50 protein-coding genes (1 of these 50 running past the window's edge) are annotated in these 57671 nt (G+C 48.3%); 26 read left to right on the top strand and 24 right to left on the bottom strand.

What is annotated here, in order from left to right:
* Positions 1-687: the 3' portion of a Uma2 family endonuclease gene (locus H6G50_RS21785; RefSeq protein WP_190721289.1), read on the top strand. Its footprint begins 9 nt before the window's first position; the window shows 687 of its 696 coding nt (coding positions 10-696); its start codon lies beyond the left edge, outside the window; its stop codon occupies positions 685-687.
* A gap of 107 nt (positions 688-794) precedes the next feature.
* Here the strand turns inward: H6G50_RS21785 and H6G50_RS21780 are convergent, their stop codons facing one another.
* Together H6G50_RS21780 and rpsF are read right to left on the bottom strand one after the other, a co-directional pair.
* Positions 795-1337: a hypothetical protein gene (locus tag H6G50_RS21780; protein ID WP_190721288.1), complete on the bottom strand. Its 543-nt coding sequence runs from the start codon at positions 1335-1337 to the stop codon at positions 795-797.
* A 334-nt stretch (positions 1338-1671) separates the two neighbouring features.
* Positions 1672-2034 carry a 30S ribosomal protein S6 gene (gene rpsF / locus H6G50_RS21775; protein ID WP_190721286.1) on the bottom strand — a complete coding sequence of 121 codons (363 nt, stop codon included), beginning with the start codon at positions 2032-2034 and terminating at the stop codon, positions 1672-1674.
* 207 nt (positions 2035-2241) lie between these two features.
* Here rpsF and H6G50_RS21770 point away from each other — a divergent pair, with 207 nt between their 5' ends.
* A complete protein-coding gene (locus H6G50_RS21770) occupies positions 2242-3018 on the top strand; it encodes a fumarylacetoacetate hydrolase family protein (protein ID WP_190721284.1) in 777 nt (258 codons plus the stop codon).
* Between the two features lie 8 nt (positions 3019-3026).
* On the opposite strand, the gene H6G50_RS21765 is transcribed toward H6G50_RS21770, so the two are convergent.
* Positions 3027-4010, bottom strand: a complete 984-nt coding sequence (locus H6G50_RS21765) for a GntR family transcriptional regulator (protein WP_190721282.1) — start codon at positions 4008-4010, stop codon at positions 3027-3029.
* 390 nt (positions 4011-4400) lie between these two features.
* On the opposite strand from H6G50_RS21765, the gene H6G50_RS21760 reads away from it, so the two are divergent.
* Positions 4401-5222, top strand: a complete 822-nt coding sequence (locus tag H6G50_RS21760; RefSeq protein WP_190721281.1) for a lipoate--protein ligase family protein — start codon at positions 4401-4403, stop codon at positions 5220-5222.
* Positions 5223-5471: 249 nt separating this feature from the next.
* Here the strand turns inward: H6G50_RS21760 and H6G50_RS21755 are convergent, their stop codons facing one another.
* The gene (locus H6G50_RS21755) at positions 5472-6083 is read right to left on the bottom strand and encodes a hypothetical protein (RefSeq protein ID WP_190721279.1); all 612 of its coding nucleotides are present in this window, start codon (positions 6081-6083) and stop codon (positions 5472-5474) included.
* A gap of 165 nt (positions 6084-6248) precedes the next feature.
* On the opposite strand from H6G50_RS21755, the gene lepB reads away from it, so the two are divergent.
* A complete protein-coding gene (gene lepB, locus H6G50_RS21750; protein ID WP_190721277.1) occupies positions 6249-7304 on the top strand; it encodes a signal peptidase I in 1056 nt (351 codons plus the stop codon).
* Between the two features lie 68 nt (positions 7305-7372).
* On the top strand, positions 7373-8404 hold the full coding sequence (locus H6G50_RS21745) for a site-specific DNA-methyltransferase (RefSeq protein ID WP_190721275.1): 1032 nt from the start codon (positions 7373-7375) through the stop codon (positions 8402-8404).
* On the opposite strand, the gene H6G50_RS21740 is transcribed toward H6G50_RS21745, so the two are convergent.
* Positions 8401-8991, bottom strand: a complete 591-nt coding sequence (locus H6G50_RS21740) for a ScaI family restriction endonuclease (RefSeq protein ID WP_190721273.1) — start codon at positions 8989-8991, stop codon at positions 8401-8403. The two genes, H6G50_RS21745 and H6G50_RS21740, sit on opposite strands and share 4 nt — an antisense overlap.
* 35 nt (positions 8992-9026) lie before the next feature.
* Positions 9027-10997 (bottom strand): FHA domain-containing protein, encoded by a 1971-nt coding sequence (locus H6G50_RS21735; protein WP_190721271.1) that lies wholly within the window; start codon positions 10995-10997, stop codon positions 9027-9029.
* Between the two features lie 98 nt (positions 10998-11095).
* Between H6G50_RS21735 and H6G50_RS21730 the strand changes: the two genes are divergently transcribed.
* Positions 11096-11992: a ferritin-like domain-containing protein gene (locus H6G50_RS21730; RefSeq protein WP_190721269.1), complete on the top strand. Its 897-nt coding sequence runs from the start codon at positions 11096-11098 to the stop codon at positions 11990-11992.
* A gap of 217 nt (positions 11993-12209) precedes the next feature.
* Here the strand turns inward: H6G50_RS21730 and H6G50_RS21725 are convergent, their stop codons facing one another.
* From H6G50_RS21725 to gltB, 6 genes are all read right to left on the bottom strand, one after another.
* Positions 12210-12635, bottom strand: coding sequence for a putative toxin-antitoxin system toxin component, PIN family (locus H6G50_RS21725; RefSeq protein WP_190721267.1), 426 nt, complete (start codon positions 12633-12635; stop codon positions 12210-12212).
* A complete protein-coding gene (locus H6G50_RS21720; RefSeq protein WP_242032936.1) occupies positions 12625-12855 on the bottom strand; it encodes a hypothetical protein in 231 nt (76 codons plus the stop codon). Before H6G50_RS21720 ends, H6G50_RS21725 begins: the two co-directional genes overlap by 11 nt.
* 146 nt (positions 12856-13001) lie before the next feature.
* On the bottom strand, positions 13002-13577 hold the full coding sequence (locus H6G50_RS21715) for a transposase (protein ID WP_190721265.1): 576 nt from the start codon (positions 13575-13577) through the stop codon (positions 13002-13004).
* Between the two features lie 243 nt (positions 13578-13820).
* Positions 13821-14675, bottom strand: a complete 855-nt coding sequence (locus H6G50_RS21710) for a DUF4435 domain-containing protein (protein WP_190721263.1) — start codon at positions 14673-14675, stop codon at positions 13821-13823.
* Positions 14675-15943: an AAA family ATPase gene (locus H6G50_RS21705; RefSeq protein WP_190721261.1), complete on the bottom strand. Its 1269-nt coding sequence runs from the start codon at positions 15941-15943 to the stop codon at positions 14675-14677. The genes H6G50_RS21710 and H6G50_RS21705 overlap by 1 nt, the downstream gene beginning before the upstream one ends.
* A gap of 158 nt (positions 15944-16101) precedes the next feature.
* Complete coding sequence (gltB, locus tag H6G50_RS21700) at positions 16102-20682, bottom strand: glutamate synthase large subunit (protein ID WP_190721259.1); 4581 nt, start codon at positions 20680-20682, stop codon at positions 16102-16104.
* Positions 20683-21114: 432 nt separating this feature from the next.
* On the opposite strand from gltB, the gene H6G50_RS21695 reads away from it, so the two are divergent.
* Positions 21115-22404, top strand: coding sequence for an AAA family ATPase (locus tag H6G50_RS21695; protein WP_190721257.1), 1290 nt, complete (start codon positions 21115-21117; stop codon positions 22402-22404).
* A 7-nt stretch (positions 22405-22411) separates the two neighbouring features.
* The gene (locus tag H6G50_RS21690; RefSeq protein ID WP_190721255.1) at positions 22412-22852 is read left to right on the top strand and encodes a hypothetical protein; all 441 of its coding nucleotides are present in this window, start codon (positions 22412-22414) and stop codon (positions 22850-22852) included.
* Between the two features lie 117 nt (positions 22853-22969).
* Here the strand turns inward: H6G50_RS21690 and H6G50_RS21685 are convergent, their stop codons facing one another.
* Positions 22970-23308: a XisI protein gene (locus tag H6G50_RS21685; protein ID WP_190721254.1), complete on the bottom strand. Its 339-nt coding sequence runs from the start codon at positions 23306-23308 to the stop codon at positions 22970-22972.
* 499 nt (positions 23309-23807) lie between these two features.
* Here H6G50_RS21685 and H6G50_RS21680 point away from each other — a divergent pair, with 499 nt between their 5' ends.
* Both H6G50_RS21680 and H6G50_RS21675 read left to right on the top strand, forming a co-directional pair.
* A complete protein-coding gene (locus tag H6G50_RS21680; protein ID WP_190721252.1) occupies positions 23808-25478 on the top strand; it encodes a transglutaminase domain-containing protein in 1671 nt (556 codons plus the stop codon).
* Between the two features lie 40 nt (positions 25479-25518).
* A complete protein-coding gene (locus tag H6G50_RS21675) occupies positions 25519-26157 on the top strand; it encodes a ThiF family adenylyltransferase (protein WP_190721250.1) in 639 nt (212 codons plus the stop codon).
* Positions 26158-26315: 158 nt separating this feature from the next.
* On the opposite strand, the gene H6G50_RS21670 is transcribed toward H6G50_RS21675, so the two are convergent.
* Entirely contained in the window at positions 26316-26960 is a 645-nt protein-coding gene (locus tag H6G50_RS21670) for a hypothetical protein (protein WP_242032935.1), read from the bottom strand.
* Between the two features lie 234 nt (positions 26961-27194).
* Here H6G50_RS21670 and H6G50_RS21665 point away from each other — a divergent pair, with 234 nt between their 5' ends.
* Positions 27195-27905: a hypothetical protein gene (locus H6G50_RS21665; protein ID WP_190721248.1), complete on the top strand. Its 711-nt coding sequence runs from the start codon at positions 27195-27197 to the stop codon at positions 27903-27905.
* Here the strand turns inward: H6G50_RS21665 and ribBA are convergent.
* The 3 genes from ribBA to H6G50_RS21650 form a co-directional block, all read right to left on the bottom strand.
* Complete coding sequence (gene ribBA, locus H6G50_RS21660) at positions 27895-29562, bottom strand: bifunctional 3,4-dihydroxy-2-butanone-4-phosphate synthase/GTP cyclohydrolase II (RefSeq protein WP_190721246.1); 1668 nt, start codon at positions 29560-29562, stop codon at positions 27895-27897. The two genes, H6G50_RS21665 and ribBA, sit on opposite strands and share 11 nt — an antisense overlap.
* A 100-nt stretch (positions 29563-29662) precedes the next feature.
* Positions 29663-29977, bottom strand: a complete 315-nt coding sequence (locus tag H6G50_RS21655; protein ID WP_190721244.1) for a type II toxin-antitoxin system RelE/ParE family toxin — start codon at positions 29975-29977, stop codon at positions 29663-29665.
* A gap of 3 nt (positions 29978-29980) precedes the next feature.
* Positions 29981-30244, bottom strand: coding sequence for a type II toxin-antitoxin system Phd/YefM family antitoxin (locus H6G50_RS21650; protein ID WP_190721242.1), 264 nt, complete (start codon positions 30242-30244; stop codon positions 29981-29983).
* A gap of 294 nt (positions 30245-30538) precedes the next feature.
* Between H6G50_RS21650 and argC the strand changes: the two genes are divergently transcribed.
* Entirely contained in the window at positions 30539-31597 is a 1059-nt protein-coding gene (argC, locus tag H6G50_RS21645; RefSeq protein WP_190721240.1) for an N-acetyl-gamma-glutamyl-phosphate reductase, read from the top strand.
* 225 nt (positions 31598-31822) lie between these two features.
* The gene (locus H6G50_RS21640) at positions 31823-32566 is read left to right on the top strand and encodes a dienelactone hydrolase family protein (RefSeq protein WP_190721238.1); all 744 of its coding nucleotides are present in this window, start codon (positions 31823-31825) and stop codon (positions 32564-32566) included.
* A 109-nt stretch (positions 32567-32675) separates the two neighbouring features.
* Here the strand turns inward: H6G50_RS21640 and H6G50_RS21635 are convergent, their stop codons facing one another.
* Together H6G50_RS21635 and H6G50_RS21630 are read right to left on the bottom strand one after the other, a co-directional pair.
* On the bottom strand, positions 32676-36983 hold the full coding sequence (locus H6G50_RS21635) for a CHAT domain-containing protein (protein ID WP_190721236.1): 4308 nt from the start codon (positions 36981-36983) through the stop codon (positions 32676-32678).
* Positions 36984-37218: 235 nt separating this feature from the next.
* Positions 37219-38550, bottom strand: coding sequence for a histidine phosphatase family protein (locus tag H6G50_RS21630; protein ID WP_190721234.1), 1332 nt, complete (start codon positions 38548-38550; stop codon positions 37219-37221).
* A gap of 140 nt (positions 38551-38690) precedes the next feature.
* On the opposite strand from H6G50_RS21630, the gene H6G50_RS21625 reads away from it, so the two are divergent.
* Both H6G50_RS21625 and H6G50_RS21620 read left to right on the top strand, forming a co-directional pair.
* Positions 38691-39263 carry an HPP family protein gene (locus H6G50_RS21625; protein ID WP_190721233.1) on the top strand — a complete coding sequence of 191 codons (573 nt, stop codon included), beginning with the start codon at positions 38691-38693 and terminating at the stop codon, positions 39261-39263.
* 20 nt (positions 39264-39283) lie between these two features.
* Complete coding sequence (locus tag H6G50_RS21620; protein WP_190721231.1) at positions 39284-39922, top strand: MarR family winged helix-turn-helix transcriptional regulator; 639 nt, start codon at positions 39284-39286, stop codon at positions 39920-39922.
* Here H6G50_RS21620 and H6G50_RS21615 read toward each other — a convergent pair.
* A complete protein-coding gene (locus tag H6G50_RS21615) occupies positions 39919-41739 on the bottom strand; it encodes an N-acetylmuramoyl-L-alanine amidase (protein ID WP_242032934.1) in 1821 nt (606 codons plus the stop codon). The two genes, H6G50_RS21620 and H6G50_RS21615, sit on opposite strands and share 4 nt — an antisense overlap.
* Positions 41740-42048: 309 nt before the next feature.
* Between H6G50_RS21615 and H6G50_RS21610 the strand changes: the two genes are divergently transcribed.
* Together H6G50_RS21610 and H6G50_RS21605 are read left to right on the top strand one after the other, a co-directional pair.
* Entirely contained in the window at positions 42049-42708 is a 660-nt protein-coding gene (locus H6G50_RS21610) for an SDR family oxidoreductase (RefSeq protein ID WP_190721229.1), read from the top strand.
* A 286-nt stretch (positions 42709-42994) separates the two neighbouring features.
* On the top strand, positions 42995-44152 hold the full coding sequence (locus H6G50_RS21605) for a glycosyltransferase (RefSeq protein ID WP_190721227.1): 1158 nt from the start codon (positions 42995-42997) through the stop codon (positions 44150-44152).
* Positions 44153-44219: 67 nt separating this feature from the next.
* On the opposite strand, the gene hetR is transcribed toward H6G50_RS21605, so the two are convergent.
* Together hetR and H6G50_RS21595 are read right to left on the bottom strand one after the other, a co-directional pair.
* Positions 44220-45122, bottom strand: a complete 903-nt coding sequence (hetR, locus tag H6G50_RS21600) for a heterocyst differentiation master regulator HetR (protein WP_190721225.1) — start codon at positions 45120-45122, stop codon at positions 44220-44222.
* A gap of 340 nt (positions 45123-45462) precedes the next feature.
* Positions 45463-45645, bottom strand: a complete 183-nt coding sequence (locus tag H6G50_RS21595; RefSeq protein ID WP_190721223.1) for a hypothetical protein — start codon at positions 45643-45645, stop codon at positions 45463-45465.
* A gap of 461 nt (positions 45646-46106) precedes the next feature.
* Here H6G50_RS21595 and H6G50_RS21590 point away from each other — a divergent pair, with 461 nt between their 5' ends.
* Positions 46107-47060 (top strand): cyclase family protein, encoded by a 954-nt coding sequence (locus H6G50_RS21590; protein WP_199303332.1) that lies wholly within the window; start codon positions 46107-46109, stop codon positions 47058-47060.
* 105 nt (positions 47061-47165) lie between these two features.
* On the opposite strand, the gene H6G50_RS21585 is transcribed toward H6G50_RS21590, so the two are convergent.
* A complete protein-coding gene (locus H6G50_RS21585) occupies positions 47166-47633 on the bottom strand; it encodes an orange carotenoid protein N-terminal domain-containing protein (protein ID WP_190721221.1) in 468 nt (155 codons plus the stop codon).
* Positions 47634-48065: 432 nt separating this feature from the next.
* Positions 48066-49070: a phenylalanine--tRNA ligase subunit alpha gene (gene pheS / locus H6G50_RS21580; RefSeq protein WP_190721219.1), complete on the bottom strand. Its 1005-nt coding sequence runs from the start codon at positions 49068-49070 to the stop codon at positions 48066-48068.
* A 326-nt stretch (positions 49071-49396) separates the two neighbouring features.
* Here pheS and surE point away from each other — a divergent pair, with 326 nt between their 5' ends.
* From surE to H6G50_RS21540, 8 genes are all read left to right on the top strand, one after another.
* Entirely contained in the window at positions 49397-50236 is an 840-nt protein-coding gene (gene surE / locus H6G50_RS21575; protein ID WP_190721217.1) for a 5'/3'-nucleotidase SurE, read from the top strand.
* A 74-nt stretch (positions 50237-50310) separates the two neighbouring features.
* Positions 50311-50874 carry a DUF3727 domain-containing protein gene (locus H6G50_RS21570; RefSeq protein ID WP_190721216.1) on the top strand — a complete coding sequence of 188 codons (564 nt, stop codon included), beginning with the start codon at positions 50311-50313 and terminating at the stop codon, positions 50872-50874.
* A 42-nt stretch (positions 50875-50916) separates the two neighbouring features.
* Complete coding sequence (gene mltG / locus H6G50_RS21565) at positions 50917-51987, top strand: endolytic transglycosylase MltG (protein WP_190721214.1); 1071 nt, start codon at positions 50917-50919, stop codon at positions 51985-51987.
* A 208-nt stretch (positions 51988-52195) separates the two neighbouring features.
* Positions 52196-52741, top strand: coding sequence for a YqeG family HAD IIIA-type phosphatase (locus H6G50_RS21560; RefSeq protein ID WP_190721213.1), 546 nt, complete (start codon positions 52196-52198; stop codon positions 52739-52741).
* Positions 52742-52901: 160 nt separating this feature from the next.
* Positions 52902-54014: a glutamate 5-kinase gene (gene proB / locus H6G50_RS21555; RefSeq protein ID WP_190721294.1), complete on the top strand. Its 1113-nt coding sequence runs from the start codon at positions 52902-52904 to the stop codon at positions 54012-54014.
* Positions 54015-54441: 427 nt separating this feature from the next.
* Positions 54442-55029, top strand: coding sequence for a hypothetical protein (locus H6G50_RS21550; RefSeq protein WP_190721211.1), 588 nt, complete (start codon positions 54442-54444; stop codon positions 55027-55029).
* An 86-nt stretch (positions 55030-55115) separates the two neighbouring features.
* The gene (locus H6G50_RS21545) at positions 55116-56741 is read left to right on the top strand and encodes a glycosyltransferase family 39 protein (RefSeq protein WP_190721209.1); all 1626 of its coding nucleotides are present in this window, start codon (positions 55116-55118) and stop codon (positions 56739-56741) included.
* A gap of 289 nt (positions 56742-57030) precedes the next feature.
* Positions 57031-57671: IS630 family transposase (locus tag H6G50_RS21540; RefSeq protein ID WP_199303328.1), on the top strand; the 641-nt coding region annotated here is incomplete at its 3' end.

The following is a 57671-nucleotide window of genomic DNA, read 5'->3' as shown; positions in this document are numbered from 1 at the left end:
ACCCAAATCTTAATCCCAGCTTTTGAGAATGGCGATGTTTTAACGCGCGCGGAGTTCGAGCGTCGTTACCAACTCATGCCCGAGCATCAAAAAGCAGAACTTATTGAAGGACAAGTTTATATGGCAGCAGCAGCAGTTCGAGCGATACACCACGGTCGTCCCCATAGTTTAATTATGGGCTGGCTGATGACCTATGAATTTTCCACTCCCGGCGTGATGGTTCTCGACAACACCACCGTTCGCTTGGACTTGGACAACGAACCCCAACCCGATGCTTTGCTGCGCATTGAAGAATCCTGCGGCGGACAGTCGCGGGTTAGCGAAGACGATTACATCGAAGGTGCGCCGGAACTGATTGTTGAAATTGCGGGGAGTTCTGCTTCTTACGACCTCCACCATAAGCTACAAGTCTACCGGCGCAATGGCGTGCGAGAATATCTGGTTTGGGTGGTTCAAGAGCGAGAATTTCGTTGGCATCTCCTCGAAGAAGGGCAGTATCGCTTGCAACAACCCAATTCTTCAGGTGTTTTAGAAAGCCCGTTTTTTCCGGGATTGCGGTTAGATGCTACTGCCTTGTTAGCGGGGGAAATGCAACAGGTTTTAGCGGTGCTTCAGCAAGGATTGAGTTCGCCGGAGCATCAAGATTTTGTAGCTCGGTTGGAAGAAATTAAAGCCGGGGAAGGGTGAAAGGGAAAAGCAAAAACAAGAAACCCATTTTCAAACCCGATCGTGTCGGTTTAAAAATGGATTCCTAGAAGAGAATTCCCTAATTTTTAGGCATCTAACTTAGAATTCTAGTCAACCGTTTTTTCGGCTGCTTCTTGGGCTTGCTCTCTGGCTTCGTAAATATTTTCTTTGACTTTTTGAGCCTGAGCAGCGGTACGGTCGGGAGCTTCATTCACGAGTTTTTTAGTTTCGCGAGATAATTTGCTAGCCGATTCTACTGCGGCTTCTTGCGCCTCTTTCGTTATATTACCCGTTCCTTTAGTCGCTTCTTTAACATTTTCAACGACATTGCCACTGCGAGTTAAGTTACGTTTCGAGCTATCAATTAAAGCTTTGGATTCCGCTGCTGCACCGGCTTCTCCTTGCCGGGGATCGACATCACTATAACGATTCATTCCTTTTTCAGGCGTTCCTTCTCTAACGTCGTAAGCCTTAGCGGGATTGTTAACGTCGGGAGTGCTGGTTAATGAGCCACCCTCTGCACCAGAGGAGGGCTGCGCCTGCGCGCCACCCGCACAAGCGGTACTGACTAACAGCAAACAACCTGCTACTACAACTCCTAAAATTTGTCCGAAACGAATGCGTTTTAAGCGCGAGATGAAAGCATTCATGAATTTTCCCTCCAATCTTTTACTATTGAGTATAAGTTAAGTTCTTAACAAAATATCGTAGCGATCGCGTCCTTTCATTTCCTCCCGCTAAGGTCTCATTTCGCCTCAATGCGTCAATTCTCTTTATCCTTCTGAGGAATGATGCCAGAAATTCCTGCTTTCTTACTCAATTGCTAAGACATTTTAGCAATTTTAGCGATCGCGCGCTCCAAAATCCGCGACTCCGAAAATTACTGAATGTCCGGGAATAACCATCGCGATAAAAACTCATGTAATCTGACCCGTCCTAACTCGGAACTTGCCAGATTACATTGACCTCAAAAGATTAAGCAAATTAAGCTTCGACTTCTACGGGTTCGCTTTCGGGTTCGGGCTGGGCTGCCACTGCTGCCGTAGCGTTCGCACTATCATCTTTTTGGCGAATTGTCAAATAGCGCAACACTTCATCGCTCAGTCGCATCGCCCGTTCCAAAGGTGCGACTTGTTTGCCATCGGCTTTGTAGTTCATTTGAACGTAGACCCCTTCTTGAAAGCGCTGAATTTCGTAAGCCAAGCGTCGCCGCGCCCGTACTTGAACGTTTACATCAGTTGCGCCGCGTTCGGTTAAAAAGTTGCGATACTTACCCACCGCTGCATTCAACTGCTCCTCCGACAAATCGGGGCGCAGCACGTACATCATTTCATAATTTCGGTTCATGGTTAGCAGTCTCCTTACGGACAAAATGGCTTCCGAGCCAGTTAGTCGGACGGGCAAAAACTTCAACAGCCCGAGCTAAACAGATCGGAAGCAAGGATTTACAATCTTACTACGACTTATCCATTGTCGCATTTTTTAAAGGCTAATCTCTCTTGCGAGCATCAATTCAACTCGATTGGCAACTCATACTCGATTTTTTTTTGATTTATGGCGCAACGCTACGTCCGGGTCAAAACCCTCAAAGGGCAAATCTATTACGGATTGCTACAACTCGATCGCGCGGTTCAAGTCCTCGACGCTCCGCCTTGGCTGGGAGGACAACCGACGAAGGAAATTTTAGGGGGCGAGGATTACCAGCTTTTAGCACCTTGCGCGCCCTCAAAAATTATTGCCGTGGGCAAAAACTATGCCAACCACGCCGCTGAGATGGGAACGCCCGTTCCTGAAGAACCCCTATTATTTCTCAAACCGCCGACGACGATTATCGCCGACGGGCAAGCGATTGAATATCCCTCTCAGTCGCAGCGCGTGGATTACGAAGGCGAATTAGCAATAACGATTGGCGATCGCGCCCGCCATTGTACCCCCGAAGAAGCCCAAAATAAAATCTGGGGCTATACCATCGCCAACGATGTCACCGCCCGCGATTTGCAGCGTAAGGACAGCCAATGGACGCGCGGCAAAGGTTTCGATACCTTTTGCCCGTTAGGCCCCTGGATTGTACGCGAATTGAGCGCGGCAGCGAGGTTACAGACGTTTGTCAACGACGAACCCAAACCGCGTCAGTCAGCCTCGATCGGCGAGATGGTTTTTTCGCCGGAGTTTCTCGTCTCCTACATCTCCCAAGTGATGACGCTGCTGCCCGGAGATTTGATTTTAACCGGAACGCCAGAAGGAATCGGTCCGCTCGAAAAAGGCGATCGCGTGCGCATCGAAATAGAAGGTATTGGGATGCTCGAAAATTCAGTGCGAGAGGGAACTTAAACGCCGATTTAACCCAACCCCAACTCGCGCTTGAGCAAATTAATCGATTTTTCCCCAATATAATTTTCGCTGCAAATCAGTTCTGGGTGGCGAATCAAATCATCGCGAGCCGCAAGGATTGCCGCTTTCACGCGCGCGTAACTGGCTTTATCGCTGACAATCGTTTGGGCGCTGCGAACTAACGCATTGAGTTTGTATGTGTCGTCTACCTGCGCCGCCATCACCAGGATATCGTCTCCGCGCAGACTGTGAACGATAATTTCCGCCACGCCCAGAATTCCCGCGCTCAAACTGACCAAACCAATGCAACTGCCTTTCGCCAAAGTCCCGATAATTTGAATTTCTTTGGCGTAATCGTAAATATCGACGGGAATCACTCGCACGGATTTCGGGGCAGCTAGGGCTTCCGCTTGACCGATAAAATAGCGACTGGTGACAACCGTTCCCGAAAGCGTTTGGTCGAGAACTCGCCCTAATTCTTCCATCGGCACGAGTTGAACGGGAATTTTCAGCGCTTGTTCGATTTCTTGAACCATTAATTCGCCCGCGCCCAAATCTCGCGAGGGAACGGTGACGAGAACGCGCGCGCTACAGCGCAAACGCCAGTCAATTTCCGAAAGAAAGAGTTCCCGGGCTTGAGAGAGAGAACAGCCTTGTCCGAGCAGCGCATCGAGGCTATTTTGGACGAGTTTGTAGGCTTCGGGATATTGGTCGAGGATGGGAGAACTGCGGCGAGTTCCGCCTTCGTGTCCTTGGGCTTTGACGTAAATACCGGAACCGGCTTGGGATTCAACGAGGCCGGTTTCTTCGAGTTGGCGGTAAACTTTACTAATCGTGTTGCGGTGAAGTCCGGTAATCATCGCCAGTTGGCGGGTACTGGGGAGACGATGACCGGGGGGATATTGCCGAGACGCGATCGCGAACTGAATTTGGTCGAACAGTTGCTTGGAAGCGGGAATATCGCTGTCAGACTGAATATGAAATTGCACCATCTTCGGGTTAGAGACAGATAGAAGGGTTGGCTCGGCGATGCGGATGGGCGAGGGCTAAACCTGACGCTTTAAGAGTCAATCTGTCTCTATTTTAGCTGGGTTTGTTCCGTAGATCCTGGGAGATAGAGGCTCGTGAGGTGGGTGAGATATCTTGGATTGGCAATTCATTGAATCGCTTCGATCGGATCGGGCAGTGAACTTTTTCGTAAGCGTCAATGAGCGTGCTAAGAATCTCAAGTCGATCGAATTCTGGGGTATTGGAAGCGGCATCAAATAGCATCTCAATTTCCTGCAATGCTTGCTGATAGTCAGCTTCACTTCTAATAGGTCGCAACTCCATCTCTTTACTTCCGGCTAGATTGTTTCTACATCAACTTTGTTATACTCCGCATGAGTACCAATGAATCGGATGAAGGGATTGAAAACATTGAAAAATTCCCTGTCCTGTTTTTGTCGCGATCGCACTCCGGAAAAATAGCCGTGCCGACATTCTCCTCGCACTCCCCCATCTGGCGCTTAATCCCGTTTATCGAAGCAAGCGGGGCAGTACAAATGGCGATCGATCGCTGGATTTTCGATCGATACTGTCGCGGCGAAATGCCCCCGACAATCAGATTTTATACCTGGGAACCGGCGGCGATTTCCCTAGGCTACCACCAACGGCGATTTCCCGAATCTTGGCGATCGCTGACTTGCCACGGAAAACCTATCGATCTGGTTCGCCGTCCGACGGGAGGCAGGGCGGTACTGCATCAGGGCGATTTGTGCTACGCGATTGTCACCTCCGAAATGGGCGAGTCGCGCGATCGCACTTACGAAACCCTCTGCGAATTTTTAATCCAAGGCTGGCGTTCCCTCGGTATCGAACTGCACTACGGACACGCCGAACGCGGTTATATCGGGCAACCCGGTTGTTTTAGTACCGCTACCGCAGCGGATTTAGTGACGGCGCAAGGGCAAAAAGCGATCGGCAGCGCTCAATTGCGGCGCGATCGAACGATATTGCAGCACGGTTCCATGATTTTGTCAAGCCCATCGAGCTTATATCAACAGGTTTTTGGAGACACTGCTAGCGCGCCAATCTGGGGAGACAGCAGCGCCATTCCTGTTCCCGTCATTCTCGAAGCCCTAACCGAAGCCGCTCGCCATTGTTTTGCTGTAGATTTCGCAATCGAGCCGCTATCGGAGACAGAATGGCAAGAAATCTTTTGAGAATTGATAATTGACAATGGATAATGGACAACGTTCGTATCAATTAACGGCTCTTATAAACCAAGCCTCCTTTTAGATATTTCGTAGGGTGGGCAGCGCCCACCAGCTTTAAGTCAGTGCTATTCAAGCATTTGATAATTGACAATAGACAACGTTTATAGCAATTAATGGCTTTGAGAAACAAAGCCTCCTTTTAGTACAGAAGAACTAAAAGGAGGCATAAGGGTATGGGCTATTAAGTTAGACTTCTTACCAGAGTCCGCGCACGGGAGCCGGTTGCGGAGCGGGGGTGAAAACAGGTGCGGGTTCGCGGGGTGTCGGAGCCGCCATCGGAGGAGCGGAGCGACGGCGAGCCAGGGCTTCATCTAGATCCGCCCATAAGGAGCGCGTCCGGGCTTTAAAATTATCCGCCGTATCAAAAGGAAACTCGCGGCCGTAGTTTAGGGGGTTTTCACAAAGCGGGTTGTTGCTGTTGAGGCACACCATACTGCCGGGGTCGCGCTCTTTATCGTTTACGCCATAGCTGGGAACAACAGTTTTGCGATCGGTGGCTGGTGTCGGCGCTTTAAAGCCGCAGTCAGGGGTTGAATTATTCGAGCAAAGATAGGGCTTAACATCTTTAAGCTCGACGAGCCGATAATCGGGAGTGTAAGTCTCGGTTTCGGGCGGTGTATAGTCTTTAAAGATGCGTTGCTGCTCGGGGGTCAGCGTTACGCCTGCCGGTCTAGATGCGGGGGCGGGGGCTTGAGCGTAGAGGCTGTCTTCAGCTAAGGCTGGAGCCGCCAGCGTCAATCCGACTCCAATTACACCAGCGAAGCGGGCTGCCTTTTTTAGGGAATAGTTTTGAAACTGAACGGACATAGCAATTTGAGTGAATCTTAGGGTGGAAAAATTTAGGTTTGAATGCTGCCTCATCTTGTCATACCAACATCAATTGGTCAAGATGAGAGGAAAGGCATTGTCCTAGGGTCTATCTCTGTTGTTTATTAGACAACATTTACAATCTTTAATTTTTCCGATCTTACCTTGAAAACTCCTCCCGTTCGAGACCCGTGGCTTGCGGTCAATCTCTCTTTATTTTTCCCGGGATTGGGACAATTTTACGCCGGTTATCCTTTATTTGCCTGCCTTTGGCTTCTGGGGCAGTTCAGTTTGCTCGCGATCGCGTTTTACTCCATTTTTGCTCCCGATGGCAGTACGGCAACGGCTTTAGTCTGTCTGATTGCCAGTGCAGTCTTATATATTGCAAATTTATATGACGCTTTTCACCGCATCTACCAACATCAACCTTCACCAACCGGGGAAAAGATTCCCAGAACTCAAAAAAATCCTTGGTTTGCCCTCTTTATCTCTCGGATTTTACCGGGATTAGGGCAGTTTTATCAGCAAAAAGCGATTGTAGGCGGTATTTTCCTGGGTTTAACAATCGCTTGTTCTCAAATCGGTCAATTGGTTCCTGGGGTAATGTTAGCGCTGCCCGCGATCGCAGCCCTTTCCAGCTACCATGCTTACATTACCTTTCCCCAGCGCCAGCGCTTTCCCTCAACCTCAATTGCTGCGGGCATTGCCAGCCTTTTCTTCTGTTTTGGAACGCTCTTTATCTTATCGCCTTACTGGTTTAACCGCACGATCGATCGCTTCGAGATTCCTAGCGGTTCGATGAACCCCACACTACAAATCGGCGACTTCGTTTTCGTGCGGCGAGATCCCGCCTACCGTCCCCAGCGCGGCGATATCGTCGTTTTCCGCGCGCCCGATGTCGCCCTCAAACCCGAAGAACGCCGCAATAAACGCAAACAGATTTATTTCATTAAGCGCGTCATCGGTTTGCCGGGAGAAGATCCGAGCGTTTCGGAGTGGCGAGTTTACATTAACGGACAACCCCTTAAAGAACCTTACCTCGCCGCACCTCCGGGCTACGAAATCGATCCGCCTCCGATTCCTGCCAACGCTTACTTTGTCCTCGGCGACAATCGTAACGAAAGTATTGACTCCCACGTTTGGGGGTACTTAAGCGATCGCGCGATCGTCGGTCGAGCCTATAAAATTTATTGGCCTCCCCAACGCAGTCGAGCGCTTTAATACCAATTTTTTAAAGTTATACTAATCTTTTGGTAATCTTGTATTAGTCTATTCATTAAACTCCAAAAATGGCTAAAATTTCGAGAACAGAAACAGAAAATGATTCAAGGAAGATTGCCAGTGAAGAGCATAATGTTTATGTCTTGGAAGGGATAGATCCACATCAATCCACGAAAGTCGCTCCTTCTGCATTACTTCAACCTTTTGATGAAGCTACAGAAGAGCGGATAAACTCTCAATACAAATCTATTTTAGAAAAAATAACAGTTCATTTAGGCAAGCCGTTTTATGCGGATTCAGGTTTTATCCTTTATCAAGGAGATCTGATTCCTTACCTAAAGCAATTATCTCGTTCCGGAATCAGTGTAGATTTGACAATTACATCGCCCCCCTACAATATTGGTAAAGAATATGAAAATCAAATGTCAGTCGATGAATATATTAACTGGTGTACTCAATGGATGAAACTCATTCACGAAGTCACACAACCAAAGGGTTCGTTTTGGTTGAATGTCGGTTATCAAGAAGTTCCTAAAAAAGGTCTTTGCGTACCCATAACTTATCTTTTATGGGATAAATCGCCGTTTTACTTACTGCAAGAAATTGTCTGGAAATATGGAGCAGGAGTTTCGACAAAATATCGTTTAAGTCCGCGCAATGAAAAATGGTTATTTTATGTTAAAGATTCGCAAAACTATACGTTTAATCTAGATGAGATTCGAGATACAAATGTTAAGTATCCAAATCAAAAAAAGAATGGTAAATACCGCTGCAATCCTTTAGGTAAAAATCCGTCTGATGTTTGGGATTTTCCCAAAGTTACCACCGGCGAAAAGCGAAGTTCAAAGGAGAGAACTAAGCATCCCGCTCAATTTCCTTTGGGGGTAGTTGAGAGAGTGGTGAAAGCATCTTCAAATCCAATTGAAATTGTCATGGATCCATTTTTGGGTTCCGGCTCCACTGCAATAGCTTCTGTCGGCTTGGGTCGATTGTCATTGGGTTTTGAAATCAGGAAAGATTATTGCGAACTCGCTGTTGAAAGATATAAACAGTTTCAAAAAGAAAGGCAAAGTTTTTATTGCCAAGGAAGTCTATTTTAGCTTTGCCTATAAAGTTCTAACAACTTATATTTTTCCACTTCTACCGCAAGTCGCGATTGTTGCCCAGTCGCTGCTTTCTGAGCAATCCAATCGCTTGAGTCAATCCACCCAAATCGAATCAGTCGAATCGAAGGCATCCTAGAAATTGAGAATTTTTCAAAATTGATGGCAAGATAGTAGCCAGATTTTCTCTTTTTATCTCTACCGGTTTCTTGGGCATAACTTCTATTCCCATAAATACGATTAGGAGCAGATGATGTTTTCACTTCAATTGAGAACGAGTCATCAGGTAAATAAACAATATCCTTGTCAAACGCAGTGCGCTCTCCTCTCCAAAAACCTGGATATTTGGCTTCAAGCTCTAACGGAATCAATTCGTGCAAGAAAAATCCCATAATTTGAGGTTTGGGAAAAATATCCTTACCGATTTGAAAGTTTCGAGACCCCAGTTTTGTCTCAAGAATCGACTGCCAACAAAAAAGAACCGTATCAACGATTTCTTGTGGCTCTAGGGGATGGTTAGATACGAGGGTTTGAGTGATGCTGAACCATTCATGGCTAGGACGACCTAAATAAGGGGAAGTCATCTTTTGCACGCGCTCCGAAATCTAAGGGTGAAGTATTACGGCGCTCGATCTGCTGCCCACTTCCACCATTGTCCGCAAGACGAAAACGGATTGAGCGCTTTTAAACTTGGCGCGCGCTGGGTTGCAAGGTGGTAGACGCTGCGAAGGGCGGCGTATTGCAGCCCTAGGAAGCTGTCTACAGCGGCGTAAGGTCCGCCAAGGGTAATCGCTCCGGCGGCGTACATTGCCCCCCGTTGCGCGCGCATTTCTACCAGTTCAAAGTCGTTGCTGACGTTCAACCGTTTGAGGGGATTGCGAGAGAGTTCGTAATGAGTGACGAGATCGTTGAGGAGGGGACTGGCGGTGACATCGGCATCTAAGCCGGTAGCGTCAATAATGAAGTCGGCTTCCAGGCGCAGAGTTCCGGTATAGTTTCGATTGTGGATGTAGGTGATGATGCAGGAATTTTCTCGTTCGACGCGCTCGACTTCGCCGAATTCCGCTCGATACCAGCCTTCTCGCAGTCCGGATTCTATCATTACGCGCCAATCTTTGCGATCGGCGGTGGTGGTTCCGCCCCAGTCGGCGAGGAGGGAGGTGCGTTCTTGGGGGTTGGCGGCTTCGAGGTCGGCACGCAATTCGCCGCCCCAACAGGCTTTGGGCCAGTTGAAGGGCTGGAATTCAAAGTGATTTTCAACTTTGCGTTTGGCTTTTCGGAACTTTTGTCCTTCTGGTTTCGGCGATCGCATTAAATGAATGGTGCGAATCTTAGGGTTAACCGCGCGCGCTTCGTAGATGCGTTGAATGATGCGCGAAGCGACGATTCCCCGCCCGCGAATTAATACCGTGCCGCCGTGTTGTTCGAGATGTTGGTAAACTTCGTCGTGGGGTTCGTAGGCGTTGACAACGGTTTTAAAATCTTGGGTTTTTTCGCGGTAGGCTTGTAAGTCGGGGAGAAATTTGATCGCGGGGTAGCCGGTGGCGAGGTGAAGGAAGCGGGCAATCAGGAAGGCGCGATCGCGTCCTCCGGTGGTCGTGCGCGAGTAGGCGATCGCGTACCTCCCATCCGTGGTTTTGCGGATAGCGCGTACTCTCCCGTATCGAAAAATACCTTTCCAGCCGATGCGTTCTTGTTCCCGCGCGATCGAATCGAAAACCCGTCCCGCACGCGGCGTATAAGTCTGCGCTAGCGTCGGTTCCCCGAAAACCTGCCACAGTAAGCCCAATGCTTCCTTAAAATTACCGCTCTTAAGTTCGCTCCAGGTCTCCCGCCAAGCATAACTGGGAAAACCCCAGATATTATCGGGACAAGAATCGGAATTCGATCGCAGCCGTTCGTGTAAGGGAATTTGCGAGTTTAAGCACAATTGCTTGTATCGATTGTAACAATCAGCATCAACCCCCAAAGCAACGATCCGCTCCGGTTCCACCCCAAAAATTCGCAAGCAATCCACCCAAACAAAACTCCCCACACCGCCCCCAATCGCAGCATAGTCCCGTTCGTCTACCTCTAATCCCGTTGCGTGCAAATCTTGCACCGCGACTTCCCGGTTTTGAAACGCTGGTGGCGGAAAGCGATCGGGTGAAGATCCGGGCGGTGGCGGATTGGGCGGCAAACGGGGATCGGGCGCATTCGTTTCCGGATTAAAAGTAATTTGGGAATTGCTGGGCGGGACGGTATAATTGCGCCCGCCTAAAGCCACCTGAATTTGGTAAGGACCAATAGTTAAAACATCGCCCCAAGCCAGTGCCATACGAGTTTGCCGTTGCCCATTGACAAAAGTGCCGTTTTGACTGTTCTGGTCGGTAATCCAAAAACTGCCATTATGCCAATCGATGAGGGCGTGATAGCGGGAGACTTCGAGGCTATTGAGAATCATGCGAGAAACCCGTCGCCCGCCGATTTCAGGCGGCATTTGGGCGAAATCGCGCCCGAGGGCAATAGGGAGGCTGAGGGACGGTTCGCGGCGATCGCCGGTTACGGGATCGTCCCAACTGAGTTGAATTTGCGGTGAATTAGCTGTCATGCGATCTTCGTAGCTTCTAAAAGAAACTATAGTGGCTCTGCTTTCAAAAATTGCGTTACGATCTGAGATATAAATTCACAAAACGATATATTTTAAAGATGACTGTTGCCTACCCCCGCAAAACGAATGGCATGAGCGCGCGAGATATCATGAGACAAGTCGTGCGCGATCGCGAAATCCATCTCATTACCCTCAACCGCTACCGTTACAACGAACAACGAAGCTGCAAAGACCTCACCGATCTGATCGAACGACTCAACGGCAAACCTAAAGAACTGATCCGCGATCTCTCCCACCATATCGCCGACGAAGCGCGCCACGCGATGTGGCTTACCGATCTCCTCGTCGATCTCGGGGCTGATATCGATACGCCGCCGGGAATGTCTTACATTGATGAATTCGAGCGACTTCTCGACCAAGATAGCTTTACCACCGAACAACAGCGAGAAGACGGTATTATTTCCGCCCTCGCTGCGATTAACGTTACCGAAAAGCGCGGTTGCGAATATTTCTCCGCCCACATCCAAGCGCTGAAAGAAGCGCCACAAACTGAGGAAAATATTAAAATTCGGGAGACAATTGAAAAGATTTTCCCTGAAGAAGCCGGTCACGTTCGTTGGGGCAATCGCTGGCTTGCACAAATCGCCCAAAAGAGTTTCACAAATAAGCACAAAGTCGAGAACGCTAAGCGTAAGTATGCTGCGATCGAACAAGCGGCTTACGAAGCGGGAATGGATATTATGGCAGGGGCAGAACTGCGACGGTTGAATAATTTGCTCGAAATTAGCAACACCTTGCCCTTATGGGAACGCCCGCAGTATTTAATGGAACGCTTGCCACAAACTTTGCTTTCGCCGGACTTACAAAAGACGCGCATTAACATTGCTCAACGTGCTTGGAAGCGAGATCCGCAAGCATTTGTTGAAAAGTTTGTTCCGATGTTTCTGAATGGTTTAAATCGTCAGGAAAAGACGCGCGATAAAGCAACAGTTTAGAGAAAAACTGTCTTGTAAATGAGGTAGGGGCGGGTTTTTAGGCGTGAATTCGATCTAGTCGCAAATAATTTTGAGTAAACCCGCCATGTAAGGGCATAGCACTGCTATGTCCTATATTAGGAAATAATACGAGCTTAATTGAGAGTGGGTATTAACCTCAAAGAGGGTGTTTGAAAAGTCGGCTGCTCTTGAAGTTTAGTTTGCATATTTTACCTTTTTATCCACTCGATTTAATTTGTTGTAAAAACTCTTCTACCGTAACGATCTCAATTTCCTGAAATGGATTGAGTACAAGTAAATCTTTATCCCCACTGATAATATATTCAGCTTCTCCGCTTACTGCTAGCTCTAAAATTTTGTCGTCTTTAGGGTCGCGGCAAGCTTGAATGTCTATAAGGGAATCGACCAAAACAGCACGCTCTACTAAAGCTTCAATAAATGCTTCCCGTTCCTCGTCCGTCACGTAACGCTTGAATTTTTTTCGTCCCAAGACTTCATTCAACTCTTCTAACAAATCTAGAGATAATAAAATTTCACCCTGTTGCAGGGCGTATTGGAAGGCTCTCGCTGGTTTTCCAGTCTCGAACAGTAAAGCACTGATAATGACATTGGTATCAAAGACAAAACGGACTTTACGACTCATTTAGTAGTGAATCCAAAATGTCAGGTGTCAATCCTCGTTCTTGTGCCTTTTGGCTTATATCGCTCATAATCTCTTCTAACCTCCCGGGCGAGCGAGTTGCTTCACTGAGCTTAAGACTGAGGATGATTTCGAGCTTGCGTCGCTGGGATTCAGATACTGCTTCAAAAATTCGGGCGGCGCGAGCATCGACGCGAATTGTAATTGTTTTCGTTTCCATCATCAAACCTCAAAAAATTGAGCGATTCTGCTAGCTAGTTTTATTATGCAGCAAATTCGGCAAGTCTTACAGCAGGTCAGTTGGTAGGTTATATTCTGGGAGGTCAACCGTTAGTGCGACTACATCGAATAGCTTCACTTCAATATAATTTATTCGCCTACTAAACCCGATATTTTAGAAAAATCAGGAAGGGTAGATAGTGGAGTTTCACATCGACAAGCCCAGGATTCTGAATACAATCCCTTCTCTACATATCGAGTAAAACTTGAATACTGCCAAGCATGAGGACAACTAGCAAGTTGATGTTTTACAGGATTATAATGAATGTAATCCAGATAGTGATTTATATCTTGTTGCTCGTCGAGACTGCGTTCCCAAAAACGACGTTGCCAGACATCTCGTTCTCGATGCTTCTGGCGGGATAACGATAAATTTTTTGAAGGATGTTCTTGACCTCGCAAAGCGCGAGTAAATAAAACTTTGAATATCCCTACGCGGGAGGAATAATCGCAATCATCGGGTGGAAGTTGCCAAAGAAAATGAAGATGGTCGGGTAGAATAACTGCGCCTACGATCTCAAATGGGCGTTCTCGTCGAGTTTGAGCAATAGCGTGTCGTAAAAGATGAATATTCTCTTCAGTTGAAAAAATGGGTTGTCGCTGGTAGGTAACGCAAGTGATAAAAATAACACTACCTGAAATACGGGCGCGCCGATATTGAGGCATTACCGTTAATCTGAATAGAAAATTGATTTAAATTATATCATTATTATCCTATTTCGTAGGGTGGGCAATGCCCACCAGCAAGAGCTTGTAGCTCTACTAATGTGGATTTTAAATAAGAAGGTAGAGAATTGCTGTGGGAATTACAAAACTTAAATAGGTGGATACTGCTTTGTGGATTCTGCATAATTACTATTGAATATCCGAAAACCTTGAGTTGGTGGGCAATGCCCACCCTACAACTACTTAAACTTTTGAAATAAGTTCAACTACATATTGAGCGGCTTGATTAGCTTTTTCACGAAGGATTTGTAAATCCGTATAATCTGATAGAGATTTTTGACATTCCAAGATCAACATTGTAAAGAAATCATCATTAGAAATTGATCTTTTTACTTTAGTACCTCGTATTTTCTGAATTTCGTGGTTCACAAAATATAAAGACGAACTAAACAAGAAGTGACCCTGGATATGTCGATGTGTAAGATGGTCTCTCAACTCCTTTTTGATTAAGTCGAGTTTCTTTGTGTCTAGATTCAAGCTTTCTATAAAATTATTAATATTACTGATATCAAAAATCGGTTCTTTTGTTTTCTGATTCTTTAAGAATCTACGACAATCCTTACTTAAGCATTTGATTCCCAAGCCTTCCTTCTGAATCATATAGTCTGCAACCATCAAGTCATACAGCACCTCATTAAAATGATTAAACCAATCTTCAATCTTATTTAGCTCGTACTCATGTTGACGGGACGCTATACGAATTATTCCGTGTAAAATCATCGGTTGTATAATTAAGTTTTCAATACTGTGAGCTAAAGTTTCTACTATCTGCACATGGTCGTGGATTTTTTCCATAAATAATCTGTAATCACTGTCAAGCGCTACAGCAAAATTGGCATTTCCTGTATAAACTGCATCCACATATTTTTTAATTTCACTACCACCTACCTGTTTGAACTTACACTCATAATTAGATATTTGCTTAGGGAAAAGCATTTCCCAAAACGGAATATCATCTTCACCTTCTACTATAACTAAATACTGCTTTCTGTAGAATAAGTCAGTATTTCTAATTCCAGATGTTGTGCGACTAGTCATTAATTCAAAATTTGTTGCATATCTAAAACTTTATCTCTAAAATCTGCAACAATATCGGGTGAATGCGTTGCAATAATTAATTGAGCATTTTCATTAAGCTTCCGTATAGCTTTTAATAAGTTTTCTTGCCAAGTTACATGAAGTGATATTTCTGGCTCATCAGCAATAAAAATGACACTTCTTTGCTCGTGCAATAAAACTTCAAGAAATTGAATAAGTAATTGTTTTTCTCCAGACGATAAAGCCGTCCAAGCAAATTTTTGAGAGCCTTCTCGCTCGATATTGAATAACAGTTCACCAGTTTTATTGTCATATAAAAAGTTTTTATTTTTCATGAAAGTGTGAAGTGTTTTAAAAAAATTCTGACGATCCTCTATTACAGTATTTTTCTCTTTTTCTGATTGATTGAGTGAATCAATAATGTGGTTGGTTCGATAGATAAGAGGTAAAGCAAGTACGTCATCAGCCTGAAGTGCAGTTTTAAGTCCCTCTCTTGCCTCTTCTATCTTTTTAAGGTGGTTTTCAAGCTCTTGGTTTTTATCTTGAATTCCTAATTCTTGAAATGCAAGATACAATTTATCTTTTAAATCCTCTAAATTGATTTCATTCAATTTATTAAATCTGCTATTGAATTTATCGAATTTTTCATTGTAAAGTAAAGATGAAACTGCATCTTGTTGAAATTTCTTAGATATTTCATTCAGTCTTGTTTCTATTTTTAATTGATATCTAGAAAATTTCTCGAACAGTTGCCTTAGTCTCTCGTCAACAGCAGAAATTCTTTGACGAGGATCGTATTCCAAACTTTCATCGTATGTTTGTCTATATACTGATAGCTGAGATACTTCGACTAAGTTAGATAGTTCTCGCTTAAGCTTGAACTGCTCTTCTCTTGCGTATGGGGGAAGACGTTGATATTGTTCTACTCGAGATCGTTTGAAAATACGGGGTTCTGCTAGACGATATAATCGATTGCCTAATTTATATTCATAGATGTTGAAACCTAGATTGTCGTCTGACCTTTGCTTAGTCAGCGTGATTGTCCTTCTTCGCTTAGTTTTACGATCAATTAACTTAATTATTATAGAATCAAACTGAAGACTATTAAGTTGAATTAAATCTAAAGACAGTGTAGCAGCAATTAAATTGACAAAAGTTGATTTACCAGTACCATTCAAACCTATAAATATACTTACGTCTTGATTGAATTTAGCAACTACTTTTTTATTACCCCAAAACCCTTCAATGTTAACACTCTCTATAATCACAAAGACTTCCTTTTAAATGTATTAATTAGTAAAATCAATCATGGCGTGACATGATTAAGGTGGAGATATGAAGTGATGCCTATTACTAATTTTCGTAGCATACTCCAAGAATCTATTCCACATCTTTAGGTGTGTCACGCCACTGTATTCAAACGCTTCTAACTTCCCCCAATGCGAGCTAAGTCGCGGGCGTTGGCTTCAAACGCCGCAGAAAGCGCATCATCCCCACTCAAACCGGAGGCTTCGGCTTCTTTCAAACATTCCAACACGCGCTTGTAATCGCGAGGCATTACCTTCACGAACTTCGACGCGGTTTCCTCCCAGTTTTCCAGCAAGCGCGCGGCTTTCGGACTGTTGGTATACTTGCTGTGCTTCTCCATCATCTCGCGCACCGTGGCTAAGTCCTCTTCGTCGAGGGCTTCGATGTCGGACATCTGTGTGTTGCAGCGCGTCGCAAAATCGCCCTGTTCGTCGAGGATATAAGCTACGCCGCCACTCATCCCGGCAGCAAAGTTGCGTCCGGTGGGGCCGATAATAACGACTTTACCACCCGTCATGTATTCACAACCATGATCGCCGACGGCTTCAACAACGGTTTTTACGCCGGAGTTGCGGACGCAGAAGCGTTCTCCGGCAATGCCGTTGATATAGGCTTCGCCGCTGGTTGCGCCGTAGAAGGCGACGTTACCGATGATGATATTGTCTTCGGGAACGAAGCTGGATTCTGCGGCGGGATAAATGATGAGTTTGCCGCCCGATAAGCCTTTACCGAAGTAGTCGTTGGCATCGCCTTCGAGTTTGAGGGTGACTCCTGGGGGGACGAATGCACCGAAGCTTTGTCCGGCACTTCCTTGGAAGGTAAGTCGAACGGTATCTTCGGGCAGTCCTTTCCAGTGGCGTTTGGTAATTTCGTTGCCGAGAATCGTACCGACGACGCGGTTGATATTTTTAATCGGCAGGGTGGCTTCGACTTCTTCGCCGTTTTCGATCGCGCCTTTGCACAGATCTAATAATACCGTCATATCGAGGGATTTCTCTAATCCGTGATCCTGCGCGATTTGGCAGTAACGCCCGACTTCGGGGGCAACTTCGGGTTGATGCAGAATCGGCGAAAGATCGATGCCTTTGGCTTTCCAGTGCGCGATCGCGTCCTTCGCTTCTAACAGATCCGTCCGTCCTATCATCTCATTCAACGTCCGGAATCCTAATTTTGCCATAATTTCCCGCAATTCTTGCGCGACGAATTGCATGAAATTCACGGTATGTTGGGGATCGCCGATGAAACTCTTCCGCAGTTCGGGGTTTTGGGTGGCAATTCCCGCCGGACAAGTGTTCAAATGACAGACGCGCATCATAATGCAGCCCAAGGTGACGAGGGGCGCGGTGGAGAAGCCAAATTCTTCGGCCCCTAACAAAGCGGCAATGGCAATATCGCGCCCGGTTTTTAATTGTCCGTCGGTTTCAACTACAATGCGCGATCGCAAGTTATTTAAAACCAAGGTTTGATGCGTTTCTGCTAACCCCAACTCCCACGGCAAACCGGCGTGTTTGATCGAAGTTTGCGGCGATGCACCCGTTCCACCATCGAAACCGGAAATCAGCACGACATCAGCATGGGCTTTTGCTACGCCAGCGGCAATGGTTCCCACTCCCACTTCGCTGACTAATTTCACGTTAACCCGCGCGCTGCGATTGGCATTTTTTAAGTCGTGAATTAACTCCGCCAAGTCCTCAATCGAATAAATATCGTGGTGCGGCGGCGGCGAAATCAAACCGACTCCGGGGGTGGAGTGGCGCACTTTTGCAATCCAAGGATACACCTTCTTACCCGGAAGTTGACCGCCTTCACCCGGTTTCGCCCCTTGTGCCATCTTAATCTGTAACTCTTTGGCTTGGGAAAGATAGAGGCTAGTTACGCCAAAACGTCCGGAGGCAACTTGCTTAATCGCACTATTTTTAGAATCGCCTTCTTCGTTCGTCCAAGTATAGCGTTCCGGGTCTTCACCGCCTTCGCCAGTATTCGATTTTCCGCCGATACGATTCATCGCGATCGCGAGACTTTCGTGCGCTTCTTTGGAAATCGAACCGTAACTCATCGCCCCGGTTTTAAAGCGTTTCATAATCGCTTCAACAGGTTCGACTTCTTCAATCGGTATGGCTTGACTCGGTTTAAATTTCAACAAGCCGCGCAGGGTGAAGAATTTTTCGTTTTGTTCGTTGACTAAAGCGGCATACTTTTTATAAGTATCGTAGTCGTCGGTACGCACCGCTTTTTGCAAGGAATGAATCGTTTCCGGTGCAAAAAGATGCGCTTCACCGTCTTTTCGCCATTGGTAATCGCCGCCGACATCGAGGGTATGACCGTTGCTGGGGCGATCCGGGAAAGCATGAGCGTGACGAAGAATCGCTTCTTGTGCTAATACGTCTAAATCGGCTCCTTGAATGCGAGATGCCGTCCAGGTGAAGTATTTTTCGATGACAGATTCGTTTAAACCAATAGCTTCAAAAATTTGCCCGCCGCGATAGCTTTGGATGGTAGAAATGCCGATCTTGGATGCAACTTTGACCACGCCTTTAGTAGCGGCTTTGATGTAATTTTTGCAAGCGGTTTTTACGTCGATGTCTTTGAGAATACCTTCAGCAATCAAATCTTCAATCGTCTCGAAGGCGAGGTAGGGATTAATCGCACCGCAGCCATAGCCGATGAGAGTAGCCATGTGATGGACTTCGCGGGGTTCGCCGGATTCGAGGATGAGTCCAACGCGGGTGCGAGTTCCCTGGCGGATGAGGTGGTGGTGCAGTCCGGAGACGGCGAGAAGGGCGGGGATGGGGGCGTTATCGGAGTTAATGCCGCGATCGCTTAAAATAATCAGGTTCGTCCCTTCTGCAATCGCGCGATCTGCTGCGGCAAAAATGTCCTCCATTGCCGCTTCTAAGCCTTTTACCCCTTCTTTGGGGTTAAACAGAATCGGCAGCTTGACGGACTTAAATTGCCCCTCCGAGACGTTTTCCAGTTTCGCTAATTCTGCATCGCTGAGAATCGGCGTGGCGAGGGAGATGAGGTGGCAGCTTTCCGGTTTCGGTTCGAGGAGGTTGCGTTCTGAACCGATAGTGGTTTGGGCGGAAGTGATAATTTCTTCGCGGATGGAGTCGATGGGCGGGTTGGTGACTTGGGCGAAGAGTTGCTGGAAGTAATCGTACAATAATTTGGGGCGATCGCTCAGCACTGCTAGGGGCGTATCGGTTCCCATCGAACCGACGGCTTCTACGCCATCGCGCGCCATCGGAGTCAGCAGAATCCGCAGTTCCTCAAAGGTGTAACCAAAGGCGGTTTGCCGTTGGATGAGGGGCAGTTTCTCTTCAGTGGAAACAGGGGCATCTTTGAGTTGAGCGAGTTCGACTTTATACTCATTCAACCACTGACGATAGGGATGGGCGGTGACGATGCTATTTTTCAGTTCTTCGTCGGCAACAATGCGTCCTTCTTGCATATCGACGAGGAACATCCGCCCCGGTTGCAGTCGTCCTTTGCGGGCGACGCGCTCGGGTTCGATGGGGAGAACGCCCGCTTCGGAAGCCATAATTACCAAGTCATCTTTGGTGACGTAGTAGCGGGAGGGGCGCAAACCGTTGCGATCGAGAACGGCCCCAATCGTCGTACCATCGGTAAAGGCGACGGAAGCTGGGCCATCCCAGGGTTCCATCAAGCAGGAATGGTATTCGTAGAAGGCTTTTTTCTCGTCACTCATGGACTCGTGCGCCGTCCACGGTTCGGGAATCATCATCATCATCGCATGGGGGAGCGATCGCCCTGCCATAACGAGCAACTCGAAGGTATTATCGAAGATGCTAGAGTCGCTCCCTTTGAGGTTAATCGTATTGCGAACTTTTTTGAGGTCGTCGCCGAACAGTTCCGACTCGAACAGCGATTGCCGAGCGTGCATCCAGTTAATATTGCCGCGCAGGGTGTTAAACTCGCCGTTATGAGCGATGTAGCGGTAGGGGTGCGATCGCTCCCAACTGGGGAAAGTATTGGTACTGAAGCGAGAGTGTACCAGCGCCAGCGCACTTTCCATATCGGAGTCATGCAGTTCGGGGTAATAGTTCCCCACCTGCACCGGCATCAGCATTCCCTTATAAACTAAAGTACGGCAAGAAATACTAGCCGCATACCAAAAAGTATCGTTATGCTCGCGGCGAATCGCAGCATGGGTACGCTTGCGAATGATGTAGAGTTTGCGCTCGAAGGCTAACTCGTCCAACCCCGCAGCGCGAGCGATAAACACTTGCTGCATAAAGGGTTCGCTCGCTTTCGCCGTCTCGCCGAGGGAAGAATTATCCGTAGGTACGTCGCGCCAACCGAGGACTTTTTGCCCTTCTTCGGCAACCATTTCCTCAAAGCGTTTGCGTCCTTTAGCTCGAACTTCAGCATCGGGGGAAGCGTAAATTGCGCCTACGCCGTATTCTCCCGGCGCGGGGAGCGTAATTCCTTCCGCTGCTGCCACTTTTCGCATAAACTTATCGGGTAACTGCATCAAGATACCCGCGCCATCGCCGGTATTCGGTTCGCAACCGCACGCCCCCCGATGGTCGAGATTGAGGAGAATGGTTAGGGCTTGTTCGACGATATCGTGCGACTTCTGGCCTTTCATGTGGACGATGAACCCGACACCGCAAGCGTCGCGCTCGAATTGGGGATCGTATAAACCTTGTTTGGGGGGGAAGGTGTGGCTGTTCATGTTCTCGGTCTGTTAAAGTAGCAAGGTATAAAGAACGTTGTGGGATATAACGTTCGCAGTCTTTTAACCCTCGGATTGCTTATTATCGCGCAATGCTGGACAGCGCGATCGTTACTGGCGAACCCTGTTGGGGGCATAGCAGTGCTATGTCCCGACAATACGGCGTTCTATCGGAGTCTCTCCTCTTTCGGTAGTCTTTGGATTGTCGTACAAGAATCCGAGCGGCGGCGGGTTCTTAAGGATATTGTCAGAGTCTTCGTTTCAGGATGTTGTAGACCTGCTCGAAAGCAGAAATTATACTCAATTTTTTGTTCTATACACCCGTACCACAATTTTTAACAGTTTTACGATTGCAGTGCTGAGCCAGTTAAAAGCAGGATTAAGTGTTAGGATTGCGTAAAAACTGATTTTATATACTAGGTTATCTCTCCCGTGACTGAAAAGCTCACCATCAATAACTTTGCTGGCATTAAAGAATTAAAAATTGAAGTTAAGCGAGTTAATATCCTGATTGGACCTCAAGCGAGTGGCAAAAGTATTTGTGCAAAGCTTTTGTTTTATTTTAAAAGCTTTGTTTGGGAAATCGTATCTGTCATCGAAAATGAAAAAACAAAACGAACTTTAGACTCTAACTATGCTAGAGTTTTTCAAGAGTTTTTTCCGCCAGAGTCTTGGGGGGAAGGTGTTTTCTCTATTAAATATGAAATTGAAGATGTATTTATTGCAATTGAAAGAGATGCACACAACAAAGAGAAAGTTTGTGTTATCTATTCTGACTTTTTCCAAAAAGAGCTTTCAAGTTTGAGAAGATTCTTTAAGCTAAATAGACAAATAAAAGAAGATAGTGAAGTTCAATATAGAGACTTTGATGTATTTTTTAGAACACAGCAACTTTTAAGAGATCGATTAGTAACCTCCTTATCAAACACTATCGGCGAGGAAGCAGCTTTTCTCCAACTTTTTATTCCTGCCGGTCGTTCTTTTTTTGCAAATCTTCAGAGTAATATTTTTTCGTTCCTTTCAAGTAATAATGCTGTCGATCCTTTTTTAAGGAATTTTGGCTCTATCTATGAAAACATCAAATATATCGAATCAAAAACTAGCAATAGCATAGAAAAGAAAGAAAGAAAAGATATTCAAGAAGAAATTAGCAGTCTAATAGAAAGTTCTTTATGCGGAAAGCATCTGCGTGTAAAGGGTCAAGATTTTCTAGAGAGTAAGGACGGAAGACGGATTAACGTTGCCAACTCGTCTTCCGGTCAACAGGAAATCTTACCTCTGACTATTATGTTACCTGCGTTAATCTTCTTAGTTGAATCGGCTCCTGGTAGAACCGTTTATATTGAAGAACCAGAAGCCCATTTATTTCCAAAAGCACAGCGCAATATCGTTGAGTTAATATCGACTGTCTTTAATGCTCGTAACGACAAACTTCAATTTTTCATTACAACTCACAGTCCTTATGTATTAACCGCTTTTAATAATTTGCTTCAGGCTGGTCTTTTGTACCAAGAAAAAGATGAAAGTATACACGAGCGTCTAGGAAAAATTGTACCGCGCTATAAATCACTAAATGTTGATCATTTATCAGCTTACGTTTTAATAGACGGAAGTGGAAGCAGTATTATATGTCCTGAAACAAAGTTGATTGATGCCCAGATCATTGACTCTGTTTCTGACGACCTGGCGATTGAGTTTGATAAATTGCTTGACTTTACATAAAGTTTTCATGAAAAGCTTTCCTCAATGCGAACAGTACACAAAAAATACTAAAATTGTATTACAAGACTCAAAAAGTAAGAATAAATGCAAAATATGTTTTTTGAATCCAAAGCGTGAAAAGATATTAACAGTAAAAGTTGATGGCTGTATCTTTACTGACGATGCAACTTTACGGTGTGATTATGCACTTGTTTCTCCCAAACAAGTAGAAATATATATAGAACTGAAAGGTAACGATGTTTATCACGCTGTTAAGCAAATTGAAGCTACCATTGCAGCTATTTCAAGCGATTCCACGACAATAAAAAAATTATGCTTTATTGTCTCAAGTCGCGTTCCAAAACAAACTACAAGTATACAACAGTTGCAAGCAAGATTCAAGAAAAAATTTAATGCTAGTTTGCGAATCAAAAATGTTCAAGATGAGTACGATTTAAGCACTTTATAGCTACTAAGCTTGCTAAATATGCTCAATTAAGGCAGCAACCTGCACTTTCCGAAAGAGCGGAAGCATTAGCACTCGAGCATTTTGTTGCGCGAGAATAATTGTTAAATAATTTGACTTCTAGCCTACTGCGTAGTCACTCATCTCTCTCATAAAAGAAGGATAAAACCCCAAAACTATATCATGCTTGGGTACGCCTAGCTCGACTAAATCTGCTGCAAGATCGTGTTCTGTTGAATTATAAAATATCCAGATTTTTTCATTGCGAATATCGAGGTGCATTGGGCAATGATGCACCCAACGTTTGTTCTGCCAACCGAGATGTACGACTTGATAGTGATTTCGCTCGGTATCAAAAATAGTCTCGACTTCAAATTCACCGTAAGCAGGCTTCACTTCTGCGTAGTTTCTCAATAATTGCTGCACAATTTGTTGATATTTTTTCAGCTTCTCTGTCATTTCTTACATGATAGAATTTCCTCCGATTGAATATTGTAAACAATTATTTTTATACCAATTTACGATAACTTTGCCTAGAATTAACTCTCCTGAATTTTCAGGATAACGGTGCGTTACGCTTCGCTAACACACCCTACTTTTCATTCTATAATGATAACGATCTTTAGCCATCGTGAATGATTTGAAGTGAAAGCGGGAAGTTATTAATTGCAGTTTAACCCTTGTAACGAATAAGGTTAAGGAATTTAGCCGCATCGAGGGTCTTGCGAGCGCGAACTGAGGAGAATAATTTCGATGAGAGAGAACTCAGGCTAATCGATGGCTCGATCGCATCGTGGCTTTTCCGATATCATTGGGAAAAAAAGTAGGGGAAAATGACCGTTCGCCCGTCGTTCGCCTAAACTCTCAGTTAAAGTTACTGGCGAACACAAATTGAAGTGGCAGAGAGTGCTACAGTTGGTGATTGTAATTATGCCACTACCCTATCTCAAACGCGATCGTGATTTCCGAGCATTCTCCTTCCGCTGTTGATAAACGAGTTAGTCTGAAAACCCTGCGCCCGATTGCTGCGGCAAGTCTGCACGGAGTTGCTTTCTATAACAATTCTCTATACGCGCTCGATTCGCTAAACGGCTATCTCTTGCAAATCGATCCATATACAGAAAACACGACGATTGTCAACCCCAAGTCTTGGCGGGAGTTTGTGGGGGCGACGGGATTAGCGATCGCGGGCGATACGCTATGGTTTACTCGGGACGATAGCGTCTTTTACTGCCCCCTCGATGGCGAATTCTCGCCCAAACGCTTTGTCAGTCTTTCTTACGCGACGAATGGCGTAGCGGTGTGGGACTCCACCGTTTACGTTACCTGCCAAAAAGCGGGTTATATCGTCGTCTTTTCTCGGGATAGCGCGCGGGAAATCACCCGCTTCTACGCGCCGGGAATCGGGATGGAACGGATTACGGTTAAAGGTGAGGAACTGTGGTTGTGCGACGATATCGAGCAAACCGTCTACTGTCTCGATCGCGCCACGGGGGATGTTATCTTTAACGTACTAACGCCCATCGAAAATCCCACCGGCTTAACCTTTTATCCCGACGCAGAAACCGGAGAAGAGGTTCTCTACGTCGCCTACGCCTACAAAGAACCCTACATTCGCGACAACCCCAACGCTAACCCCAACTACGAATTACAATACCGCGATCGCACCTTCATTCATCCCCTCTATTATCGTTACGATCGCGAAAATAATTATGCCCTCTCCAACGGCTATCTCGTCGAAATGTCCTACGTCGAAGAACTTTCGCCCCTCGAAGTCCTCGAACTCCCGGACTTAGAATGGCGTATCGCCCTCCCCGCTGAAACGCCCCGCCAAAAAATCCGCAGCGTCGAAGCCGTCGGACTGCCCTTCACCGAAGAAATCCAAGACGGACAGCGCATCGCCGTTTTTAAATTCTCTCCTTTTAAATCCGAGGAACGCTATATCTTTGGTTGGAAAGCGGTACTCGAAATGTGGGGCATTAAATACCAAATCGGGCCGCGCGATGTCGAGGACTTACCCGAACTCTCTCAAGAATACCGCGATCGCTACCTCATCGACGACGACGATTTAGCAATGGAAACCGAAACCATTCGCCGTGCCGCCAAAGAAGCCATTCGCCGCGAAACCAACCTTCTGCGCCAAATGTACAGCATCCGCAACTACGTCTACGATCGCTTATCCTACGGCATCAAACCCTACATCGATCCACCCGATGTTGCCCTCTCGCGCGGAGTCGGTTCCTGCGGCGAATATCTCGGGATACTCCTCGCCCTCTCCCGACTCAACGGAATCGCCTGTCGTACCGTCGGGCGCTATAAATGTCCGCCGCACCCCCTACAGCACAACATCCCCCTCGAACCGGACTTTAACCACGTTTGGATGGAATTTTACCTTCCCGGCGTAGGTTGGCTGCCAATGGAATCGAATCCCGACGATATTATTGAAGGCGGGCCTTATCCAACGCGCTTTTTTATGGGTTTAGCTTGGTATCATGCCGAAATGGCTAAAGATGTCTCCTTTGAAACCCTCCGCTGCGAGGGAGAACCCGTAACCAAAGAACGCGCTTCGATTGGTTCGCTTTCTCTTAATCACGTTCAGTTTACGATCCTAGAAGAGTTAAAACCTTAGTTTAAGGATAAAGAAAGCGAATCTCGGGAGCAAAATTGCGATGAGTTTCTTTTTCCACGAACAACTGCATCGTACCCCCGAAGTGATGGCGAAAATCCAAGCCTTCCCGATCGCTATTTGCGGTGCGGGCGCATTGGGGGCTAATATAACGGAAAACTTGGCGCGATCGGGTTTCGGGAGGTTGCGCGTTATCGATCGCGATCGCATTGAGGAACGCAACCTTTCGACTCAACCTTACTATAAAACCGATGTCGGCGCTTACAAAGCCAAAATTCTCGCTAACAGTTTATATCGCGCCCTAGGAATTGCCTTAGACGCGCAAACGAAAGAACTCGCGCCCGATAATTGCTGCCAACTCTTCAAAAATTGCCATCTCGCGATCGATACCTTTGACAATAGTACCGCTCGCCAAGCCGTCAAAGACTACTGCCAAGCCGAAAACCTTCCCGCCTTGCACGTCGGACTCGCCTCCGACTACGCCGAAATTATCTGGAATGAAAGCTACCGCGTTCCCTCCCCCGCCAACGACGATGTGTGCGATTATCCCCTCGCGCGCAACCTCGTTCTCTTCACCGTCGCTGTCGCCTGCGAAGTTATCATTCGCTACATTGCCACCGGCGAACAGTTGAGTTATACCATCACCCTCGGAGACTTTGCCGTTAAGAATTATGAGTTATGAATTATGAGTTATGAGTTATGAGTTATGAGTTATGAGTTATGAGTTATGAATTACGAATTACGAATTACGCCAGAAAACATAGATAGATCGATAGATTCCACTGCTAACTCAAAAATCATTTTATTATCCATTATCCATTATCCATTATCCATTATCCATTATCCATTATCCCTTGCCCACAAAGCCAATCCCCCTCCTTTTCCCCGCGCGGCAATAGCAGTTTTTGAGGTATAAAAATAAGCAAAAAAGGCTTGTTTGCCAATCCGTTCGCTATAAAAATTGGCTTCCTTCTCCTCCCCACCGCGAATCTTGCCGTTGTATAACGTTTTGCCAAAAAGTTGTACGTTAATTTGAGTAAAATCAAAAGCAAGAAGGTTGCGATCGCGCCACCATTTCGTCGGGCCTGATAAGCTTAACTTCAATGCGCCAATTTCTACACAATTCTCCACACGCCCTGCTATAATTGTCGGGTCTAAGTCCGCGATCGCAGCGGGTTGAAACGAAATGCAAATTTTCACCCAACGCGGCAGGTAGCGCCCCGCCCCTAAAGCAATTCCCGCCCGTTCTCGCGCTCGTTTCGTCCCCGTAATCAAGCACAAGCGCCAAGTTCCCACTAATTCTTCAAACTGAGGGCGAAACCGCGTCTGTCTTGCTGTTTTTTCCGCTTCGAGAAGCGCCTCAACCACTCGGGCAGGTGCGGGAGTCGCAGTACCTTTAAAATATTGGGCGGCTTGCTCGATGAGCGTAAAAGATTCCATTTTTATAAGGTTAACTTCGGCAACGCTATTTCGATCTTTAAACATCTTACCTTGACACTCCCCACTCCTCGAAGCCGTAGGATTTTTATTTTATAGAATAGAAAATCAAGTTCCCCAAGTCCTTCAAACAGATATCCTTTAGAATCCTGAAGAACTGTTCGATAAGACATAAAGATGAGGCAGAATTGCGATAAATTGAGATGGAATCGATCGCTTTTGCAGAGATTGCGACTAAGAGCGGTACGAGCGCAACACTTGAATAAAGGGGAATATTGAAAGATGAAGTTTTTAGAATTGAGGGCTGTTGTAACTGCAATGGCAACGGCAAGTTGCCTCGTCTTAGGTACGGTAGGGGCCAATGCTGCGACTTTTGAGTTTTCGCAAGTCGTCGGGACACCCAAGGATCGGTTCGACTACAACCCTTTATTGCAGGGCAGTGTTGGTGCGAGTCGTTTAACAGTGACATTTACTGGAGAGGATCGCAATGGGGACGGTTTGTTGACCTACTTTAAATACGGCTACTTGTCAGAGATTACCGCAATTAAGGCAACGTGGGACAATTTAGAGTTTAAGTTGGATAATCTCTGGACTTTTGTTGCCGGAAGATTGCCCGCGCAACCGGCGAATTTTTATGGAGAGGATATTCTCTTGCACGAATTTCGTTTTTATAAAGGCGATGTCCATATGGACTTAAAACCGTTTGGAGGGTTGTACGAGTGGTACGAACAGTTCCGCGCTTATCGATGTCCGGCAACGCTGAATTGTCTCGATTACCCTTCCATCGATTATCCGATCGCGGATGGTAAGATGAGCGGAGACTACTTGCTCGGATTTGAAAATATTTTTGTCCCTGGCTTCCCCGCTTACAAGTCCAAACATACACCAGATGGGCAACCTGTCAAGTCTACGCCAGAACCAAGCGCGATCGCGGGCTTAACCCTATTAGCGCTTGCCGGTTGGAAACAGCGTCGGGCGAAGGTTAGCGGTTAAAACTGTAGATCGTCTGCGTCGTCCAGCGATCGCGCAACGAAGAAGGCCGCACGTCGTCAGCAAAGGTTTGCCGTTCCAACTGCACCTGCAACCCCGTCATCGGATCGTCGCCTGGGGAAATTAAAAACTCCAATCCTCGTACTTTCTCCCAGCCCAGCAATTCATCGAGAATGTCTGCAATGGCAATGCCATAAGGATGTTCGGGGTTGCGATACCAATCCGTTGAGACGAGGAGAGAACGGTCGAAACCGACATGAACGACTAAAGACGGCTGCCCGAAAAGCGCGATCGCGACGGGGCGTACTTCCTCCTGCAACAAAAACTTAGACGTTCCCTGCACCAAATAGCGCAACTCCTCCAAACATTCGTAACGCTCGACTGCTGTCGGAATATTATCGCCCCAACGCACCGCTACCGTGGTTAAATAGGTTTGCATCAGCATATGGCCGAGCTTCTGCGCTTTGGTGGCTAAATACGCTGAATTGTAATCCGTCGCTTCGATTGAAAGGGGAACGCGATCGACAATCTCCAACCCGTAACCCTTCAACCCGGCAATCTTGCGAGGATTATTCGTAATCAAGCGAATTTTTCCGATCCCCAAATCGTTTAAAATTTGCGCCCCCACCCCATAGTCGCGCAAATCCGCCGGAAATCCCAAACGCTCGTTCGCCTCCACCGTATCCAACCCCATATCTTGCAGCGAGTACGCCTTCAACTTATTCGCCAGCCCGATTCCGCGTCCTTCTTGCCGCAAATAAACCACAACGCCCTTACCTTCGGCTTCCAGCATTTTCAGCGCGACTTGCAACTGCGTCCGACAATCACAACGCAGAGATCCCAACGCATCCCCCGTCAAACATTCCGAGTGCATCCGCACCATCACGGGTTGGTGATGAAATTCGCTCGGATGCCCTTTAACAATTGCAACCTGTTCTGTACCATCGAGAACGTTGCGATAAGCATAAAGTTGGAAATTGCCAAATTGCGAGGGGAACTGACACACCGCCTCCCGATAAACGAAGCGATCGTGTTGAAGGCGGTAGCCAATCAAATCGGCAATGCTAATCAGCTTGAGGTCGTACTTTTTGGCATAGTCCACCAATTGCGGCAAACGCGCCATCGAACCGTCGGGATTTTGAATTTCGCAGATAACACCCGCCGGATACAACCCCGCCAATCGCGACAAATCCACCGCCGCTTCGGTGTGACCGGCACGTTTGAGAACGCCCCCAGTTTTTGCGCGCAGCGGGAAAATATGACCCGGACGGCGCAAATCTTCCGCACGGCTGGCGGGGTTAATCGCAACTTGAATGGTACGGGCGCGATCGTCGGCAGAAATCCCCGTACCTACGCCCAAATGCGGTGCAGCATCGATACTCACCGTAAACGCCGTCTGATTGGAATCGGTATTTTTCGCAACCATGAGGGGCAGATCCAGTTGGTCGAGGCGTTCTCCCGTCATCGCCAGACAGATTAAACCCCTCGCTTCCACCGCCATAAAATTAATCGTGTCGGGGGTGGCAAATTGGGCCGCGCAGATTAAGTCCCCTTCATTTTCGCGATTTTCATCATCGACAACCACCAAGACTCGCCCTGCCTTCAAATCGCTTAAGGCATCTTCAATGGAATCAAATTGAAAGCTGAGAGTAGGCGACATTTCGGGAGACATTCGAGGGAAGAGTTTTTTTTAAATTGTAGCCGTTTAGTTAGCGAGATTGCTTGCCCTTGACGCTTAGCGATCGAACGGCGCGATCGGTTTAGAGGTCTAATAGTTTTTCTAAAAGGGTATAAATATCTTTCCTACTGCCCTCTTTACGCCTCCCAATCCCAACCACAACAACGATAACTCGATCTCTCTCGATTTTATAAACGATGCGATAGCGCTGTCCGACGGCTCGAATACTCCGAAACCCCGAAAGGTTATCTACAAGAGACTTACCTTGTTTTTCCGGTTCAATTTTGAGTTGTTCGATGCGATCGCGCAACTTTTCCTGTTCGCGTCGATCTCGGACTGCCGCTAACATTTCCAGCGCCAGCGGTGTAAGTCGAATCTCGTATTGGATTGGCTCCATCGCTCATAATTTTAACTGGGCTTTGGCATCTTCCCAGGGAACCGTTTTCCCTTCGCTTGCTTGGGTAATACTATGACGCAGTTTTGTAACGAATTCGCTATCTGAGAGAATATCTAAAGTTTCCAGCAGTTCTGTGAGATGTCGATAGCTTATTACTGCCATAACTGGAACCCCATTTTGAGCGATTAGAATCGGTTCTCGCTCCAATTCCTCGGGCAAGTTGGGAAGTTGTTGTTGTGCCTGAGCGATGGTCAGTTGTTTAGACATGGGTCAGTCAAGCAAAATTGAAAGAAGTTCGACGGTTGGACTGCGAAAGACATTACGAGGGAACAGAGTTTTTCATATTGTAGCCCGTTTGTTTGGGTAGGGGGCGCGTAGGTCTTATGAGTACAGCGCGGTTCTTCTCATCTTTAACCGGGATTGACAGCTAGCGGCGGAATACTGGCGCGAAATTTCAAATCTGTCAAAAATTCTGCTCCCAAATTTCAAGATTGATACTACAATAATGCAGCCCAGCTTTCAGGGCCTTATGAAACGTTTTTATAGAAGGGAACAAGCGTTATGGGCGAACCAGAACGAGTTAAAGTCGGCATTATTGGAGCATCGGGCTACGGTGGCGTGCAGCTAGTCAGGCTGTTGCTGGATCATCCTTACGTTGAATTGGTTTACATTGGGGGAGATAGCAGTGCGGGGAAGTCTTTTGGCGATCTCTACCCGCATTTAGAGCATTGCTTCAATCTCACTATTGAAAAAATAGATTTGGAAGTTGTCGCCGAGCGATGCGATGTTGTTTTTATCGGATTGCCAAACGGTTTGGCTTGCGATATGGCTCCAACTTTGATAGAGAAGGGCTGTAAAGTTCTCGATTTATCGGCGGACTATCGCTTTACGAATTTAGAGACATATACGACTTGGTATAAAAAAGAACGCAACGATCGCGCGATCGCATCTACTGCCGTTTATGGGCTGCCGGAACTCTACCGCGAGAGGATTCAAAACGCCTCCCTCGTCGGCTGTCCCGGCTGTTATTGCACCGCGAGTTTGCTCGGGATTGCACCCTTACTCAAACAAGGCTTAATCGTTCCCGAAACCGCGATTATCGATGCGAAATCCGGAACCTCTGGCGGCGGCAGACAGCCGAAAACCAACCTGCTACTCGCTGAAGCCGACAATAGTCTCACGCCTTACGGCGTTGCCGCCCATCGCCATACCCCCGAAATCGAGCAAGTTTGCAATGAATTAGCCGGACAGGAGGTTCACGTACAGTTTACGCCGCACCTAATCCCGATGGTACGCGGGATGCTAACGACAATTTACGCAACGTTGCGCGATCCCGGTTTGGTACGAGACGATCTGATGACGATCTACAAAGCCTTTTACCGTTCTGCTACTTTCGTGCGCATTCTTCCTAATGGGGTGTACCCTCAGACGAAATGGGCGGTTGGCACGAATGCTTGCTATATCGGCATCGAAGTCGATATGCGCACCGATCGCGTTATTGTTATGTCGGCATTGGATAACTTGATTAAAGGTCAATCCGGTCAAGCGGTACAATGCTTGAACATTATGATGGGATGGCCGGAAACGTTAGGGTTGCCGGAGTTAGCCTTTTACCCGTAGGATATGGTGCTTCGGCGAGTTTAAACTCAGCGTACTGAGTGGGACGAAGTTACCGCGCTACTTGAAGCGCGAACATCTGTTTCTAAACGCACCAAATGTTTTGGCGGGTGGGCGCTGCCCACCTTACCGAATCTTCTAACTCGTACTGACTTGTAGCGATCGCTTGCGCCGAAGTCTCAATGACCGCGAATTACGAATGATTGAGCAAGATAGGGAGGGTTTGCGATGAGCGATCGAGAGATTAAAACAGAGAATATTAAAGTCCGCAGCAGCGATATCGAGGTGGATGCTTACCTCGCGCTACCGTCCGGAGAAGGGACTTTTCCGGGGGTAGTGGTCGTTCAGGAGATTTTTGGGGTAAACGATCATATTCGCGACGTGACGCGCCGATTAGCGGCGGCAGGATACGCCGCGATCGCACCGGCTATCTATCAGCGCCAAGCCCCTGGATTCGAGGTGGGTTATACGTCGGAGGATATTGAAATCGGTCGCAAGTATAAGGTACAAACCCGCGCTTCAGAATTGCTCGCAGATATCCAAGGCGCGATCGATACCCTTAAAAGTTTGCCCCAAGTTAAAAAAGCGGAATTTGGCTGTATTGGCTTCTGTTTTGGCGGTCACGTCGCCTATCTCGCTGCGACGCTTCCCGATATTGCTGCAACGGCTTCATTTTACGGCGCGGGAATTGCTACCCTAACTCCCGGTGGTGGCGAACCGACGATTTCGCGCACGCGGGAAATTCAAGGAACGCTCTATGCCTTTTTTGGGATGGAAGATGCGAGCATTCCCGCCTTGGAGGTTAACCAAATCGAGGCGGAATTGCAAAAGTACGAAATACCCCATCAAATCTTCCGTTATGAGGGGGCGGATCATGGGTTTTTCTGCGATCGCCGCGCCAGCTATAATCCCGAAGCGGCTACCGATGCTTGGCAAAAGGTTTTGCAATTATTTGCCAATTTAAAGGATTAAACTCTCATCAATTATCCCCTGCTACCGAATTCCCCATTATCCATTATCCATTATCAATTATCAATTATTAATTCCCCATTATTCATTATTCATCATCCATTATCCATTATTAAAACGGACTGCCAATCATCGTAAAGGCACTCCAAAAATAAGGATGGCTAAAATTGCGATCGCTCAAATCCCCGTTCGTCGAAGGTAACGGAAAACTTCCTCCCGGCGTAACTAACTGCCCGTCCTTAACCGTCGTCTCGCCCCTCAGCATCGCAATCTGCGCTTGCCGCAAGGCTTCGGCTCGAATCGGGGCTTCTTTCAATTTCTCGTAGAAGCTCGTCATCAATCCCAGCGTTCCTTCATCGCTGACATACCACAGACTGCCTAACGCAGTTTTAACGCCTGCTAAGACCGTTAAACCCGCAAATCCGAGTTCTGCTTCCTCATCGCCCAAAGCGGTTCGACAGGCGCTTAAAACCAGCAGTTCGACAGGCGGATCGTTCCAACGCAAGGCGCGCAGGCGATCGAGGGTGAGTTTTGCGTCCCAGAACTGAATGTAAGAATTAGAAGGCTTTCCAGATTTAAATTCGCCGTGAGTGGCAAGATGAATAATACCGTAGGGAGTTTGCGATCGCGCTTCTTGCAAGTTCGCTAAAGTAAACTGAGAGTTCAGCAAAGTATTACCCCGCCACAGTTGCTTCGCGATCGCATTAACCTCAGTCGGAACAGCAGGCAAAGGCGATTGATCCGCGAAAGTTGAAGCTCCCATCGCCAGTACCGAACGGTCTTTAAGATCGGTATAGCTCAGATCGCTGAGCGCGAGGCTGGGCAGTAAACTGACGCTGTAGCGTTCGATCAGAAACTTGCTTCCGTCATGCAACGCCGCAAAAGGAAGGGAGCGCAAACCCGTATCGACAATAAATGATAAGTTAGTAATCTTGTTCGTTTGAAGATCGGCTTCTAGGGGAGCTACGAGCCATTGATAAAGTTGCTGCCCCGGCGCGAGATAGGCGGTGCGGCGCGAGGGATTAGTAATACCCGCGCGAAAGCTGTTTGCTACTTTAATAACTTGCTCGCGCGTTACCTCGAGCCGATGCCGAACGGGAGTTCCCGAACTCGTAACGAGTACGAGTTCTAAGCGATCGCTGTCCGCCCGGGAATTCCTTCGCTCAGAACTCGACCCTAAGTCTTTGTCCCCAGAACCTCCTGAAGGCACAAAAACGGCATAGATAATTGCCGGTTTAGACCCCGTTAAAGCCTCAACTTCTCGCAAGTTCTCGCGAGATTGCTCCGGGCTGACTTGTGGGACAGGATTGGGGAGATCGAAGTAATCTTCAAACTCATTGCTAAATTCGCCATCAAAAGCCGCCACCTCTCTAATTTGAATGGGTTCCGCACCGCTTCCCCGCGCTTGCTCTATTTCCTCCGGATTCGGTCTTTCTCGCTCATGGTTTAGATCTCTATCATCCTCATGAGGATGTGGCATCGAGTCATCGCGATCGACTTTGTTGGCGTAAAAATCATCAGGCTTGAAATTGCTGTCAGAAGAATCAACTCCGATATTCCCCCGCGAGACGTTGGAGCGGAAAGACTCACCCGGGTTAATGCGCGAACTTCCCGTTGTTATTGCACCTCGAGTTCCATTAGTGCTAGCGTCCCCTACCGTAAAAGCTGCAATCCCCCTGTGTTCGATGCGAATTTGACCGCCGCTGCCTCCAATTGTCGAAATACTTGCAGAACTTCCATCTGCTGCCGTAAAAGTATCCGTAGCGCGGAAAAATCGTTCGGTGTCGATATGGACAGTGCCGCCCTCCGTCCCGCCTTGCGCGTTAATCCAACTCGTGAAAATGTTGTCGGGCGTTTCGAGATCGACATTACCGCCGTTACCGCTAGCGCCGCTGGCATCAAGCTGACCGAGCCGAATCCCTCTAGCCGCATTTGCTATAATATCGCCGCCATCCGTACCGCCGGAAGCGTCAAGGTTTCCCGCATCTATACGCCCTTCGGCACTATCGAGAATGATAAGACCGCCACCACCGCTAGCGCCACTAGCATCCAGTTGACCGAGCCGAAGGTCTCTAGCAGCACTGACTATAATACCGCCGCCATTTGTACCGCCGGAAGAGTCCAGGTCTCCCGCATCTATACGCCCTTCGGCACTACCGAGATCGACATTGCCGCCGTTACCACTTTCGCCGCTGGCATCTAGCCGACCGAGGCTAACGTCTGTAGCCGCCCTCGCTGTAATACCGCCGCCATTTGTACCGCCGGAAGCGTCCAGGTTTCCCGCATCTATACGCCCTCCAGCACTACCGAGATCGACATTGCCGCCGTTACCACTCTCGCTGCTGGCATCTAGCCGACCGAGCCGAAGGTCTTTAGCAGCGTTCGCTGTAATACCGCCGCCATTTGTACCGCCGGAAGCGTCCAGGTCTCCCGCATCTATACGCCCTCCAGCACTACCGAGATCGACATTACCGCCGTTACCACTCTCGCCGCTGGCATCTAGCCGACCGAGGCTAATGTCTGTAGCCGCCCTCGCTGTAATACCGCCGCCATTTGTAACGCCGGAAGCGTCCAGGTCTCCCGCATCTATACGCCCTCCAGCACTACCGAGAATGATATTTCCGCCATTACCCGAAGTCGAACTCGAGTTGATGTCACCAGCGCGAAGGCCTCCTTGACCGGCAGTTAACGATATCTCTCCGCCACCGCTTCGCAAGGTTCCTCCCGGACGGATATCGATTCCGCTACCGCTCAACTCAATATTTCCCCCTTGAGTGTCGATAGTTGCACCCCCAATCAACTCAATACCGCCGCTACCGTTGTTATCCGCATCGGCAGTTAGCTCGACATTGCCGCGACTCGTCGTAATATTCTGTCTCAGCGAGATATTTCTGCCTGCTTGTGCCGTTAACCCCACACCCTGATTCGTCATCTGCACGGTAGCCTCAAAGAGGATATCGTTCGTCGCTTGTAAGATAACATTGCTGGTCGCATTGTTCAGGAGCGAGACATCAAGCGTTGGACGATTTGGAGGTGGTGCTGAAGGATCGGGATCGGAAAAGTCGTTAACATCAGCCAAATTGTTAAAGTTAAACGGCCCGGAATCAGTGACGATGATATCGGTCGGATCGAGCAAAAGCGTTCCGGTGCTGCCGAAGGGAGCTAAAGTATTGACTTGTCCGCGATAGTCGAGGTTTTTTAAGCCGGACACTTCGACAAAGCCGCCATTACCGGATAAAGCCCCGCCGCGCGCGCTAATATTGCCGAAAAACTGCGTCGTCCCGTTCGCCCAAACGATGACTCGTCCGCCGTTTCCGGTGGTTAAACTATCGGCGTTTAAACTGGAATTGCGATTAATTTGAACGAGGTTAGCGTTGGGAATTGTGCCGCCGCCTTGATAGTCGCCGCCGATGCGGATATTGCCGCCGCCGGTACGCCCAGAAGCATTGAGGGTTGCGTCTAACAGGGCAACGCGATCGCCAATTACCGCAATCTGCCCGCCCGCCCCGGTGGAAGAGGATGCCGCGATCGCGCCGCTAACCGTTGTCGCGCCTCCTGCTACCGAAACAGTCCTCCCCGCCAGGGTTTGCACGCTTCCATCGGCTTTAACTTGCAGCCCCGTTTCAACGCCTGCACCCACCAGCAATTGCGGCAAATCGCGCGCCGAAAACGGCAGAATTTGTCCGTTGTTATCCCGAGGCGGCTCGATATCCAAGGCTAGCAAACTTCCCGGTTGCGAAATATGAATTGTACTGCTGCCGGGAACCGCAGCCAGGGTAATCGCGCCCCCCGCAGCGATCGCCGTTCCCGTATTAACAATATTTCCGCCCAGCAAGGTCAAATTTCGTCCCGAACCAACACTTAAATTGCCGCTATTGACAATTGCGCTAACTTGTGAGCTATCAAAAGCAAATTGCCCCGGATTGCCGATTAAATTTTGATAGGAATTAGGGCCAAAGGCATTAAACCAGGCTCCATTAAAACCAATTCCGGTTGCGGTCGTGGCGAAGAAATCTCCCGGAACATTTAAACTCGCGCCCTGCCCAAAAATAATACCGGCGGGATTCATTAAATAGAGGTTAGAATTGCCCCCAGTAACTTGAATTAAGCCATTAATAATGGAAGCGTCGCCGCCGACGACGCGCCCTAAGATATTGTGAATTTGTGGGTTAGAAAGAAAATTAGCAACTTGGTTAGCATCCAGTCCAAACTGTTGGAAACTTTGGAATAAATTGCGACCGTCGCCGGAAAGTTTGCCGCCGCTAATTTGAAAAAGATTACCATCCACTGTAACCTGCGTATTAACGTCATCGTTCGCCGGAACGATGTCTCCTGCCCGAACTTTATGCGTGTCGAGCGCTGCACCGGCGCACAGTATTAAAAGCGTGATACCCAAAATTTTTTTCTGTGAAATCTTCATCGCTCGCATGGTAGGGTAGGCAGTTCTGCTCGATAGAATGCTGTAAAGACGTTTTCGCGACAGGCAGACACAAGACGAAAAGAGGGAGAGGTCTATCAAATTAACCCACTCCCTACGCCTCACCTTAATTCATCTGCAATATCCGAACTAAACGAAGAAATATTCTTTTATCGAAGGTAAAAAAGTTCCTTCTCTTTCTCCATTATCAATTGTCTATCCTAAATTGTCCATTAAATTACAAAGCTCCCGCTGCCGTATTATCAAGAATTCCACCTAAGTGGGAGGTAATATTAATGGCTTGGAGTACGGGCAATCCTTCAGTACCGCTGGGGTAATCGATAACACTTACCGCCCCATTCCCTTGTTTTATCGTCCAAATATCTGCCGGTTGCAGTCCGAGAAGGTAACAAAGAAGTACCTTATTAATTGCATCGTGGGCGACGACTAAACCCACCGTCGATTCCTCGGATTCGGATAAGGTTTTAACAATATTATTCCAAGCCGCGATCGCGCGATCCCAAACCTGCTGCAAATTTTCTCCTTCGGGCATTTGTACCGTCTCCGGATGAATTTTCCACTGGTGCAACAAACCCGGAAAGGCGGCTTCGATTTCCGTCTCTAATTTACCTTCCCACAGTCCGTGACCGATCTCTTCAAACTGTGGTTCGAGCGCTAACGTTACTTCCGGATGGCGACTGAGAATAATTTCTGCTGTTTCTTTCGGACGCGCCATCGGACTGCTGAGGGCAAAGTTAAACCCAACATCCTGCAAAAATTCGGCGGCTTTCTGCGCTTGTTCTCGCCCGCGTTCGTTTAGCGGAACATCAATCGTTCCTTGAAAGCGAGATTCGCGATTCCATTGCGTTTCTCCGTGGCGAACTAATAACAAACGTACTTTTGTCTGCGGCGGACGCGGGGGCGGAATTTTAACGCCCATATGCGCGGTTTGGTTGAGCGATTCGAGTTGTACTGAATCTCCGAGGCTGCCACTAAAATTGAGAACATTAATGCAACAATTCGACTGTTGAATGGTATGGTAGCGCTCTACCGGGATGCCGATCGCGCTCATCAGCAAACAGCGGTTAATGCCATTATGCGCGACAATCAGCACGGTTTCACCTTGATGCCGAGCGAGCATTTCCTGCCAAAATTCTTGCGCCTGTTTGTAAAGCGAGAGTACCGGAAAATATTCGCCCGCTTCTAGCGTCATGCTGAATTCGTGAGGGAGATTTTTCCATTTGCGGTAAGCGTCTGCGTGTTGCGTTGCCGCATCTTTTTTATTCAGTTTTTCCCACAAGGGCAAATCGATTTCCAACAATAGCGACGATGCCGTTAAAGCCGGAGGATTGTCCAAACAGCGATGGATGATTTCTGCGGTTTGTGCCGCCCGTTGCAGCGGGCTGTGATATATCGCATCGAACTTGAGATTGGCAAGCGTTTCGCCCACAATTCGAGCATCGTTGCAACCTTTTTCGGTTAAAACCGATTCGTCGCAACGCCCCTGAATCATTTGTTGGGCGTTGTAGGTGCTTTGGCCGTGGCGCACGATAATTACGCGAGTCGTCAAACTTTCAATCCTCCGTCAGCAGACTTTCCAAAGGTTTATTGTAGCTTGCGGGTGGGACAGCTTCAGCCTAGCGGTTGACAGGGATGGCACGATCGCGTTACCTTTCCTTCAAACTAAATAGTTAGGACTCCTAAATAAAAATGGTCGTTTTGAGAAAGCAACGAACCAAGCTTTTAAAAGATGTAAACGCCTACCGACGTATAATCGTCAGCGCGCGCAAATCTCATCGTCGGGGGCGCGCCTATCAGCCCCAATTTTCCTTTGCCCAAGGACTCCTCTCTTGGGTAGGAAGCTTGATTGGTATTGAAGTGCTAGCTTATCTGTCGGTGTTTACGCACTATCCTTTGATTGCAGCCCCGTTCGGCGCGACTGCCGTTTTGGTGTATGGAATCCCCGATAGTCCTCTGGCGCAGCCTCGAAATGTGATTGGCGGCAATTGCATGGGTGCGCTCGTGAGCGTCGCATTAGTACAAGCGTTTGGGTCAGAACCTTGGGTGATGGGTTTGGCAGTCGCAACGACGATTAAGATGATGAAACTCACCCGCACGGTGCATCCTCCCGGCGGTGCGGTTGCATTGGTGGGCGTGATGAGTCATGCGTCTTGGAGTTTTTTATTAACTCCGGTGTTTGTCGGCTCTACGATTATGGTTTTATGGACTTTTGTATTCAATAACACAGCACCGGGCCGCCGTTACCCCAGACATTGGCTTTAATGTCCAATTGATTGGGGTCTATGAGTGGGAAAGAGGGGGAAACAGCGAGCGATGCGACAGTGGAACGCATTTTAGTCGGACTGTCTAAAGTCAGTTTGGCGCTCAAAAGTCAATCGTGGCAAGAAGCCGGACAACTCGGACTGTCTCCGACTCAAATTCAGATTTTATCGCTGCTGCAAACTAGCGGGAGTGAGGGAATGCGGTTGTCGGAAGTGGCGGCGGGTTTGGCGGTGACTGCGGCGACGGCAAGCGATGCGGTGCGAGTGTTGGAGGAAAAGGGGTTAGTGCAAAAAACGCGATCGCCTCGAGATCGGCGCGCGATCGCAATTACCCTGACTCCTCCCGGCGAAACCGTCGCCCGAGAAACGGCTTGTTGGCCGGATGTTTTGCTTCAAGCTGTCGGCGAACTTTCTGAATTCGAGCAAACTATATTTTTACAAGGACTGATTAAAATCGTTCGTAACTTGCAAGAAGCGGGAAAAATTCCGATCGCGCAGATGTGCCTAAGCTGTCAATTTTTCCATCCCCATCGCTATCCCGATAGCGAACGTCCCCATCATTGCGATTTTGTCGATGCGCCGTTTGGCGATCGCAACTTGAATCTCGAATGTCGCGATCGCATTCCTGCCCCCGCAGAAAGTGCCAACTCTAACTCCTAACGTTCTCCCTCAAACCAAGCCACAACCCCATCCGCGATCGCCGCAGCCAAACGTTCTTGTTCCCCCGGATTCGTAATCCATTCAAACTCCCACGGGTTAATCATAAACCCTAACTCCATCAGTATCGCAGGCGTAGTATGGGGTCGCGTCAGCGCCAGGTTATTCCAAAAAACCCCGTAGGACGGACGATTTAACTTTTCTACTAAATAATTATGTAAAAAAACCGCCAAACTGTGAGCTTGGGGATTATACCAAAACATTCCAATTCCCTGCGTATTTTCTGCATTGCCGCCATCGGGCAGCGCATTGTAATGGACGGAAAGAGAAATAGCGGGTTTGAGGCGATTAATTTCAGCGACGCGATCTTGCAGAGATACATCAACATCGCTGTCTCGCGTCATATAAACCTTAGCACCGCGCCGCTCTAACTCCTGCTGCAACAGCTTGGAAACGGCTAAATTAACATCCTTCTCTAAATATCCCGTCGGCCCGGATGCCCCCGATTCGTTGCCGCCGTGTCCCGCATCGACGACAATCGGCAATCCTTGCAACGGCAAAGCGCGATCGCTGCTCAGTTTAGGAGGATGGCGCAAGGATAACACCAAAGTTGTCCCCTCGTACCGCAAATCGTAACCCCATTGTCGATCGCTTTTGAGGTTAAACGTATATTCCACAACTGCCGGCGAAACTTGCCGCCAATCCAAACGCCGCACCAAGGGATTATCGTTGAAGGGAATCGTATCGGTTTGTGCGGTGGTATCGTAAAGCGTCAAAGTAAAGGTACTATCGCCCTGTTGCACGGCGAGGGGAACCGGAACCGTCAGCGGAAACCGAACTTCTGTCGCACCCTCAACCTGCCGCGAAAAAACGCTGCGAATCGTTGCTTGAGGCGGAACCGCCCCCGGTATAAGGCGCGTTTCGCTTTGCTTAATCCAGCCGCCGTAATCGAGGCGCAACCATTCCCCTTCGCGTCCGGTAACGGCGGCGCGAGTGCCTTTGGGGAGGGGCGTGAGGCGCGAATGGTCGGTACTGGGGCCGGTTCGCGCTACGCCCGCATCGGCGGTAACTTCCACGACTTCGAGTTGCACGGGGGAAAGAATCGTCACGCTACCGGGGGCTTGCTGGGAGAGGGTTTTACCGTTGAGGTTGAGTTCGTAGGTGGGTTTGCCGAGGGCGGCGGCGGCGTTGGCGGTGGCGCAACCTTGGTAAGGCGTTGCGTCGAGGGGGGCGGGTTGATTTTGGGCGTTGAGGACGGCAGAATTGGGCGGAAGTTGAACGGCGCTTTGGGGGGCGAGGGGAAGGGTGAGGTTGCCGAGGCGGACGGAAACGGCAGAATTTTGGGGCGCGATCGCGCTAAAACAAATTGCTTCTCCGGGCAGTTTGGCGAGGTCTGAGGCAGGAAAAAGCGAGTCTGGGGCAAAAGTGACCCCTTGGGGCGTTTCTGGCTGTCCGCTGTTGCGCGTGACGGTAACTTGAATTTCTTGGTTGCCGTAGCGGACAGTAAAGCGATTTTCGCCGAGGTTGAGGGGGAGACTGGGGGCGAAATGTCCGGCAGGACTGCGGCGAATGGGAGTGTTATTAATCAGGACTTCGCCTTGGGGCGGGGCGCTACCGATGAAGAAGAGTTGAGGGGCGGTGGTTTGATAGGTGCGGGGCGGGTAGGTGAGTTGGAGGGCAGCGGCGGTGGGTTGGGGGGCAGCGATCGCGCGATTGGCATTAAGATGGGGATCGAACATTAAACCCATACCTAGCGCGATACACAGTGCCGCTTTGCGGGGCGCGCCTAATGATAAATTATCGAGCGACTGTCTCATCATAAATTTGCCGATTTCCGCTGCACGATCTCAACCGTATTGATTTTACAGATTTTATGCTCGTTTTTAACAAGTTTCAACTCAAAATGAAGAGACAGCGACTTTCTCGCGCGCGAGGGATAGATATCTAAATTAAATTGGTAGGCGCGAACGACCTTTATCCTGCTTGTGTCCTTCATTTCATCTAAAAACTGCCATCCTAAATTTTTTAAAGTGTCGATCTCCGCACCAAAATAGACCGATTACCGCCCGCTGTTTCCGATTAACTGCAAACCGCTACAATAAATAAGTATTGTTAGAGGCAAGGTGCAAATGAAAGTTTTTGTAGCTGGAGCAACCGGACAAACGGGACGGAGAATTGTTAAGGAATTAGTCAAACAAAATATTTCCGTGCGGGCGATGGTGCGAGATCTAGAGAAAGGAAGAGAAATATTACCGCCGGAAGCAGATTTAGTCGTAGGTGATGTTCTCAATCGAGCCAGTTTAGCCGATGCGATCGCAGATTGTACCCATCTTATCTGCGCGACAGGTGCAACCCCTTCCTTCGATGCGACTGGCCCCTACAAAGTCGATTATGAAGGCACAAAAAATTTAGTTGAAGCCGCGAAATCAAAGAATATTCAACAGTTTGTATTGGTGTCTTCGCTTTGTACCTCTAAGTTCTTTCATCCCCTTAACCTATTTTGGTTGGTTCTTTATTGGAAACAACAAGCCGAAAATTACATTCAAAAAAGCGGTTTGCCTTATACCATCGTGCGACCGGGCGGTTTGTTAAACGAAGATAATTCAGACTCGATTATTATGGCTTCTGCCGATACCCTTTTTGAAGGGCGCATCCCGCGAACCAAGGTTGCTCAAACCTGCGTTGCGGCATTGTTCCAACCAGAAGCAAAAAATAAAATTGTGGAAATTGTTGCCGCCCCCGATGCACCCGCGAAGGAATGGCAGCAGCTATTTACCAGTGTTGCTTAAAAGCTCGTTTTACGAGTGGAGTGGGAGTCTGCCTAGGGTATTCTGTAGCGCTATGTCATAGATAGCATTTTTCATCGGGGTGAGGTACGCTTTCAATCTCAGATACTCCGTGCCTGACTTGTGAAAGCGATCGCCTTTGATAGATGAGAAGGCGCTTTACTTCCTATCTTTGTTCATTGGTTAGCGTGATACCAATTCTTATTGATTTTGCACGAATCCCTAAGAGGGCATAACGGTGTTATGCCCCTACGGCGACAAATTTAGTGCAAAACTTGTAGGAAATGGTATGAGTAACTTCTCCACTCCCCCCCTCCCGAAAGTCTCCCTCGTGATGACCGTCTACAACACCGAGGCGTATCTAGCGGAGGCGCTGGAGTCTGTGCTGGCTCAAACTTTCCCCGACTGGGAACTGATTCTCTGGGATGATGGCTCTACGGATCGCTCGGTTGCCATTGCCCAAAACTATGCCCAAAAGGATGCTCGGATTCGCTTTCAGCAGGGCGATCGCTTGGGGCGAGGTCGAGCGCTGAGTCAGGCTCATAGACTAACGCAGGGCGAGTACGTCGGCTGGCTCGATGCCGACGATCGCTTGGCTTCCACAGCTTTACAAGAAACGGTGGAGTTTCTCGATCGCCACCCAGAGTATGGCATGGTCTACACCAACCACGTCAATATCGATCTTCGGGGTCAGCGGCAAGGATTGGGGCAGCGATGCAAAATCCCTTATAGTCCAATCGGGCTGCTCGTCGATCTGCTAACCTTCCATTTCCGGTTGCTGCGACAGTCAGTATTTGCAACCATTGGCGGTATCCGTCCCGAATTTACCTCTGCCGAAGACTACGATCTCTCGTTGCGAGTTGCAGAAGTGACCCAAATCTACCATTTAGAACGCCCGCTTTACTTCTATCGCATCAATCCTCAAGGAATTTCCCACCAACAGCAACGCTTGCAGCGAGAGTCTTCGGAGCGGGCGGTTAATGAAGCGTTGCGGCGGCGCGGACTGGAGCGATCGTTGCAACTGATGGTGACTGAGGCGGGTGAATTTCACTTACAGCAGTTTGCCCCCTGGCAGGCGAAACCGATTACCGATGCGGCGCGATCGCACTTTAAACGCGGCAAATCTCTGGCCGGTCAGGGCGATTTAGCGGCTGCTGTGGCGTGCTTTCAGGAGGCAATTCGGCTGCAACCCGATTACATTGCCGCTCACAACCAGTTGGGCAATGCCTTGCAGGGGTTAGGGCAACTGGAAGCCGCGATCGCTGCCTATCAACACCTCCTGACCTTCAACCCCACTTTGGCGCAGGCTTACTGCAACTTGGGGGCGCTTTGGCAGATTCAGGGCAAAACCCAGAACGCGATCGCCGCTTATCAGCAGGCAATTCAACTCAAACCAGACTTGGCAGCAGCGCGCCAAAATCTCGCTAATTTACGGGGGGATCGATGACAGTGCATCAATTACGAATTACGAACTACGAATTACGAATTACGAATTACGAATTACGAACTACGAATTATTCCTCATCGTGGTCGCCAAACACCATCTGAAGAACTGTCGGTTGTCCGCCATCGCGATGGTGTCTATCTGCCCAAGCGCGAATCGTTTCGTCGAGATCCTCTCGAGCCGCTTCCAGGTTTTCTGGGGGAATATCAAGGGTTTCTAAGACGCGCATAACATTCGGTCTCTTCGCCGCCCAATCCCGCATCAAACGGAAGTAACGTGCTGTATCTTCGACGGTGGTATAAGTCCGCTCTTCGAGGTCGGCGGGGGAGTAACTGGCGCGCGTGAGGGCATAAAACGGGAGTCCTGAAGGGCGATCGATCCGCATCACGGTTCCCGAATAAATGAGGCGACGCTTAATATGTTCGGTTAGGGCTTCGCTAATCGGCATTTGTCGTTCCCGAGGGAAATCTTCTTGGGAACGAAGATGGAGATATTCAATGAGTTCTAAAAATTGAAAGGAGTCGATCGCTTTTGCGTCGGGTATATTTTGAGGAAGTTTCTTTTCCAGGTAGTCTTTTTCCTCAGAATCCAGGTTACAAGCATCGATCCGCGAGAGTCCCGGCTGCCAGGGATACTTTTCTAGCCACACATAAGGAAACTGAATCAGATAGCGGGGTTCTTGGGAACCCAACATTTTCATCAGCGTTCCTTCTGTCAGAGCATTTTTAACTTCTGCCACAATCGCTTTGACTCGTTTGGGTTCGATGTGGTGCAAATGCCCCGTCATCCGAATATTTTCGCCTTGCTCGAGGTAGGTTGCATAAATCGCGCATTTCGCGGCGGTCGCTGCCGCATCCAAAAATGCACCGTGACGATGCCCGCTCGTTCTCATGGCGCTGAATGCTAAGTAGAAAAGTATCCGATCCATCGCACTAGGGCTAAGACTTTGGATCAGATCGATGTCGTCGATCATAACGCTAACAATGACATTCCAGGGGTATAAGTTTACACCAGTAAGACAGATCGATGTCAAGGGCAGATGCAAGGCCCTCAACCTAACTTCCTATCGCAAGCAGCACCCTGATGCCAAGGTTTATTCCTCTACAATAATATAAAACATAGCGGTCAAAGCGCAACTATTTACAGCGGCAACCCGTTAAACCGCCGATTTTCCTCAAAAAAAATATCAGGACTTGCGAGGGAGAGTCCTGATATTTTTGCGGAGATGAAAAGTTAAATAAATTTCAATGGTAAGGCTCGATTTGCGGAGAGGATGAGGTGAAACGATCGCGCAGATTCCAGAAAGTGAGGGATTACGCTGCCAAGTTTTGAATGCGTCCGCTACCGCGATCGCTGGTAGCTTCGTATCGCCGCCCGCAACCGCGCAGGGGACAATCATCCGGATTGCCGTCTTCGGCTTGGAACACGCCACGAATAGATGAAATCGATTCTTGAGGGATTGAAACTGTTGTAGAAGTCGTAAATTGCACTAGCATGACTTTTGGAGAAGTGAAGGGGATTGCTAAGATAAGAGGCAGGACAGATAGCGCGTGCATGAGGTGAATAATTTGTTTTAGGTGTTATTTCCTCATACAGATTCTTTGGGATAGCTTCAGGAAAAACTCTCGTCAGAGTTAAGCGAAGACGTAATTTCATTACCCACTCTGCCCGTGTTGGCTATAAAGGAACAACGAGGCGAGAAGCAGTTCGTAGCCTCCTTTTCGCCGTGTATATAGGCTCCAAAATTTATCGTTCCGGCATTGATTGAAGCGCGATCGCCGCTTAGCGACTCGCTCAATGGCTGCAACCTTTTATGTTCTAAGCAGCGAGCTTTACCAGCAAGCCGATAAAAAACTTTCAGCCTTAAGCCGCCCTCGCTGTTTAATAATTAAAAGGCGAGACTTTTGACTGATTATTTCGGGTAAGCCGATTCCATTTCTCAACCATCAAACCTTGTATGACCCAGCGCGCGCTCCTACGATGGATGGGCCTCGTTGCTATTCTGTGCCTTCTCTCAATCGGTCTGCACCCCGTTCGTGCAGAAAGTTCCGATTTTTGGAAAATTTACGAAACGACGTTTAAATCGGCTAAATATGTCGATTTAACCCATGCTTTTAGTCCCACAATTCCGGTGTGGCCCGGTTTCGGTAACGCGACATTTGAACCCGCCACAGCCGGTGCCGACCTGCCCAGCTATATCAAGACCGGGGAAGAATACACCTACGCGCAACACGGCTTTATTGCTACAGCTTACAACCTCCCCACCGACCAATACGGCACGCAACTCGACCCGCCTGCGCATTGGGATGAATATGGCGCTACGATTAGCGATCTCCCTCCAACTTATGCCTTGCGTCCCTTGGTTGTAATTAATGTCAGCGATCGCGTCGCGGCAGATCCGGGCGATCGCGCGACGGTTGCCGATATTCGCGCTTGGGAAGCGAAATACGGCAAAATCCCGGAAGGTGCGGTGGTGATGTTCCGCACGGACTGGTCTAAAAAATGGAGTCAGAGCGATCGCTTCAATCAAAAACCCTTTCCCAGCGTCTCCTTAGATGCCTTACAATTCCTGCACTTACAGCGCCACATCCTCTTTCACGGACACGAACCGCTCGACACCGATACAACCCCAGATTTAGAAGGAGAATCCTGGCTGCTCCACAACCACTATACTCAAGCCGAAGGGGTTGCCAATTTAGATAAAGTACCGGAAGCGGGCGCTCTAGTCGCGATCGGGTTTGCCAAACCTGAAGGCGGAACGGGCGGCTACGCGCGATATATCGCTATCTGTCCGCCCGATTGGTCCTATGGAGTTTCCGTTCTCGAGTCTCCAGGTGCGCCTTTACCCGTGCAACCCTATCCTCTGCGTCGCGACAAACGAGGCGTTTTGCAACCGACTCCACCCGATTAGTTCGACTACCTAACATCAAAATTGGCTGCAAAATCGATCGACCTAAACAGAAAAGGGAAGCTGGTTAATACCAACTTCCCCATTCATTAATTTGGTGTTAGCGTACTAAATTGCTGCGCCTTCTGCCGGTTCGCTACCTGTAGAGGTAACACAAGAGCGCAGGAAGGTAATTTGTTCGTTAGGCTCGCTGCCCTTAAGTGCGGATAGGAGTTTCTGACCTCCTTCTGCCATCTTATACCCTTCTGGCATCGGAATTACTGTCCCTTCTTCCATTCCTTGAGCTAAACGATACCAAAATAAGAGTTTAGTATTATCGCTTAAAGAACCGTATTGGCGAGTAATTTCGTTACTGGTTCCTTGAAGAAGGTCGCGTTGAACTTGCAACTGTTCTTCGTGGGACATCCCTTTAACTTGGTCGTATAAGCCTCCAGCTATTGCATCTCCTGCTGCACCGGGGGCGGCGGGGGTAACACTCCCACTCTCTCCCATTTCCGTGTAAACAAACCACAGCAATGCGAGTTGGTCGTCAACACTTAAATTTTTAAATTGAGAAACTAATTGGTCGGGTTCCATTAGGAAAATTGCCTATTGTAGAGGTAATATTTTTTGCTCGAAAATGTCGATCTGAAATTGAGTTAAGATGATGCCAATTCAAGACTTCATCATCAATTTAGATTGAATGAAAATTTCATATCGAACTTTTTTTATAGTAAGGGCAACGGTTTTAAAACCCTGCCTGCCCAAAGTCATATCTTTAAGAATTGTATTTATTCCCTAAGTTTAATGAAGTCGCGATCGCCTTTTGAATATCCCCTTTTTTGCCGTAAAAAATTTTTCCATTCAGGGGATGACGCGCGATCCCCATTGTGTTATGTCTATGATTCGTGGATTTTGCAAGGCGATCGCGTTAAGAAGAATTGATTTTACGTCTTTACAGACAAGCAAGGTAGGGACGTTTTCAGTTAACCTCCCTACCGAATTCAACAATGCAAGTTCTCCAACGGGTTAGAACTGCCGCAAGAAGCGCAAATCGCTGTTATAAAGGCGGCGGATATCGTCGATTTGATGCAAGACCATTGCAAAGCGTTCGACCCCAAAACCGGCAGCAAAACCGGAGTAAACTTCGGGATCGTAGCCCACGGCTTTAAGAACGTTGGGATCGACCATTCCGCACCCGGCAACTTCAAGCCATTTGCCGCGCCATTGTACGTCTACTTCGGCGGAAGGTTCAGTGAAGGGAAAGTAACTGGCGCGGAAAAGCATGGGCAGTTCTTCGCCAAACATCTGGCGCACGAATTCCTTAATCGTGCCTTTAAGATCGGTGAAGGTTAAACCTTTGTCGATCGCGAGTAACTCGACTTGATGGAATACTGCCGAGTGAGTCGCATCGACGGTATCGCGACGGTAAACGCGCCCGGGTGCGATGATGCGCAGGGGCGGTTCGTGGGTTTCCATGTAGCGGATTTGCACCGAGGAAGTCTGCGTCCGCAGGAGATTGCCGTTGGGGAGGTAGAAGGTATCCTGCATATCCCGCGCGGGGTGGTCGGCGGGAGTATTAAGGGCTTCAAAGTTGTAGTATTCGCTTTCCATTTCCGGGCCTTCAGCGACGGTGTAGCCGAGTCCGAGGAAGATTTCGATGAAGCGATCGATGGTGCTGTTGAGGGGATGGAGGCGACCGAGGGGGCGACCGACTCCCGGCATGGTGACATCGAGGGTTTCGGCTTCGAGTTGGGAAGCGATCGCGGCTTCTTCTAGGTGCGTTTTGGCGGCATCGAGGCTATTTTGCAGGGCATCTTTGACTTGGTTGGCGATCGCGCCGATGCGAGGGCGTTCTTCAGCGCTGAGTTTGCCCATACCCCGCAGAATCTGCGAGAGTTGACCTTTTTTGCCTAAATAATTGACGCGCAATTGTTCGAGGCGCTCGAGGTTATCTGCCGCCGCGATCGCGCCGGTTGCGTCTTGGTTCAGTTCGCTTAGTTGCGTTTCGATGTCGGTCGGGGATGAAATCATTGCAGTTATCTAGTATCGGTCATCAGCGATCGGTGACTATCGCCTCAATTTGCATTGAGATTGCCGATGGCTCGCTCACTCCAGTTTACCGGCATTTCAAAACTCAAAATTCAAAATTTAAAATTTACGGCATCTCGTAAAAATTACTTAGGTAATAATTCGCAGTTGAATAAATCTTTTTTTTGAAAAGTCAATTTTTACCCTGAACCCCTCGAATTACTCCTGTATTTTCTTAAGAAATGGGGTGAGGGGTCATACCATTCAGGCAAAGAGATTACCCTTAAAAAAGACTGTACCAATCCTTAAAAAATAGAGAGACTATTTCCATGACTTGCTATAGACCTTTAAACTTGTTAATCAGTAACGACGATGGCATCTTTGCCACAGGAATCCGCACTTTAGCCGATACTTTAGCGCGAGCGGGCCATGAAATTACTGTCGTCTGTCCCGATGGCGAGCGATCGGCTACCGGACACGGACTGACACTGCACCAACCGATTCGCACCAATCTGATCGAATCGGTGTTCCATCCAAACGTCAAGGCCTGGTCTTGTTCGGGAACCCCCGCAGATTGCGTGAAATTAGGCCTTCACGCCCTGCTCGACAGACAACCGGATTTTGTCCTAGCCGGGATCAATCACGGCTCGAATTTAGGGACGGACGTGCTGTATTCGGGAACCGTCTCGGCGGCGATGGAAGGCTCGCTCGAAGGGATTCCTAGCATTGCCTTCAGTTTGGCGGGTTTTAATTCCTTAGAATTTCCAACAGCGGCGAACTTTGCGATCGATTTGCTCGATCGCCTCTGTAAAAACCCCTTACCGACAACGACGCTATTAAATGTCAATGTCCCCTCCGTCAAACCCGACGCAGTTGCGGGAGTGACTATCGCTCGCCAAGGCGTGCGCCGCTACATCGAACAATTCGAGAAGCGCGTCGATCCGCGCGGCAAAAGCTATTACTGGCTGGCTGGCGAAGCGATTGAAGAAATCGACCAACCCGACCACCAACATCTACCTTCTTGTATTCCGACAGACGTACAAGCGATTCGGGAAAACTATATCACCATTACCCCTCTACAATATAATCTTACAGATGTCCGCAGCGTTTACGAATTGTCTGACAGTTGCTTATTCGGCGAAGGACTCACAGTTAATTCCGGGGGATGAGCGCTCGCAGAGGGAGCGGGCGTTAAACTTGTAATCCCTCTGCTTCATCTCCCGACTCAAATCTTCAACATCGAATGACTCAATACTCATCTTCTGAATCCAACGGGCAATCCAGTCCCGAAAGTGTAACCCTCACTGATGAAATGGGGCGATCGCTTTCTTGCTATGTCGAACGTTCTTTTTCGATTGAGGGATCGACTTATCACTTATTATTGCCTGTCGATGCGCCGATCGCGATTATCGCCTGGGATAGTGAGGAAGAAACCGCCAATGCGACTTGGATTGAAAATAGCGAAGAACTCGAAGAACTTTTCCCCGATGCTAAAGCGGTTTTAGCCGAACAAGAATTGGTGCTTCAAGATGCTGCTTATACGCTGACCGTCGCTGGAGAATTACCGGAGGTGGATGAAGACGATCTTCTCACCTTAGAAGTCGAAAATGATGGGGGAGACATCGAAACTGATGAATATCAGTTTCTCGCAACCTTCTTCCATAACGAACAGGAATACGAAATTTATACTCCCCTTTCTCCCCTACTATTTTTCGCTCGAGAGCTATCCTCCGGAAAACTCGAACTGTTATCGCCAGAAGACTTTAAGAAAGTGCAACCCTTTATCGAAGATTTGTTGTTTGAATAACCGAATGGGGGCATTTAAAGTTCAAAATTGGGAGTTGGGAACGTGAATTCTACCGCACGTATTTCGAGATGGACGTACTACGGTTTAGTTCTGCCGCTGGCGCTAATTTTTTGCGGCTGGCAGGGGTGGGCGTGGTGGAATTGGGCGATCGCGCCGACGGCTCGAGAAGACGCTTTGCGCAATGCCCCCGCCGATATTCTCCAAATTACCGTTCCCAAAGGCACTTCCATTCCCCAACTCGGTAGCGATCTTAAAGCGGTGGGTTTAATTCGCTCGGATGTCGCTTGGAAATTGTGGGCTTCTTGGCTGAAGCTGCGAAAAGAAGGCGGTTTTCAGCCCGGAGTTTACCGCCTTTCGCCCCAAGATTCTTTAGTGGCGATCGCGGATAAAATTTGGCGCGGAGAATCCGTGCGCCTTAGCTTTACCGTTACGCCGGGACAATCCTACCGCCAAATGGCGATAGAATTTGCGGCAGCAGGCTATTTCAGCGAACAGGATTTTCTCAATGCCGTGCGACAAATTCCGCGCGATAAATACCCTTGGTTGCCCGCCAATTTACCGCATTTGGAAGGATTTTTATTTCCCGATACCTACGAAATTAAGAGCGATCGCCTTACGCCCAAACAAGCGATCGATATGATGCTCGATCGCTTCCAAAAAGTAGCACTGCCTCAGTACCAACAGCTACAAGGAAAAAATAAACCGAGCTTATTAGACTGGGTAACGCTTGCTAGTCTCGTGCAAAAAGAAACCGCAGTCGAAGAAGAACGCCTCACCTTAGCTGGGGTATTTGCAGGACGTTTGCGCGAAGGATTGAAACTCGAGTCCGATCCGACCGTAGAATATATTTTAGGCATTCAACAAGCGCCAGAAAAGTCCTTAACTGCCGAACAAATACAGGTAGACTCGCCTTATAATACTTATCTTAAACCCGGTCTGCCACCCGCACCGATCGCGAGTCCCGGTTTAGCCAGCCTACAAGCGGCCCTTTCTCCTCCCCTCACTCCCTATCGTTTCTTCGTGACTCGTCCCGACGGTACGCACTTATTCACGAAAACGCAGCAAGAGAATGAAATTGCCAAACAAGCGCTTCAGAAACAACAAAATAATTGATAATTGATAATGGATAATGGATAACGAAGAGGTGGTAATTGATAATGGATAATGGATAACGAAGAGGTGGTATATTGATAATGGACAATGGACAATAAATCATCAATTTCATTACCGCATAATCCTAAATTTTAACCTAAACTTAAATGCTTATCCCTCAAATATTTATTAATTGTCAACTATCAATTGTCAATTATCAATTATAAAAATGGCTCTAAAAATCCACTTACAACCCAACCTCGTTCTCGGCGGTCCCGTCATTGATTTAACACCCGAAATCTTACAAAAATATCACCTCAAAGGATTAGTGTTAGATGTCGATGAAACCCTCGTTCCCCTCAGAAAACGGGAGGTTTCACCTGAAGTGATCGAGTGGGTAACGCAATTGCGGGATACCGTCCCGTTATGGTTAGTCAGCAATAACCTCAGTGAAAATCGCATCGGTAGAATCGCGCAAGCCTTGGATTTACCCTACATTACCGGGGCGCGCAAACCTTCGCGGCGGAAGTTGCGGCAGGCTGTGGCAGAGATGAATTTACCCGTGGAACGAGTGGCAATGGTGGGCGATCGCTTGTTCACCGACGTGCTAGCGGGGAATCGCTTGGGGATGTTTTCGATCTTAGTCGAACCGATGGTGGATCCCTTGAAAGTTCCTTCCCACGCCCTGCGAAACATGGAAGTGTTAGTGTCTGAGTTGTTAGGCGTGACGCTTGCCCACGGCAATCACAGACTTCACCCACCCCATCGTCGATAATGACCAAATAATTCGTAATTCGTAATTCGTAATTCGTAATTCGTAATTTTAGGTCATAGAGCAACTAATTTTAATTCGGGAAAAGTAGATAAATCTCAAACAACGATATTCAAACCCCCGATGACCGTTGTGGGGTAATAATTACGAACTACTAATGATGTTGACACGAACGCTAGTTATTAAGATTGGAACGTCCAGTTTGACGCGGGACGGACAGTTAGCGCTATCCGCGATCGCGATGTTAGTCGAAACCATTGCCCAACTTCAAGCCAATGGCGATCGCGTCGTCCTCGTTTCCTCCGGTGCAGTAGGCGTGGGTTGCGCCCGTCTCAACCTGAGCGAACGTCCCCAACAAATCGCCCTCAAACAAGCTGTCGCAGCCGTCGGACAGGGGCGCTTAATCCGCATTTACGACGACCTCTTCACCAGTTTAAACCTCCCGATCGCGCAAGTCCTATTAACGCGGCGGGATTTAGTAGAGCGCAGTTCCTACATCAACGCCAAAAATACCTTCGCTGCCCTCTTAGAACTCGGTGTCGTCCCCATCGTCAACGAAAACGATACCGTCGCCGTCGAAGAACTGCAACTGAAATTCGGCGATAACGACACCCTTTCCGCCCTTGTTGCTAGTTTAATCGGAGCCGATTGGTTATTTTTACTTACCGATGTAGATCGCTTGTACTCAGCCGATCCGCGCGCCAATCCTGACGCGCAGCCCATCCAGTTAGTTAGCGCCGAAGAACTCGCGCAATTGCAAGTCGAAGCGGGGAGTAGCGGTTCGCAGTGGGGAACGGGCGGTATGGCAACGAAACTCTCCGCCGCGCGCATTGCCACCAGTGCGGGGGTGCGAGTGGCGATTTGTCACGGCAAACAACCGGAAAATATCGAGAAGATTTTACAAGGGGAAGCGATCGGCACGCAATTTGAGCCGCAACCCCGCCCTACCAACGCCCGCAAGCGTTGGATTGCCTACGGATTAGTCGCGCGCGGCAAACTTTACCTCGATGCGGGGGCGGTTAAAGCGATCGCGCGGGGCGGAAAATCGCTCCTAGCGGCTGGAATTACGCGCGTGGAGGGCGAATTCCTCGCTTCCGATGCTGTGGTACTCTGCGATCCCCAAGGGGTAGAAATCGCGCGAGGATTGACGAACTATACGAGCGCGGAAGTGCGGCAAATTCAGGGGCAACATTCCGATCGCATTCCGGAAATACTGGGCTATATGGGGGCGGAAACCGTCGTCCATCGCGATAATTTAGTCGCGATCGAAGCGTAGAATTCACCCCCCGTTAGAGTCTCGCGATCTCGCTGCAAAGGCAACTCAACCGCCGGAATTAAGACACAGGCGAGAAAAGCGAGGTTATAGCGCTACGCCCATACGTTAGGACAATTCGGTAGGGTGGGCAGCGCCCACCAATCAAGGCTTCAGCTTTTTAGTACCGCTCATTATCAGGCAAGTAGCGCTATATATCCCCCTCGAGGCGGTCTTTAATCCTCCGGATAAAAGCTACACTAATTGGGCTTAGTTTAGGAGTTGAAATTTGAAGGAAATCAGTAGAGGATAAGGGGAGTGCGATCGCTCGAGCTTCGGGCAAAGAAATTCAAGGTAAAAAAGTAATTGATTTGTTCGGAACTGGGGGAGGCGGTCGTGTATCTATCGGTAGCCAGTTGGGGGGCATCTAAGGTCACGCAGGAGGAGTATTATGTCCAATCAATTCATCAATACCGGAAAGTCTGTTGCAAATCGCACTTGCGAAATTCGCGACGAATTACTAGAACTGCTGGTGCGGGATGAGATAGCTTATCCCTGGAATCCAACCGATCCCGATGCAGAAGCTTATTTCGATCGCACCGAAGCAGAACTTGCAGGCGTGGAAGCGTCGGAGGACTGGGACATCGCGTTTCAAACCGACAGTTTTTTCGCTTGCACGGAGCGCGCTTGGTCGTCGTTAGAGATTCGATCGGTTCGCAAATCGCTCTTAGAACGCTTTGGCGAGTGCGTTCCTCACGAATTTTTAGAGACGATTGCCACTCGCGCTCGAACGATCTTCTCAGCTTCGCTCTCACCCGCCGAGCAACTCGTTAATTGCGTTCAACCGTTATTATCGAATTGGGCAGAAGAGGATTTGTATGTGTTTGCGCGTCCGCTGGCCCACGCCATGCGTTCGGGAGCGCAACCGGAAGCCGAACCCGTCGCTTGGGAACAGTTGTCCGCGATCGAACAAGCTCGCTATACCATGAAGGTCGCTCGCTACGCTTTGGTTTATATTGAAAACGAACCGCTCGATTAAAGGCAATCAGTCTGCGATCGCGCGGTTTTAGCTTTGAAGCGGCAAATGGTACAGTTTTAGCCAATCCCTTAATTTCCAATTCCAAGTTGCTAACAATCCTCGCCCGTTGGTTAATCGGCGGACTCATTTTTCGTTCTCTTGTCGCTTACTGGCTCTATCCCGGCTTCGATGAAGCCTATTACTACCTCTATAGCTTGCATCTCGACTGGAGTTATTTCGACCATCCCGTACTCGTCGCACTGACAACGGGGTTCGGCGTTTGGCTAACGGGCGCGGTATCTCAATTTACCCTGCGGATTGGTCCGCTGCTGCTTTATACGGCGAGTTTGGCGCTGTTGTACTTAACGGGGGCGCGTTTGTTCGGTCGAAAAGCGGCACAATGGGCGATCGCAATTGCCTCCGTTATCCCCATCTTTACTGTCGGTTTTGGCATCCTCACCCTGCCGGACAACCCCCTCATTTTCTTCTGGACTGCGAGTTTATACTGTGCCGCCTGCGAATTCTTCCCACTTTCCCCCGCTCCTGCCGAAAAAGTACCGGAATATCGCCCCAGCTATCGCCTCGCCTTACTCGGAATTCTCGTCGGTTTAACGATTTTAGGGAAATATCATGGCTTTTTGCTGGGCTTCGGACTCGTGGTTTTTGCTGTAACGAGCGATCGCCACCGCCGCGCCCTCTTCTCGCCTTGGACTGCCCTTTCCCTTGCCCTCCTGCTTCTCACCCTCTTCCCACTCTGGTATTGGAACTGGCAGCACGATTGGGTTTCCTTCCGCTTCCAACTCTCCTCGCGTTTCGACCCAAAAACCAATACTCCCCCCGCACCTTATAACCCTCTCAACGCTTTCCTCGTTTTCCTCAGTACAATTGCGTACTTGTTTCCCACAATGGGAATTCCCCTGTGCTGGACTAGCTTTCAGGCAACTAAGCGAATTATTACTTCTCAATTTCCCGCCGCCGAGCGAGAAACTCGCGATAAATACTTACTGATTCTCTGCGTATCCTTACCGATTGCCCTCGGTTTCATTCTCTTGGGCGGGAAGACGCAAATTTTAGCTGGATGGCCGATGCCGGGATTTTGGGGCTTAACCTTAATTCTCGGCGATCGCGCGGTTCTTTGGGAACAACAAGCGCGACGGCAAACGCAACGGTGGTTATGGGGAACGGTTTGTTTCATGCTGCCGATTATCCTGCTGCTGATGTTGCATCTCAACCTGGGAACGCTGCAAAAACCCAGTCAGTACGCGCTGTTTGGCGGTTTCATCGCCCCAGAAAGCGATCCCTCGCGCGAGTTAATCGATACCAAACAGTTGCAGCGCGGTTTCGAGACTAATCCAACCCTCCAAAAAGCCTTAACCGAAGCCAGTTTTGTAGCGACTAATGCTTATTATCTGGGCGGATTTCTTGGCATGGCTTTAATCCCGCTTAAACCGATTCCCATCGTTTGTTTTAGCGAAGATATGCGCGGTTTTGCTTCTTGGACGAAACCGGAGCAATTTTTAGGGAAAGATGGGCTGTATGTTACGTTAAAACGGTTTCATGAAATGCCCGAACTGACGCAGGAGTTTAGCGCTTATTTCAGCCGTTTTGAAGAAATTGGGACGGTTCCGCAAATGCGCGGCGGTGCAGTGACGGAGGTTTGGTATGTTTATCGGGCGGTAGAAATGCTAAAAGCCTATCCGAGATCCGCGATCGATGTTTTAAGTAATAATTGATAATTGAGCCAAGTAGGGTGCGTTAGCGAAGCGTAACGCACCATCTATAATACCAATTCTCATGAATTTTGCACGATTCCCGAAGAGGGCATAACATTGTTATGCCCCTACAGCAAAAAATTTAGTGCATCGCGATTGGGAATTGGTATAAAGACATATTCAAAATTCGCGATCGCCGCAGCGAAAATCGCGAGACAAACACAGTCAGTAACACTCCTTATACCAAATCCGATTGTCAAGACCTACGAACAAGGATAAGATTAAATTAAAATCATTTAAATCCCTAAAAATGCCCAAAAAAGCTTATATAGCCCCTCACTTTAGTTCAGATGAACTGAAAAGTAAATATTTGAAAAATCAAGACCCAGTAGAATCAAGAAGATGGCATTTACTGTGGAAAGTTTCTCAGGGATGGACAGTCAAAAATGCTGCACTCGCCGTAGGAATAAATTATAACTATGGTAAAGAAATCCTGAAAAAGTATAACGAATTAGGTGAAGAAGGGGTCAAAAACTTAAAAAATAAGACTTTAAGAGTTAGAGGAGGGAAAAAACCTTTATTAACTGACCAACAACTTGAAAAATTAGCAAAAGAATTAGAATCAAGACCGGCAGACGGAGGAGTTTGGACGGGTCCAAAAGTAGCTCGCTGGATAGCCCAAGAAAACTGTGTCGAAAAAGTTTGGGAGCAGAGAGGATGGGATTACCTAAAAAAGCTCGGATACTCCTGTCAGAGACCGAGACCAAAACATAAAAAAGGAGATGTTATTGAACAGAAAGAATTCAGACAAAACCTCCCGTCAAAAGTTCAAAAACTAAAACAACAGTATCCAGAAGCAGAAATAGATGTCTGGTTTTTTGATGAACATAGGGTCGGCTTAAAACCGATTCTCAGAAAAGTGTGGAGTCCGGTGGGAGAAAGACCTATCGC

This window comes from Oscillatoria sp. FACHB-1406, from assembly GCF_014698145.1.
In the GTDB taxonomy this organism is placed as follows: domain Bacteria; phylum Cyanobacteriota; class Cyanobacteriia; order Cyanobacteriales; family Spirulinaceae; genus FACHB-1406.
The sequence above is the reverse complement of the archived record's forward strand: the minus strand, read 5'-3'. Positions and strand labels throughout refer to the sequence as shown.

Bases quoted from the DNA above. Each gene is read 5' to 3' on its own strand.
- gltB (WP_190721259.1), bottom strand. From the start codon at position 20,682: ATGAACAGCCACACCTTCCCCCCCAAACAAGGTTTATACGATCCCCAA.
- ribBA (WP_190721246.1), bottom strand. From the start codon at position 29,562: ATGTCGCCTACTCTCAGCTTTCAATTTGATTCCATTGAAGATGCCTTA.
- H6G50_RS21735 (WP_190721271.1), bottom strand. From the start codon at position 10,997: ATGACAGCTAATTCACCGCAAATTCAACTCAGTTGGGACGATCCCGTA.
- H6G50_RS21665 (WP_190721248.1), top strand. From the start codon at position 27,195: ATGAAGTTTTTAGAATTGAGGGCTGTTGTAACTGCAATGGCAACGGCA.
- H6G50_RS21605 (WP_190721227.1), top strand. From the start codon at position 42,995: ATGAGTAACTTCTCCACTCCCCCCCTCCCGAAAGTCTCCCTCGTGATG.
- H6G50_RS21595 (WP_190721223.1), bottom strand. From the start codon at position 45,645: ATGCTAGTGCAATTTACGACTTCTACAACAGTTTCAATCCCTCAAGAA.
- pheS (WP_190721219.1), bottom strand. From the start codon at position 49,070: ATGATTTCATCCCCGACCGACATCGAAACGCAACTAAGCGAACTGAAC.
- H6G50_RS21655 (WP_190721244.1), bottom strand. From the start codon at position 29,977: ATGGAGCCAATCCAATACGAGATTCGACTTACACCGCTGGCGCTGGAA.
- H6G50_RS21770 (WP_190721284.1), top strand. From the start codon at position 2,242: ATGGCGCAACGCTACGTCCGGGTCAAAACCCTCAAAGGGCAAATCTAT.
- H6G50_RS21585 (WP_190721221.1), bottom strand. From the start codon at position 47,633: ATGGAACCCGACCAATTAGTTTCTCAATTTAAAAATTTAAGTGTTGAC.
- H6G50_RS21690 (WP_190721255.1), top strand. From the start codon at position 22,412: ATGAAAAGCTTTCCTCAATGCGAACAGTACACAAAAAATACTAAAATT.
- H6G50_RS21765 (WP_190721282.1), bottom strand. From the start codon at position 4,010: ATGGTGCAATTTCATATTCAGTCTGACAGCGATATTCCCGCTTCCAAG.
- H6G50_RS21725 (WP_190721267.1), bottom strand. From the start codon at position 12,635: ATGAGTCGTAAAGTCCGTTTTGTCTTTGATACCAATGTCATTATCAGT.
- H6G50_RS21570 (WP_190721216.1), top strand. From the start codon at position 50,311: ATGACTCAATACTCATCTTCTGAATCCAACGGGCAATCCAGTCCCGAA.
- H6G50_RS21710 (WP_190721263.1), bottom strand. From the start codon at position 14,675: ATGACTAGTCGCACAACATCTGGAATTAGAAATACTGACTTATTCTAC.
- H6G50_RS21755 (WP_190721279.1), bottom strand. From the start codon at position 6,083: ATGTCCGTTCAGTTTCAAAACTATTCCCTAAAAAAGGCAGCCCGCTTC.
- H6G50_RS21675 (WP_190721250.1), top strand. From the start codon at position 25,519: ATGAGTTTCTTTTTCCACGAACAACTGCATCGTACCCCCGAAGTGATG.
- H6G50_RS21640 (WP_190721238.1), top strand. From the start codon at position 31,823: ATGAGCGATCGAGAGATTAAAACAGAGAATATTAAAGTCCGCAGCAGC.
- H6G50_RS21620 (WP_190721231.1), top strand. From the start codon at position 39,284: ATGAGTGGGAAAGAGGGGGAAACAGCGAGCGATGCGACAGTGGAACGC.
- H6G50_RS21760 (WP_190721281.1), top strand. From the start codon at position 4,401: ATGAGTACCAATGAATCGGATGAAGGGATTGAAAACATTGAAAAATTC.
- rpsF (WP_190721286.1), bottom strand. From the start codon at position 2,034: ATGAACCGAAATTATGAAATGATGTACGTGCTGCGCCCCGATTTGTCG.
- H6G50_RS21780 (WP_190721288.1), bottom strand. From the start codon at position 1,337: ATGAATGCTTTCATCTCGCGCTTAAAACGCATTCGTTTCGGACAAATT.
- H6G50_RS21685 (WP_190721254.1), bottom strand. From the start codon at position 23,308: ATGACAGAGAAGCTGAAAAAATATCAACAAATTGTGCAGCAATTATTG.
- H6G50_RS21615 (WP_242032934.1), bottom strand. From the start codon at position 41,739: ATGATGAGACAGTCGCTCGATAATTTATCATTAGGCGCGCCCCGCAAA.
- H6G50_RS21650 (WP_190721242.1), bottom strand. From the start codon at position 30,244: ATGTCTAAACAACTGACCATCGCTCAGGCACAACAACAACTTCCCAAC.
- H6G50_RS21730 (WP_190721269.1), top strand. From the start codon at position 11,096: ATGACTGTTGCCTACCCCCGCAAAACGAATGGCATGAGCGCGCGAGAT.
- H6G50_RS21715 (WP_190721265.1), bottom strand. From the start codon at position 13,577: ATGCCTCAATATCGGCGCGCCCGTATTTCAGGTAGTGTTATTTTTATC.
- H6G50_RS21740 (WP_190721273.1), bottom strand. From the start codon at position 8,991: ATGACTTCCCCTTATTTAGGTCGTCCTAGCCATGAATGGTTCAGCATC.
- H6G50_RS21560 (WP_190721213.1), top strand. From the start codon at position 52,196: ATGGCTCTAAAAATCCACTTACAACCCAACCTCGTTCTCGGCGGTCCC.
- H6G50_RS21745 (WP_190721275.1), top strand. From the start codon at position 7,373: ATGGCTAAAATTTCGAGAACAGAAACAGAAAATGATTCAAGGAAGATT.
- H6G50_RS21550 (WP_190721211.1), top strand. From the start codon at position 54,442: ATGTCCAATCAATTCATCAATACCGGAAAGTCTGTTGCAAATCGCACT.
- H6G50_RS21610 (WP_190721229.1), top strand. From the start codon at position 42,049: ATGAAAGTTTTTGTAGCTGGAGCAACCGGACAAACGGGACGGAGAATT.
- hetR (WP_190721225.1), bottom strand. From the start codon at position 45,122: ATGATCGACGACATCGATCTGATCCAAAGTCTTAGCCCTAGTGCGATG.
- H6G50_RS21635 (WP_190721236.1), bottom strand. From the start codon at position 36,983: ATGAAGATTTCACAGAAAAAAATTTTGGGTATCACGCTTTTAATACTG.
- surE (WP_190721217.1), top strand. From the start codon at position 49,397: ATGACTTGCTATAGACCTTTAAACTTGTTAATCAGTAACGACGATGGC.
- H6G50_RS21590 (WP_199303332.1), top strand. From the start codon at position 46,107: ATGACCCAGCGCGCGCTCCTACGATGGATGGGCCTCGTTGCTATTCTG.
- H6G50_RS21670 (WP_242032935.1), bottom strand. From the start codon at position 26,960: ATGTTTAAAGATCGAAATAGCGTTGCCGAAGTTAACCTTATAAAAATG.
- argC (WP_190721240.1), top strand. From the start codon at position 30,539: ATGGGCGAACCAGAACGAGTTAAAGTCGGCATTATTGGAGCATCGGGC.
- H6G50_RS21720 (WP_242032936.1), bottom strand. From the start codon at position 12,855: ATGATGGAAACGAAAACAATTACAATTCGCGTCGATGCTCGCGCCGCC.
- H6G50_RS21625 (WP_190721233.1), top strand. From the start codon at position 38,691: ATGGTCGTTTTGAGAAAGCAACGAACCAAGCTTTTAAAAGATGTAAAC.